The 57,671-nt window shown below is 55.7% G+C and carries 50 protein-coding genes and 4 tRNA genes (2 of these 54 running past the window's edge); 40 read left to right on the forward strand and 14 right to left on the reverse strand.

The features are described from left to right. Together bcsQ and bcsR are read right to left on the reverse strand one after the other, a co-directional pair. Positions 1-30, reverse strand: the 5' end (the start) of a protein-coding gene (gene bcsQ / locus AC6I8A_RS00760) for a cellulose biosynthesis protein BcsQ (RefSeq protein WP_497817881.1). It extends 702 nt beyond the left edge of the window; 30 of the gene's 732 nt are visible here — the first part of the coding sequence; its start codon is at positions 28-30; the stop codon falls past the left edge of the window. Then, positions 30-224, reverse strand: a complete 195-nt coding sequence (gene bcsR, locus AC6I8A_RS00765; RefSeq protein WP_256698009.1) for a cellulose biosynthesis protein BcsR — start codon at positions 222-224, stop codon at positions 30-32. The genes bcsQ and bcsR overlap by 1 nt, the downstream gene beginning before the upstream one ends. Before the next feature lie 195 nt (positions 225-419). Between bcsR and bcsE the strand changes: the two genes are divergently transcribed. The 6 genes from bcsE to AC6I8A_RS00795 all read left to right on the forward strand — a co-directional run bounded on the left by bcsE (position 420) and on the right by AC6I8A_RS00795 (position 9,302). After that, positions 420-1,967: a cellulose biosynthesis protein BcsE gene (gene bcsE, locus AC6I8A_RS00770; RefSeq protein ID WP_497817882.1), complete on the forward strand. Its 1,548-nt coding sequence runs from the start codon at positions 420-422 to the stop codon at positions 1,965-1,967. After that, the gene (bcsF, locus tag AC6I8A_RS00775) at positions 1,967-2,155 is read left to right on the forward strand and encodes a cellulose biosynthesis protein BcsF (RefSeq protein ID WP_008105667.1); all 189 of its coding nucleotides are present in this window, start codon (positions 1,967-1,969) and stop codon (positions 2,153-2,155) included. The genes bcsE and bcsF overlap by 1 nt, the downstream gene beginning before the upstream one ends. Then, the gene (bcsG, locus tag AC6I8A_RS00780) at positions 2,148-3,779 is read left to right on the forward strand and encodes a cellulose biosynthesis protein BcsG (protein ID WP_497817883.1); all 1,632 of its coding nucleotides are present in this window, start codon (positions 2,148-2,150) and stop codon (positions 3,777-3,779) included. The genes bcsF and bcsG overlap by 8 nt, the downstream gene beginning before the upstream one ends. 247 nt (positions 3,780-4,026) lie before the next feature. Next, on the forward strand, positions 4,027-6,039 hold the full coding sequence (gene hmsP / locus AC6I8A_RS00785) for a biofilm formation regulator HmsP (protein WP_497818927.1): 2,013 nt from the start codon (positions 4,027-4,029) through the stop codon (positions 6,037-6,039). Positions 6,040-6,267: 228 nt separating this feature from the next. Then, complete coding sequence (locus AC6I8A_RS00790) at positions 6,268-7,548, forward strand: dicarboxylate/amino acid:cation symporter (RefSeq protein WP_222185700.1); 1,281 nt, start codon at positions 6,268-6,270, stop codon at positions 7,546-7,548. A 245-nt stretch (positions 7,549-7,793) separates the two neighbouring features. Then, positions 7,794-9,302 carry a M16 family metallopeptidase gene (locus tag AC6I8A_RS00795; protein ID WP_256698014.1) on the forward strand — a complete coding sequence of 503 codons (1,509 nt, stop codon included), beginning with the start codon at positions 7,794-7,796 and terminating at the stop codon, positions 9,300-9,302. A 3-nt stretch (positions 9,303-9,305) separates the two neighbouring features. Here AC6I8A_RS00795 and AC6I8A_RS00800 read toward each other — a convergent pair whose 3' ends face one another. Together AC6I8A_RS00800 and kdgK are read right to left on the reverse strand one after the other, a co-directional pair. Continuing rightward, entirely contained in the window at positions 9,306-10,178 is an 873-nt protein-coding gene (locus AC6I8A_RS00800) for an alpha/beta hydrolase (protein ID WP_137384896.1), read from the reverse strand. A gap of 398 nt (positions 10,179-10,576) precedes the next feature. Then, the gene (kdgK, locus tag AC6I8A_RS00805; RefSeq protein WP_497817884.1) at positions 10,577-11,506 is read right to left on the reverse strand and encodes a 2-dehydro-3-deoxygluconokinase; all 930 of its coding nucleotides are present in this window, start codon (positions 11,504-11,506) and stop codon (positions 10,577-10,579) included. A gap of 282 nt (positions 11,507-11,788) precedes the next feature. Here kdgK and pdeH point away from each other — a divergent pair, with 282 nt between their 5' ends. Beyond that, positions 11,789-12,562, forward strand: a complete 774-nt coding sequence (gene pdeH / locus AC6I8A_RS00810; RefSeq protein ID WP_497817885.1) for a cyclic-guanylate-specific phosphodiesterase — start codon at positions 11,789-11,791, stop codon at positions 12,560-12,562. Positions 12,563-12,623: 61 nt separating this feature from the next. Next, positions 12,624-14,684, forward strand: a complete 2,061-nt coding sequence (locus AC6I8A_RS00815; protein ID WP_497817886.1) for an AsmA family protein — start codon at positions 12,624-12,626, stop codon at positions 14,682-14,684. On the opposite strand, the gene ppiC is transcribed toward AC6I8A_RS00815, so the two are convergent. Beyond that, positions 14,685-14,966 (reverse strand): peptidylprolyl isomerase PpiC, encoded by a 282-nt coding sequence (gene ppiC, locus AC6I8A_RS00820; RefSeq protein WP_008105734.1) that lies wholly within the window; start codon positions 14,964-14,966, stop codon positions 14,685-14,687. 72 nt (positions 14,967-15,038) lie between these two features. Between ppiC and rep the strand changes: the two genes are divergently transcribed. Continuing rightward, a complete protein-coding gene (gene rep, locus AC6I8A_RS00825) occupies positions 15,039-17,060 on the forward strand; it encodes a DNA helicase Rep (protein WP_256698020.1) in 2,022 nt (673 codons plus the stop codon). A gap of 158 nt (positions 17,061-17,218) precedes the next feature. On the opposite strand, the gene gppA is transcribed toward rep, so the two are convergent. Together gppA and rhlB are read right to left on the reverse strand one after the other, a co-directional pair. Beyond that, positions 17,219-18,703, reverse strand: a complete 1,485-nt coding sequence (gppA, locus tag AC6I8A_RS00830) for a guanosine-5'-triphosphate,3'-diphosphate diphosphatase (RefSeq protein ID WP_256698021.1) — start codon at positions 18,701-18,703, stop codon at positions 17,219-17,221. Positions 18,704-18,710: 7 nt separating this feature from the next. Then, a complete protein-coding gene (gene rhlB, locus AC6I8A_RS00835; protein ID WP_256698022.1) occupies positions 18,711-20,006 on the reverse strand; it encodes an ATP-dependent RNA helicase RhlB in 1,296 nt (431 codons plus the stop codon). Positions 20,007-20,123: 117 nt separating this feature from the next. Between rhlB and trxA the strand changes: the two genes are divergently transcribed. The 18 genes from trxA to AC6I8A_RS00925 all read left to right on the forward strand — a co-directional run bounded on the left by trxA (position 20,124) and on the right by AC6I8A_RS00925 (position 35,722). Continuing rightward, complete coding sequence (gene trxA / locus AC6I8A_RS00840; protein ID WP_008105741.1) at positions 20,124-20,456, forward strand: thioredoxin TrxA; 333 nt, start codon at positions 20,124-20,126, stop codon at positions 20,454-20,456. Between the two features lie 345 nt (positions 20,457-20,801). Beyond that, complete coding sequence (gene rho / locus AC6I8A_RS00845; protein ID WP_008105744.1) at positions 20,802-22,061, forward strand: transcription termination factor Rho; 1,260 nt, start codon at positions 20,802-20,804, stop codon at positions 22,059-22,061. 278 nt (positions 22,062-22,339) lie between these two features. Further along, positions 22,340-23,425 (forward strand): UDP-N-acetylglucosamine--undecaprenyl-phosphate N-acetylglucosaminephosphotransferase, encoded by a 1,086-nt coding sequence (gene wecA / locus AC6I8A_RS00850; RefSeq protein WP_256698023.1) that lies wholly within the window; start codon positions 22,340-22,342, stop codon positions 23,423-23,425. Between the two features lie 26 nt (positions 23,426-23,451). After that, positions 23,452-24,501 carry an ECA polysaccharide chain length modulation protein gene (wzzE, locus tag AC6I8A_RS00855; RefSeq protein WP_265301654.1) on the forward strand — a complete coding sequence of 350 codons (1,050 nt, stop codon included), beginning with the start codon at positions 23,452-23,454 and terminating at the stop codon, positions 24,499-24,501. Positions 24,502-24,511: 10 nt separating this feature from the next. After that, entirely contained in the window at positions 24,512-25,636 is a 1,125-nt protein-coding gene (gene wecB, locus AC6I8A_RS00860; protein ID WP_179452834.1) for a non-hydrolyzing UDP-N-acetylglucosamine 2-epimerase, read from the forward strand. Between the two features lie 2 nt (positions 25,637-25,638). Next, complete coding sequence (gene wecC / locus AC6I8A_RS00865) at positions 25,639-26,898, forward strand: UDP-N-acetyl-D-mannosamine dehydrogenase (RefSeq protein ID WP_497817887.1); 1,260 nt, start codon at positions 25,639-25,641, stop codon at positions 26,896-26,898. Beyond that, positions 26,895-27,971: a dTDP-glucose 4,6-dehydratase gene (rfbB, locus tag AC6I8A_RS00870; protein ID WP_265301659.1), complete on the forward strand. Its 1,077-nt coding sequence runs from the start codon at positions 26,895-26,897 to the stop codon at positions 27,969-27,971. The genes wecC and rfbB overlap by 4 nt, the downstream gene beginning before the upstream one ends. 22 nt (positions 27,972-27,993) lie before the next feature. Then, the gene (gene rfbA, locus AC6I8A_RS00875; protein ID WP_265301661.1) at positions 27,994-28,875 is read left to right on the forward strand and encodes a glucose-1-phosphate thymidylyltransferase RfbA; all 882 of its coding nucleotides are present in this window, start codon (positions 27,994-27,996) and stop codon (positions 28,873-28,875) included. Continuing rightward, positions 28,853-29,551 carry a dTDP-4-amino-4,6-dideoxy-D-galactose acyltransferase gene (gene rffC, locus AC6I8A_RS00880; RefSeq protein WP_497817888.1) on the forward strand — a complete coding sequence of 233 codons (699 nt, stop codon included), beginning with the start codon at positions 28,853-28,855 and terminating at the stop codon, positions 29,549-29,551. The genes rfbA and rffC overlap by 23 nt, the downstream gene beginning before the upstream one ends. Continuing rightward, the gene (rffA, locus tag AC6I8A_RS00885; protein ID WP_497817889.1) at positions 29,548-30,678 is read left to right on the forward strand and encodes a dTDP-4-amino-4,6-dideoxygalactose transaminase; all 1,131 of its coding nucleotides are present in this window, start codon (positions 29,548-29,550) and stop codon (positions 30,676-30,678) included. The genes rffC and rffA overlap by 4 nt, the downstream gene beginning before the upstream one ends. Beyond that, a complete protein-coding gene (gene wzxE / locus AC6I8A_RS00890) occupies positions 30,678-31,931 on the forward strand; it encodes a lipid III flippase WzxE (RefSeq protein WP_497817890.1) in 1,254 nt (417 codons plus the stop codon). The genes rffA and wzxE overlap by 1 nt, the downstream gene beginning before the upstream one ends. Further along, positions 31,928-32,998 carry a TDP-N-acetylfucosamine:lipid II N-acetylfucosaminyltransferase gene (gene wecF / locus AC6I8A_RS00895; RefSeq protein WP_293795715.1) on the forward strand — a complete coding sequence of 357 codons (1,071 nt, stop codon included), beginning with the start codon at positions 31,928-31,930 and terminating at the stop codon, positions 32,996-32,998. The genes wzxE and wecF overlap by 4 nt, the downstream gene beginning before the upstream one ends. Further along, positions 32,995-34,338, forward strand: coding sequence for an ECA oligosaccharide polymerase (gene wzyE / locus AC6I8A_RS00900; RefSeq protein WP_265301672.1), 1,344 nt, complete (start codon positions 32,995-32,997; stop codon positions 34,336-34,338). Before wecF ends, wzyE begins: the two co-directional genes overlap by 4 nt. Before the next feature lie 28 nt (positions 34,339-34,366). Continuing rightward, entirely contained in the window at positions 34,367-35,101 is a 735-nt protein-coding gene (wecG, locus tag AC6I8A_RS00905) for a lipopolysaccharide N-acetylmannosaminouronosyltransferase (RefSeq protein ID WP_265301674.1), read from the forward strand. Between the two features lie 159 nt (positions 35,102-35,260). Then, positions 35,261-35,337: transfer RNA gene (locus tag AC6I8A_RS00910), tRNA-Arg, on the forward strand. Positions 35,338-35,429: 92 nt separating this feature from the next. Further along, a tRNA-His gene (locus AC6I8A_RS00915) sits at positions 35,430-35,505 on the forward strand. A gap of 16 nt (positions 35,506-35,521) precedes the next feature. Beyond that, positions 35,522-35,608 (forward strand) — tRNA-Leu (locus tag AC6I8A_RS00920). A gap of 37 nt (positions 35,609-35,645) precedes the next feature. After that, positions 35,646-35,722, forward strand: a tRNA-Pro gene (locus AC6I8A_RS00925). Between the two features lie 586 nt (positions 35,723-36,308). On the opposite strand, the gene hemY is transcribed toward AC6I8A_RS00925, so the two are convergent. From hemY to hemC, 4 genes are read right to left on the reverse strand one after another with little or no spacing between them, the layout of a single operon-like run. Beyond that, positions 36,309-37,505 (reverse strand): protoheme IX biogenesis protein HemY, encoded by a 1,197-nt coding sequence (gene hemY, locus AC6I8A_RS00930; RefSeq protein ID WP_256698038.1) that lies wholly within the window; start codon positions 37,503-37,505, stop codon positions 36,309-36,311. A 2-nt stretch (positions 37,506-37,507) separates the two neighbouring features. After that, the gene (gene hemX / locus AC6I8A_RS00935; protein ID WP_008105767.1) at positions 37,508-38,638 is read right to left on the reverse strand and encodes a uroporphyrinogen-III C-methyltransferase; all 1,131 of its coding nucleotides are present in this window, start codon (positions 38,636-38,638) and stop codon (positions 37,508-37,510) included. 23 nt (positions 38,639-38,661) lie between these two features. Beyond that, positions 38,662-39,402, reverse strand: coding sequence for a uroporphyrinogen-III synthase (gene hemD, locus AC6I8A_RS00940; RefSeq protein WP_008105768.1), 741 nt, complete (start codon positions 39,400-39,402; stop codon positions 38,662-38,664). Further along, entirely contained in the window at positions 39,399-40,340 is a 942-nt protein-coding gene (gene hemC, locus AC6I8A_RS00945) for a hydroxymethylbilane synthase (protein ID WP_036648709.1), read from the reverse strand. Before hemC ends, hemD begins: the two co-directional genes overlap by 4 nt. A 316-nt stretch (positions 40,341-40,656) precedes the next feature. Between hemC and AC6I8A_RS00950 the strand changes: the two genes are divergently transcribed. From AC6I8A_RS00950 to AC6I8A_RS00990, 9 genes are all read left to right on the forward strand, one after another. Further along, the gene (locus tag AC6I8A_RS00950) at positions 40,657-43,218 is read left to right on the forward strand and encodes a class I adenylate cyclase (protein ID WP_293795726.1); all 2,562 of its coding nucleotides are present in this window, start codon (positions 40,657-40,659) and stop codon (positions 43,216-43,218) included. A gap of 134 nt (positions 43,219-43,352) precedes the next feature. Further along, complete coding sequence (gene lptM, locus AC6I8A_RS00955) at positions 43,353-43,556, forward strand: LPS translocon maturation chaperone LptM (RefSeq protein ID WP_256698040.1); 204 nt, start codon at positions 43,353-43,355, stop codon at positions 43,554-43,556. A 29-nt stretch (positions 43,557-43,585) separates the two neighbouring features. Next, entirely contained in the window at positions 43,586-44,410 is an 825-nt protein-coding gene (gene dapF, locus AC6I8A_RS00960; protein WP_008105772.1) for a diaminopimelate epimerase, read from the forward strand. Further along, positions 44,407-45,111, forward strand: a complete 705-nt coding sequence (locus tag AC6I8A_RS00965) for a DUF484 domain-containing protein (protein WP_061719368.1) — start codon at positions 44,407-44,409, stop codon at positions 45,109-45,111. The genes dapF and AC6I8A_RS00965 overlap by 4 nt, the downstream gene beginning before the upstream one ends. After that, a complete protein-coding gene (gene xerC / locus AC6I8A_RS00970) occupies positions 45,108-46,016 on the forward strand; it encodes a tyrosine recombinase XerC (RefSeq protein WP_256698044.1) in 909 nt (302 codons plus the stop codon). Before AC6I8A_RS00965 ends, xerC begins: the two co-directional genes overlap by 4 nt. Continuing rightward, a complete protein-coding gene (gene yigB, locus AC6I8A_RS00975; protein WP_497817891.1) occupies positions 46,016-46,732 on the forward strand; it encodes a 5-amino-6-(5-phospho-D-ribitylamino)uracil phosphatase YigB in 717 nt (238 codons plus the stop codon). Before xerC ends, yigB begins: the two co-directional genes overlap by 1 nt. A gap of 176 nt (positions 46,733-46,908) precedes the next feature. Beyond that, positions 46,909-49,071 (forward strand): DNA helicase II, encoded by a 2,163-nt coding sequence (gene uvrD / locus AC6I8A_RS00980; RefSeq protein WP_154156861.1) that lies wholly within the window; start codon positions 46,909-46,911, stop codon positions 49,069-49,071. Positions 49,072-49,380: 309 nt separating this feature from the next. Beyond that, positions 49,381-50,334 carry a magnesium/cobalt transporter CorA gene (gene corA, locus AC6I8A_RS00985; RefSeq protein ID WP_008105777.1) on the forward strand — a complete coding sequence of 318 codons (954 nt, stop codon included), beginning with the start codon at positions 49,381-49,383 and terminating at the stop codon, positions 50,332-50,334. 145 nt (positions 50,335-50,479) lie between these two features. Next, positions 50,480-51,532 carry an AbrB family transcriptional regulator gene (locus AC6I8A_RS00990; RefSeq protein ID WP_265301690.1) on the forward strand — a complete coding sequence of 351 codons (1,053 nt, stop codon included), beginning with the start codon at positions 50,480-50,482 and terminating at the stop codon, positions 51,530-51,532. Here AC6I8A_RS00990 and rarD read toward each other — a convergent pair. Next, on the reverse strand, positions 51,503-52,402 hold the full coding sequence (gene rarD, locus AC6I8A_RS00995) for an EamA family transporter RarD (protein WP_265301692.1): 900 nt from the start codon (positions 52,400-52,402) through the stop codon (positions 51,503-51,505). The two genes, AC6I8A_RS00990 and rarD, sit on opposite strands and share 30 nt — an antisense overlap. Positions 52,403-52,424: 22 nt before the next feature. Continuing rightward, the gene (locus tag AC6I8A_RS01000; RefSeq protein ID WP_008105780.1) at positions 52,425-52,895 is read right to left on the reverse strand and encodes a thioesterase family protein; all 471 of its coding nucleotides are present in this window, start codon (positions 52,893-52,895) and stop codon (positions 52,425-52,427) included. Positions 52,896-53,060: 165 nt separating this feature from the next. On the opposite strand from AC6I8A_RS01000, the gene pldA reads away from it, so the two are divergent. Genes pldA through rhtC form a run of 3 tightly spaced genes read left to right on the forward strand, consistent with a single transcriptional unit; the run spans position 53,061 to position 56,425 of the window. Further along, entirely contained in the window at positions 53,061-53,939 is an 879-nt protein-coding gene (pldA, locus tag AC6I8A_RS01005; RefSeq protein ID WP_222185719.1) for a phospholipase A, read from the forward strand. Between the two features lie 23 nt (positions 53,940-53,962). Further along, entirely contained in the window at positions 53,963-55,789 is a 1,827-nt protein-coding gene (gene recQ, locus AC6I8A_RS01010; protein ID WP_101763748.1) for an ATP-dependent DNA helicase RecQ, read from the forward strand. Between the two features lie 12 nt (positions 55,790-55,801). Further along, on the forward strand, positions 55,802-56,425 hold the full coding sequence (gene rhtC, locus AC6I8A_RS01015; RefSeq protein WP_008105783.1) for a threonine export protein RhtC: 624 nt from the start codon (positions 55,802-55,804) through the stop codon (positions 56,423-56,425). Positions 56,426-56,562: 137 nt separating this feature from the next. On the opposite strand, the gene rhtB is transcribed toward rhtC, so the two are convergent. Continuing rightward, positions 56,563-57,186 (reverse strand): homoserine/homoserine lactone efflux protein, encoded by a 624-nt coding sequence (gene rhtB, locus AC6I8A_RS01020; RefSeq protein ID WP_256698051.1) that lies wholly within the window; start codon positions 57,184-57,186, stop codon positions 56,563-56,565. 104 nt (positions 57,187-57,290) lie between these two features. Here rhtB and pldB point away from each other — a divergent pair, with 104 nt between their 5' ends. After that, positions 57,291-57,671, forward strand: partial view of a lysophospholipase L2 gene (gene pldB / locus AC6I8A_RS01025; RefSeq protein WP_497817892.1) — the 5' portion only. The gene runs 612 nt beyond the window's last position; the window shows 381 of its 993 coding nt (coding positions 1-381); the start codon lies at positions 57,291-57,293; the stop codon falls past the right edge of the window.

Raw genomic sequence — 57,671 nt, forward strand, 5'->3', positions numbered from 1 at the left:
ACGCAATCCTTGTAATGCTATAACAGGCATTAACGTTCTGACTCCTGTGCCGCGCTTATTTCACGCAGCAATGGCCAGCGCGTCATAATGGTATTAAGTCGCGCTTCACGGGCAATATCAATGTAGCGAAATGCCTTAAGGGAAAAGGCATCACTCAAAGCGTTGATGTCATCGTGCTCTTCGCTGCTAGCAGCATTCAGCGAAAATGCATTTTCTGTTTTCATTATTTTTTTGCCACCGAAAAATCGACAACGGATGAATTGTGATTCTATTTTTTGTAAAGTTTAAACCTGAAGTAAAGAAAAATGCTATCCGCAGATCAATGTGATTTGCACTAAGAGGCTATTTTTTATTTCACCGGTTCCAATTGTGGCTGTGTGGATTAAACTAGCCTGGATTGTATCGATCGCGAATAAAATATGAAAAATCATTATGCGCTTGGCCTGCAGCAGATTCAGCAGGAATTAAATACTCTGCAGAATCCAGGGTTTTACTGGATTACTAGCCAGCGTCAGGAAGATGCAGGAATGCTTTTGCGTCAGGTGGTTAGCCAGCAAAAGGCGGCGACACTGATCAGTGCTGACGAGAAACCGCAGGCGCTGCTGACGCCCGATCCCATCGGGGGTCCGGCGCGTATGCCGTTATTTTCCTTACCAGCAAATAAAAGCAGCTTACAGCAACTGGAGAGTGATTTTTCCCGCGTGCTGAATAGCCGCAGTGGACTGGTAATTTTTTATAGTAATGCCGCGTTGTGGGGAAAACTATCACCCGATGAATTGGCCATTTGGCTTAAGCGCATGCGTCGATTGATAACTAAAAAACAAATCACGCTGTTAATGATCACCTCCGGCACGTCAATAATTCACTTACGTCATCATCTGCAAGCTTATTTTCGTCAGCTGGATGGTCTCGCGCATTTAGATTTTCAGCAGGACAGTTGGCAATATCGAATTAACTGGTGGTCTGCAGCAGATAAATTGCTGGCCGATCGTGCGATCCGTTTGATTTGCGGTGATAATCAATTTATTGCCGTAAATGACGCAGAACAAAATATTCCATTAAGCCGCAATGATGAAAACCAATTCCTTGCGCAAGAGGGTGTGCTGGAAGGCGCACCGCCACTTTCTGTGCAGTGGCAATTATTTAGTGACAACGAAAGCGTGTTCTCACGTGCTCAGCAGGCAAATGCGGCAACCGTCATCTTTAGCCTGGTCCATAACCAAGACATTAATTCTTTAGCAACCATGGTCCATAGTCTGCGCCGTTCACGTGGTAGCGCGCTTAAGATTGTGGTGCGCGAAATCAGTACCACGCTGCGCTACAGTGATGAGCGTTTGCTGCTGGCCTGCGGCGTGAATGCCATCGTGCCGACGGCGGCCAGCTTGTCGCGTTTTCTTACCATGCTGGAAGGGATTCAGGGGCAACAGTTCTCGCGCCATGTGCCTGCCAATCTCAATGCACTGATGCAGGCGTTGCAGCCCTTGCAGCAGAAAGGCTATTTACCGCTGGACGCGTTTTGCGCGGCGGTGCAGCAGCTAATGGCCAACACGTTGCTGCCGGAAAATGACAAAGGTTTGCTGGTGGCGCTGCGCGCGGTGCCGCAGCTGAAACCCGAACAGATTCTGACGCTGTGTAAACCGCGCCGCTTTGGCGATTTGGTGACGCTGGTGAATGACCGCATTTATCTGTTCCTCTCTTCGTGCCGCTTCAACGATTTGGATATCGCGCTTAAATCAATCTTCTCCTTGCCGCATGACGAGCTGTTTAGCAATCGCATCGTCTGGTTTGAAGATAATCAGATCGTGTCGGAGGCGGACAAAATTCGTCAGCTGACATCGGTGATACAGTGCGACAGACAAGCCGCGCCGCTGGCCGCTGTGCCCGTCGCTGCGCAGGCCGATGTGCCTGAGCGCGGAGCACAAACGCCGCAGCCGATCACCCTCAACCTCGATGGAGCAAGCCACTAATGACACTGATGGATTGGGTGCAGGTGGCGATCCTGCTGTTACTGATTTTACTGTTCCTGAGATCGCTGTTTGGGCGCGGGCTCACGCGCAGCGGCACCAATCCGCTGCTGCGTTTGCTGCCGACGCGCGCATTGAAATCAGAAGGACAGTGGCAACGCAAAACCAATAAAACGGATAAACATGAATAACAGATTCACGATGCACGGTTCGTGGTGGCGCGGCCTCGGTGGCTGGAACTTTTACTTCCTGATCAAATTTGCGCTGCTGTGGTACGGCTACCTCAATTTCCACGCGCTGAGTAATCTGGTGTTTCTGGCGTGGCTGCTGTTCCCGCTGCCGAGCGCGCGGCTGCATCGTCTGCGTCAGTGGATTTCGCTGCCAATTGGCATTGCGCTGTTCTGGCACGATACCTGGCTGCCGGGACTCAGCTCGATCATGAGCCAGGGCAGTCAGCTGGCGGGCTTCTCGCCCAGTTACTTGCTCGACCTTGCCAATCGCTTTATCAACTGGGAGATGATTGGCGCGGGCTTTGTGCTGCTGGTGCTGTATCTGTTTGTCGCGCAGTGGATTCGCGTCACCGTGCTGGTGTCGCTGATGCTGATCTGGCTCAACGTGCTGACGATTGCCGGACCGGCAATGAATTTACTGCCAAGCAGCGCCGCTACGCCGACGGTGAAGCTCAACGATACGCCAGCGGCGAAAGCACCAGATGGCCTCGATCAATCCGCGCCGCCAACCAGCGCCAATCTTACCGCGTGGCTTAACCGTTTTTACGACGCCGAGCGCCAGCGTTCAACGCACTTCCCGGACGCATTGCCTGCCGATTCGCAGCCGTTCGATATTCTGGTGATCAATATCTGTTCGCTGTCATGGTCGGATTTGAATGTCGCGCAGTTGCGCAATCATCCGCTGTGGCAGCACTTCGATATTCTGCTCAACAACTACAACTCCGCCACCGGTTACAGCGGCCCGGCGGGGATTCGTCTGCTGCGTGCCAGCTGCGGCCAGAGCTCGCACAGCGATCTGTACAAAGCAACCGATCAGCGCTGTTATCTGTTCGATAATCTGGCCAAGCTGGGCTTTAAACAGCAGTTGATGATGGATCACACCGGCGTGTTTGGTAACTATCTCAAAGAGCTGCGCGAAGAGGGTAATCTGCAGGCGCCGTTGATGTCGCAGGCGGGCATCGCGCCGGAGGTGACGTCGTTTGATGGCTCTCCGGTATTCAATGATGCGCAGTTGATGCAGCGCTGGCTCGACGACCGCACCAAGAGCAGCGATGCGCGCTCCGCCACCTTCTATAACCTGATTCCGCTGCACGACGGTACGCGTGAACTCGGCAGCACGCGCAGCGCAGACTGGCAGCCGCGCGCCAAAGTGCTGTTTGATCAGCTCGATGCTTTCCTGACTAATCTGGAGAAATCGGGTCGCCGCGTGATGGTGCTGGTGGTGCCGGAACACGGCGCAGCGCTGCAGGGTGACAAGATGCAGATGTCGGGATTGCGTGACATCCCAAGTCCGGATATCACCCATGTGCCGGTCGGCATTAAGTTTGTTGGCATGAAAGCGCCGCATCAAGGGCAGCCGCTCAGCGTGGAGACGCCAACCAGCCTGATGGCGATTTCGGAAATGGTGTCGCGCGTGGTGGATGGTCAGGTGTTTAACGCGCCGAACGTCAATATGTCGGTGATGACCGATAATCTGCCGCAGACGCCGGTGGTGTCCGAGAACGATAATGCGGTGGTGATGATGTATCAGGGCAAACCGTGGATCCGCCTGAACGGCGGCGATTGGGTGCCATATCCGCAGTAATCCGGAACGAGGATGAACCAGGTCGCCATAAATGACGACCCTACAGGTTTTATATCGTAGGGGCGCCATTTATGGCGACCTGGCATGCATTTACTCACGCCAAAACCTGCATAATTCCGAATCACTTCATAAATAACCCAACTTACCGATTTTTCGCCTTTATCCCGGCGAAAAAAACGCGTGACCTAGGATATACTCGCTGCGAATTTCATCTCATTACACGCTTGTGTGGCCTGGAGAAGTTTTGTTGCGCGTCAGTCGTTCTCTAACGATAAAGCAGATGGCGACGGTTTCTGCCGTGGCGATGGTGACCATCTGCATCTTTATTGTCATCCAGCTCTTTCACTTTGTGCAGCAGCGCAGGATTGACTACGCCCAGCAAATGGAAAATGTGGCGCACACCGTGCGTCAGCCGCTCTCCGAAGCGGTACTTAAAGCCGATATCCCGCAAGCCGAACGCATCCTCAATACGCTAAAACCGGCCGGTATTTTATCGCGTGCCGATGTGGTGTTGCCGAATGCCTTCCAGGCGCTGCACGCTGATTTCGCGCCGGAAAAACCGGTGCCGCGTTGGGTCGCACGCCTGTTTGAACTACCGGTACAAATCACGCTGCCGCTCTATTCGGTGGAGCGATCGGGCTTGCCGAAGCCGATTGCCTATCTGGTGTTGCAGGCCGACTCCTCGCGCGTTTATCAGTTCCTGCTCAGCACCTTGTCGACCATGATCACCACCTATCTGCTGCTGGCGCTGATTCTCTCTATCGCCATCAGCTGGTGTATCAACCGCTTGATAGTGCATCCGCTGCGCGACATTTCGCGTGATTTGCAGGAGCTGCCGCCGCAGGCGATTCTGACTCATAAAATGAAGCTGCCGCATAATCATCGCGATGATGAAATCGGTATGCTGATTCGCAGCTACAACCGCAATCAGCAGGTGCTGGAGTCGATTCACGACGAAATGAGCCGCATGACCACGCATTTCGCCGTGACGGACCTGCCCAATCGCGCGTTGTTCCTTGCGCTGCTCGAACAGCACATGAGCCATCGCCACAATCGTCAGGCGTGGGGCTTGATGGTGATTCGCATTGAAACGCTACAGGAAGCCAACGGCGTTTTGAGCGATGAGCAGCGCGATACGTTGATGCTGACGCTGGTGGAGAAGATACGCAGCACCGTTGACGATCACTCGCTGCTGGCGCAAACCGGCCCCAGCGACTTCGCCTTGCTGATGAAGCGCGCGCACAATCCTTTCCGTGCCATGCGCCTGGCGCGCAACCTGATGATTCGCATCAATCAGCCGGTGAACCTGCAACAGCTGCAGCTGCGTCCGAATGCCAGCATCGGTCTGGCGCTGCACGAAGAGAACAGCATTTCGGCCAGCGAACAGCTTGATCGCGCGACTTCGGCGATGATGTCGGCGCGCCATCAAGGCAAAAACCAGATTCTGTTCTTCGACCCGGCGCTCACCGAGCGGGCGCAGAAGCGTTTAACGCAGGAGCACGACATCTTGCAAGGTTTACAGGACGAGCAGTTTGCCCTTTATCTGCAACCGCAAATCAATATGGAAACCGGCGGGCTGGCCGGTGCCGAAGCGCTGTTGCGCATGCGCATGCCGGATGGCAGCTACGGATTGTCAGAAGAGTTTATTGCCAGCGCCGAAGAGATTGGTGTGATTTCGGCCATTGGCCGCTGGGTGTTTGAGGAAGCCTGCCGCATTCTGGCCGGCTGGCAGAAGCAGGGCATTAATATCCCGCTCAGCGTCAATATCTCGGCGGTGCAGCTGCGTGATGCCAGCATGGTCAGCCATTTGCAGGGCTTGCTGGAGCGCCATCGCATTGCACCGGGCAACTTCGTACTGGAAATCACCGAAACCGCACAGATTGGCGATGCCGAGCAGGCGATTGCGCTGCTGCGCTTATTACAGCAAACCGGCGTGGCAGTGGCGCTCGACGATTTCGGTATGGGCTACTCCAACCTCAACTATCTGCATCAGTTCAAAGCGCTGCCGGTGAATAAGCTGAAAATGGATCGCAGCTTCGTCGCCGCGCTGCCGGATGACGACACCATGGTGCGCATCGTGGCGGCGATTGCCGACATCATTCACCTCGACGTCATCGCCGAAGGTGTGGAAACCGCCGAGCAGCGCGACTGGCTGCTGGCGCGCGGAATTACTATAGGGCAAGGCTACTTATACGCTGAAGCGCTGCCGCTCCACGTCTTTAATCAACGCTGGCTCAATAGCCCGCAACTTCCTGAATAATCACCTTGGTTATTGATTTTCCTTACAAAATTGTAGCGAAGCGCTGTGCTGAAGCGTTTCAGTTCATAGTTAGAGTTTTGTAACTTTTGTAAGGAATAGTAGGGGATATTAATCTTGTTAACAGGGTGTTATTTTCCTCGCCATCGGTAAGGTTTTACGCTTCTGGCGGCTTGCCGCATGCGTTCTCCACAACAATGGCGGTGCGAACCGTCTTACTGGACACCTGTTATGAAAATCTTAAAAAGCCTCTATTTTCAGGTACTGGTTGCCATCGGCATCGGCGTCCTGTTGGGCCACTTCTATCCTGAGTTAGGCGCGCAAATGAAGCCGCTTGGCGATGGTTTCGTTAAGTTGATCAAGATGATCATCGCCCCCGTGATTTTCTGTACGGTGGTGACCGGTATTGCCGGCATGGAGAGCATGAAAGCCGTTGGACGTACGGGCGCAGTGGCGCTGCTGTACTTTGAAGTGGTCAGCACCATCGCGCTGATCATCGGTTTGGTGGTGGTTAACGTGGTGCAGCCAGGCGCGGGCATGAACGTTGATCCGGCCACGCTGGATGCCAAAGCGGTCGCGGTTTACGCACAGCAGGCGGAGCAGCAAGGTGTGGTCGCCTTCCTGCTGGATGTGATTCCAAATAGCGTGATTGGTGCCTTCGCCAGCGGCAACATTCTGCAAGTGCTGCTGTTCGCTATTCTGTTCGGCTTCGCTCTGCATCGCCTCGGCAGCGCTGGCACCGTGATGTTCAACGTCATTGAGAGCTTCTCGAAAGTGATCTTCGGCGTGATCAACATGATTATGCGTCTCGCGCCAATCGGTGCCTTCGGGGCGATGGCCTTTACCATCGGTAAATATGGCGTCGGCTCGCTGGTGCAGCTGGGTCAGCTGATCATCTGCTTCTATATCACCTGCGTGCTGTTCGTGGTGGTGGTGTTGGGACTGATTGCGCGCTTCGCTGGCTTCAACATCTTTAAATTTGTCGCCTATATCAAAGAAGAGCTGCTGATTGTGCTCGGCACTTCCTCATCTGAATCGGCGCTGCCGCGCATGCTGGATAAGATGGAGAAGCTGGGCTGTAAGAAATCGGTGGTGGGTTTGGTGATTCCAACCGGCTACTCCTTCAACCTCGATGGCACCTCGATTTACCTCACCATGGCGGCGGTGTTTATCGCGCAGGCGACCAACGCGCATATGGATGTGTTCCACCAAATCACGCTGTTAGTGGTGCTGCTGCTCTCCTCAAAAGGCGCAGCAGGCGTAACCGGCAGTGGCTTTATCGTGCTGGCGGCCACCCTGTCAGCGGTGGGACATTTACCGGTTGCTGGTCTGGCGCTGATTCTCGGTATCGACCGCTTTATGTCCGAAGCGCGTGCGCTAACCAATCTGGTGGGTAACGGCGTAGCGACCATCGTGGTGGCGAAGTGGGTTGGACAACTGGATGAGAAACAACTGAATGCGACGCTTTCTGCAGGGAAAAAGGTGAATAACGCACCAGAAACCGCCGCATAACCTGCTATTTGCGTTAATTTGCCGAGAAATGCCCGCTGTCGCTTGCCCTGACAGCGGGCATTTGCATAATAAACCCCATTGATTTTTTTCCCGATTTTTTGCCTCGTTGCGCGACATCCTGACCTTCTCGTGGTCAAAGAGTCTGTTATTAAATAAACGTGGCGGCAAAATGCCGCACCGGTCACCCCAGATGTGGCCGAACATGCCGCGTTAACGAGCGTTGATCTGTTTGAGTAGGGGTTCACATGCAGGGCACCAGAATTCGGCTTTTGGTTGGCGGATTGCTACTGGCAGCGTCCGGTTTTGGCGTGCACGCCGAGACGCTCCAACCCGATCCCGCCTGGCAGGAAGGCAAACTGGACAATGGTTTTAGCTGGCAGCTGCTGACCACACCACAACGTCCAAGCGATCGTATTGAACTGCGCCTGATTGTTAACACCGGTTCGCTGGTGGAGAGTGCGCAACAAACGGGCTATAGCCATCTTTTACCGCGTTTAGCGATGGTGCATAACGCCACGCTGGACACCAATCAGCAACGCGCGCTGTGGCAGCAAGCCATGGATCCACAACGTCCGCTGCCGCCTGCCATCTCCTCGTACGATTACACCCAATACAACCTGAGCTTGCCGAATAACCGCCCTGATCTGCTGAAAGAAGCGCTCAGCTGGCTGGCGGCGACCGCCGGGAAAATGACAATCAATGAGCAAGTGGTGGCTACCGCGTTAACGGCCACCGATCCGATTGCCACCTGGCCCGCCAATACCCAGGACGTGTGGTGGCGCTATCGCCTGAAAGGCTCGGCGATGCTGGCGCACGATCCGGGCGAGCAACCGCGCGCGCCGGTGGATATCGCCCAGCTCAACAGCTTCTATCAGCAGTGGTACACGCCCGATGGCATGACGCTGTACGTGGTGGGTAACGTCGATAGCCGCAGTATGGCGGAGCAGATCAACAAAGCCTTCGCGCCGCTGAAAGGCAAGCGCGTGGCACCTGCCGCGCTACCGACGCTGTCACCGCTGCCGCATCAGCCGGTGAATCTGGTGAATGGCGGCATGAGTCAGGATCGCCTGTCGCTGGTGTGGGACACCGCATGGCAGCCGATTCGCGATTCGCAGAATTTGCAGCGCTACTGGCAGAGCGATTTAGCGCGTGAAGCGCTGTTCTGGCATGTGCAGCGGGCGCTGGCTGACAGCAAAGCGCAAAGCGTGCAGGTTGGTTTCGATTGCCGTGTGCTCTATCAACGCGCGCAGTGCTCGATCAACATGGACAGCCCAAACGCCTCTTTGCCGCAGAATATGAACCAAGTGGCGAAAGAGCTGGCGGCGGTGCGCGACAAAGGGTTACCGCAGGAGGAGTTTGATGCGCTGATGGCGCAGAAGCTACTGGAGCTCAACAAGCTGTTTGCCACTTACGCCCGCACCGATACTGATATTCTGATGGGCCAGCGTCTGCGCTCGCAGCAAAATTCGGTCGTGGACATCGCGCCTGAGCAGTATCAAAAGCTGCGTCAGACGTTCCTCGGCGAGATGACGCGTGACCAGTTGAATCAGGAGCTGCGTCAGCAATTGTCGCAGGAACTGACCATGGTGCTGATTCAGCCGCAGGGTGAAGCCGAGACCAACGTGAAGATGCTGCAGGAAGGCTGGGATAAAGTGATGAAGCTACCGGTACCGCCAGCGGCGCCGGCTAGCCCGGAAGACGTGAAGCCGGATAGCAGCGCAGGCGCGGCGGAACAGACCGCGCCATCATCCTGATGTTCAGGTCTTCGCTCTGAGCCATTCGGTGACGAGCATCGGCCAGCTCGCCAAAGGTAAATCTGCCACGCCACGGATACCAAATCCGTGGCCGCCTTTTTGGTAAAAGTGAATCTCCACCGGCACTTTGTGCTCACGCAGCGCGCTGAAGAATACCATGCTGTTGTTCACCGAAACCGACTCATCATCGGAAGCGTGAATCAGCAGCGTCGGTGGCGTTTGTGCGTGTACGCGCGTCTCCAGCGAATAAGCATCAACCATCTTTTGATCCGGCCATGCGCCAAGCAAGCGGGTGCGTGCACCTTCATGCGCCAGACCTTCACGCATACTGATCACCGGATAAAGCAGCACCATCGCATCCGGGCGCGGCGTAAAGCTGTCGGCCTGATCCTGCACCGGATAGAGTTTCTCGCCAAAGCGCGTGCCGAGGCTGGCAGCAACGTGTCCGCCCGCCGAGAAGCCCATCATCACGATATATTTGCCGTTCAACCCGCGCTGCGCACGTTCACGCAGCACGCGCACCGCACGCTGCGCATCAGCCAGCGGCGCGTCTGGACCTTCATGGTGACCGTCATACGGCAGGCGATAGGTCATCACCGCCAGCGTGTAGCCCATTGACGTGAAGAAGGTGGCGAGCGCGCTGCCTTCACGGTCGATCAATACCCGCTGATAACCGCCGCCCGGCGCCACCAGCAGCGTGATGCCGTTGGAGGTTTCCGGATGCCAGATAGCAATCTCCGGGCAGCGCACGCCGGTGGCGGCGCGGTCATAAGGTTCGTATTCTTTGGCGAGATCGACGATCTGCGGCTGAGCGCGCGAATCGCTCGCGCCTGGCGCATCACCGTGTGGCCAGATGTTGATGATTTCTGTGTGCATAAGTCAGTCCTGAGCGAGTCATGTTGCCGTTATTTTTTTCGCGGCCGGAGTAACAGCGTCCTGCTGTTATTGATTAAAACATGGTCTCTTTTGCAGCTGGCGTCCAGCCGAAAACCGCCGATTTAGCCAGTTTCGGACTATGCCTGGCGGCCAGATTTCGTGCCATAACGCATTGAATTTAAATCGATCTGATTAGCGTGATTGAAGAAGCAATACGGGTTTTGTTACAGAAGTGGATGAGTCAGGTGATTAGCGGAAATTGGCAGGGAAAAATGCTGCGTTAAGGCAAACTGCGCGGGCGGGTTGGTTAGCACAGGTAATAAATGGCGCAGAGATTTTTAGCGGCGCGATTCATCGCGCAACAAATTGCGCCGCTACGGTTGGTGCAGGTGGTTATGTCATTTCGGCATCGCGCTGAGCGGGATAATCGCGCCGCGATGCTGGATCACCGTGCTGGCGGTGAGATGACCGCGTGCGGCGGCATCTTCGGCGCTTCCTCCGGCTAAACGCACCGCCAGATAACCGGCGCTGAAGGAGTCGCCAGCCGCGGTGGTATCGATCACTTTCTCTTTCGCCAGCTTGATGGCGGCGACTTCGCGCAGTGGCTCATCGCCGACCGCCACCAGACAGGAATCCGCACCGCGTTTAATGGCAATCTCCTGCACGCCCGCAGCGCGTGTGCGGGCAATCACCGCATCCAGCGGCTGCTCGCCCCACAGCAAATCTTCGTCGTCGAGCGTCAGGAATGCCATGTCGGTATGGCGCAGCATCTCGGCATACGCCTGCTGGGCGCTGGCTTTATCGGCCCACAAGCGCGGCCGATAGTTGTTGTCGAAAATCACCTTGCCGCCGTTCTGACGACAGGTGCTGAGCAGCGCCATCAATTTGTCGCGACTGGCCGCTGGCAGAATCGCCAGGCTGATGCCGCTCAAATAGAGATAATCGTAGTGTGCCAGCTGCTGGCAAATCAGGTCTGCTTGGGTGCTGTCCAGCCAGAAACGGGCGGCGGCGTCGTTGCGCCAGTACCAGAAGGTCCGCTCGCCGTGGTCGTCGGTTTCGATGAAGTACAAACCCGGCATTTTATTGTCGAGGCGCTGAACCAGCGCGGTTTCGACCTTTTCCTGCTGCCAGGCGGCGATCATCTGGTCACTGAAGCTGTCGGTGCCGAGTGCGGTGACATAATCGACACGCAGCTGTTTATCTGACTGACGCGCCAGATACACCGCCGTGTTCAGCGTATCGCCGCCAAAACCGCGTTTGATGTTCTCACCTTTCTCGGACAGCTCAATCATGCATTCGCCAATAATGGCGATTTTCTTCTGCGTCATGGTCTTCGGCCTATAGTGAATTCTGCCTTAGTCTCGCGTCTGGTATGGCAGTCGTCAATGGTTTTTAAAACGATGTTTTGATTTAACTTAAGGCAGTAAACCGCCTACGCTACGGCGATTTAACGGCCAAAGCGCGTTTTGTTTTGCCGATTAAGCGCGGCGCACGCTGTTACACTCAACTCTTCATGGGACTAACGAGATTGATAAAGTTATCCCGGCGATCGCCGATACTTGCCGCTGAGATGCTATTTGCAGGCACTCGACACCAACCAGGAAAAAACCATGGTGATGAAGAATTTGAGTCATCGGCTGCCTGTTTCAAATGAACTGGAGCAACAACAGGAAACGCGTCTCTTCTGGCAGAAATGCCAACGATTCTATACTTTCCAGCCGATTTACCAGGTCTCAGGCCGCTTGCTGGCCATTGAATTACTGACGGCGGTGACTCATCCCTCCGCGCCAGAGAAAAGGCTGTCGCCCGAAGACTACTTTGAAGCACTGACTATCGCGCAGCGGCTCGGTGTCGTCCAGGAACAACTTGAGCTGCTGATAACATGGTCAGCGTTTTTCAATCAGCGTCAGCTGGTGGCGTCGGTGAATATCGACGGTCCAACGTTGATGGAGATTGAGCAGCATGAGTCGATTCGCACGCTGATCGCGCAGCTGCCGTGGGTGCGCTTCGAACTGACGGAGCATCATGCGTTGCCGCAGGAAGAGATGGTCGCCAAGATGCCGGAACTCGGGCCGCTGTGGCTGGATGATTTTGGCTCCGGCATGGCGAACTTCTCGGCGCTGACCGAACTGCGTTACGACTACATCAAACTCTCGCGCGAGCTGTTTATGCTGCTGCGTGCCACCGATGAAGGCCGCTCAATGTTCTCGATGCTGCTGGCGTTGATTAACCGTTATTGCAACGGCGTCATCGTCGAAGGTGTAGAAACCGAAGAGGAGTGGCAACAGGTACGCAGCTCGCCAGCCATGGCAGCGCAGGGCTACTTCTTCTCGCGTCCGGTGCCGTTTAGCGAGCTGGAACGTATGGCACTTGAGCTTCCCTGATCCCGTTCCGCGACGTCTCGACTATCCTTAGTCAGACGTGGAAGGGCAAGGAGGAAGCAATATGTCACGTACTCGAAAGATCCTGAGCTGGGTGTTCGGGATTTTTTTGTTATTGGTTGTAGTGATTGTGGTGATCATCGCCACCTTTGACTGGAACCGCCTGAAACCTACGATTAATCAAAAAGTTTCGGCCGAACTGAACCGACCTTTCGCGATTCGCGGCGATCTCGGCGTGGCCTGGGTTCGCAATCGCGAAGAACCTGGCTGGCGCAGCTGGGTGCCGTGGCCGCAGGTGCATGCCGACGATGTGATGCTCGGTAATCCGCCATCCATTCCTGATGTCACCATGGTGCATCTGCAGCGCGTTGAAGCGACGATTGCGCCGCTGGCGCTGCTGCATCAGCAGATCTACCTGCCGTGGATCAAGATGCAAAAGCCGGATGCGCGGCTGGTGCAAACCGCTGATAAAAAGAATAACTGGACCTTTGATCTCGCCAGCAGCCAGAACAGCGATGCTAACGCCGCGCCTTCTGCCTGGTCCTTCCGCCTCGACAACATTCTGTTCGATCAGGGACAAGTGCGCTATCGCGACGCCGTCAATAAGGCCGATGTCACGGTAACCATCAATCCGCTGGGCAGACCGGTGCCGTACGCACAGGTAGCGGGCGGTGACGATCAGCAGAAAGGCGCGGGTGATTTTGTCTTTGGCTGGCAGGCGAACGGCACCTACAACAATCAGAAGCTGGATGGCGACGGCAAAATTGGCGGCATGCTATCGCTGCGCAGTAAAACCACGCCGTTCCCGCTGCAGGTGGATGTGCGTAATGGCACCACGCGCGTACGTATTGACGGTACCTTGCAGGACCCGCTCAATCTCGGCGGGCTGGATGTGCGCCTGCGCTTCGCGGGCGATACGCTGGCGAATCTGTATGGCCTGACGGGCGTGCTGCTGCCTGATACGCCGCCGTACGAAACTGACGGCCATTTGATTGCGCGTTTCAATGAGGAGAAAGGGCCGCTGTTCCGCTACGAGAAGTTTAACGGCCACATCGGCGACAGCGATATTCACGGCTCCCTCGTTTATCGTCAGGCCAAACCGCGCCCAACCTTGACCGGTGAACTGACCTCAAACCAATTGCGGATGGAAGATTTGGGGCCGCTGATTGGCGTCAACTCGGGCAAAGGTAGCGAGAAAACGCAGCAGGCCAAAGCGCAACGTGGCGATGCCTCAACGCAGCCCGCCGATCGCGTTCTGCCGCATGACAAGTTCGATACCAAGAGCTGGGATGTGATGGATGCGGATGTGAAGTTCAGCGGCAAACGCATCGAACACAGCAGCAAGCTGCCGCTCAGCGATCTCTATACGCATCTGCAGCTGAAAAACGGCGACCTGTTGCTCGATCCGCTGCGCTTCGGTATGGCCGGCGGCAGCATCAACTCCACCATTCATCTGGAGGGCGACCGCAGCCCGATGCGCGGACGTGCCGATTTGCACGCGCGTAAGCTGCGTCTGCGTCAGCTGTTCCCGGATGTCACGGCGATGCAGAACAGTTTGGGCCAGCTCAACGGCGATGCCTCGCTGAGCGGCACCGGCAATTCGGTGGCGGATCTGCTCGGCACCAGCAATGGCGAACTGAAGCTACTGATGAATGATGGCCTGATCAGTCGCAGCCTGATGGAGATTGCCGGACTGAACGTCGGTAACTATGTGGTAGGCAAGCTGTTCGGCGATGATGAAGTGAAGATCAACTGCGCGGCGACCGATATGAATATTCGTCAAGGCTTAGCGACGCCGAAACTGTTCCTGCTGGATACCGAGAATGCGGTGATCAACGTGACGGGCAACGTCAACTTCGCGAATGAACGCATGGACTTGTCGATCAATCCGGAGAGTAAAGGGATCCGCATCATCACGCTGCGTTCGCCGCTGTATGTGCGCGGCACCTTTAAAAATCCGGATGCCGGGGTGAAAGCCGGACCGCTGATTGCACGCGGTGCCGCAGCGGTGGCGCTCGGGGCGGTGGTTGCTCCCGCCGCCGCGTTGATCGCACTGATTTCGCCTAGCGATACTGACGACAATCAGTGCAGTAATGTGCTGCAGCAGATGAAGAATCAGAAGTAATCAGTTACGCCACAGCACTTTGATGATGTGGTAACCAAAGGCGGTTTTCACCGGTCCGTAAGGCTGTAGCAGCGGACATGAGAAGACCGCCTTGTCAAATGCCGGCACCATTTGTCCTTTACGGAACTCACCCAAATCACCGCCGTTGCGTCCGGATGGGCAGGTAGAGTGTTTCTTTGCCAGCTGCTGGAAGTTCGCGCCTTTTTCAAGCTGCGCCAGCAGGGATTTGGCCTGCGCTTCCTCTTTCACGAGGATATGTAAAGCCGCCGCGGTTTTCGCCATGATGAAGTCCTAATGTGTATAATCCGGCCATTATAACCCTGTTTCTTTTGATCCCACTGAGCGAATTCCGTTATGCGTTTAAACCCCGGCCAACAACGAGCTGTCGAATTTGTCACCGGTCCTTGTCTGGTGCTGGCCGGTGCTGGCTCGGGTAAAACCCGCGTGATCACCAACAAAATCGCCCACCTGATCCGCGAATGTGGCTATCAGGCGCGCCATATCGCCGCCGTGACCTTTACCAATAAAGCCTCGCGCGAGATGAAAGAGCGTGTGGCGCAAACGCTGGGGCGTAAAGAGGCGCGTGGCCTGATGATTTCCACCTTCCATACGCTGGGATTGGAGATCATCAAACGCGAATATAAGGCGCTGGGAATGAAAGCCAGCTTCTCGCTGTTCGACGATCAGGATCAGCTGGCTTTGCTCAAAGACCTGACCAAACAGTGGCTGGAAGAGGACAAAACACTGTTACAGCAGCTGATTTCCACCATCTCCAACTGGAAGAACGATTTGGTCGATCCGCAGGGCGCAGCGGGTTTGGCGCAATCGCAGCGCGACCAGATTTTTGCGCACTGTTATCAGCTGTATGATCAACACCTGAAATCCTGCAACGTGCTGGATTTCGACGACTTAATCGCGCTGCCAACGCTGCTGCTGCAGCGCAATCACGAAGTGCGCGAACGCTGGCAGCAGCGCATTCGCTATCTGTTGGTGGATGAGTATCAGGATACCAACACCAGCCAATATGAGCTGGTGAAGCTGCTGGTGGGTGCGCGGGCGCGCTTTACCGTGGTGGGCGATGACGATCAGTCGATTTATTCGTGGCGCGGCGCGCGTCCGCAAAACCTGGTGCTGCTGCAACAGGATTTCCCGGCGCTGGAAGTGGTGAAGCTGGAGCAGAATTATCGCTCGACGCAGCGCATCCTGAAATCGGCCAACATCCTTATCGCCAACAATCCGCACGTGTTCGAGAAACGCCTGTTCTCAGAACTGGGGCAGGGCAGCGAGCTGAAGGTGCTGAGCGCTAATAACGAAGATCACGAAGCGGAACGCGTGGCGGGCGAACTGATCGCGCATCACTTCATCAACAAAACCGCCTACAAAGATTACGCCATTCTCTATCGCGGCAACCATCAGTCGCGGGTGTTTGAGAAGCAGCTGATGCAGAACCGTATTCCGTATCGTATCTCAGGCGGTACGTCGTTCTTCTCGCGTCCGGAAATCAAAGATTTGCTGGCCTACCTGCGTGTGCTGACCAATCAGGAAGATGACAGCGCGTTTCTGCGTATCGTGAATACGCCGCGCCGTGAGATTGGTCCGGCAACGCTGCAAAAACTGGGCGAATGGGCCAACCTGCGCAATAAAAGCCTGTATAATGCCAGCTTCGATATGGGACTCGAACAAACGCTGAGCGGGCGCGGGCTCGAGCATTTGCAGCGCTTTACGCACTGGTTGAATGAGATCGTCCAGCTGACCGAACGTGAGCCGGTTAATGCGGTGCGCGACCTGATTCGCGGCATCGACTACGAAAGCTGGCTGTTTGAAACCTCGCCCAGCCCGAAAGCGGCTGAGATGCGTATGAAGAACGTTAATCTGCTGTTCCAGTGGATGACCGAGATGCTGGAAGGCGATGAGCTGAACGAACCGATGACGCTGGCGCAGGTGGTGACGCGCTTTACGCTGCGCGACATGATGGAGCGCGGTGAGAGCGATGAGGAGCTCGATCAGGTACAGCTGATGACGTTGCACGCCTCAAAAGGGCTGGAGTTCCCGTATGTCTATCTGGTCGGCATGGAAGAGGGCTTATTGCCGCACCAGAGCAGTATCGATGAGAACAATATCGAAGAAGAGCGACGTCTGGCTTACGTGGGGATTACGCGAGCGCAGAAAGAGCTGACCTTTACGCTGTGCCGTGAACGCCGTCAGTACGGCGAGCTGATGCGCCCGGAACCGAGCCGCTTCCTGCTGGAGTTACCGCAGGACGATGTGGTGTGGGAGCGCGAGAAAAAAGTGGTGAGCGCAGAAGAGCGCGTTAAGACCGGACAGACGCGTGTCGCCGGGTTAAGGGCGATGCTGGAGAATGCGAAGAAGGGTTGAGTTCTTAGTCCGTGCTTGCAGTCCCCCTCCTCGGTCCTCCCCCATTAATGGGGGAGGAAGATGCTGCCACATGTCAGTGATGGAGCTGCATGTGGCAGCATCTCCTTCCCCCGCTTGCGGGGGAAGGTCGGGATGGGGGGCAGCCAGCACATGCCAAATCAGGAAATCGTCAATAACCAGTGCACGTACGACTGATAATGACTCTCCTGCTCCAGCAGCTCAGAACGCAATGGATGCACTTCGCGCCAACCGGCTGGCAGCGTCAAATGCAGCGCATCATCATCCGCCTGTAAACGCACGGCAGGCAAAGTGTCATCGCGACGGCGACTTGAGAAGATAATCGCTAAGCGTAGCAAACGACTTAAACGCTCCGCCATGCGCGGCGGTACGGCATTTTGCTGGGTCAGCAAGGCCAAATCGATGCTGCCGCTTTGGTTCTGCAGCAGGCAAGCCAGCATTTTTTTCTGCGCGGGAGTGAAGCCAGGAAGATCGAGATGACGAATCAGGTAAGCGGCGTGCTGCGGTGCCTGGCGGAAATCGACGCTCAGGCCAATTTCGTGGATAGAACAGGCGCTAAGGAGTAGATCGCGACATCGGTTATCCAGCTTCCAGCTGCTGCTCACCTGACGGAAGAAGCTCTCCGCCAACTGACGCACACGACCGGCCTGATCAATATCAATGGCAAAACGACGCTGCACGTTCTGCAATGTGCGGCTGCGGATATCGCGATCAACCGGCAGATGCAGCATGCCATACACTAAGCCTTCGCGCAGGGCGCCACCGGCCAGCGTCATACCTTCAATGCTCAGTTCCTGGAAGATAGCGATGAGGATCGATAAACCGCTCGGGAACACTAAAGCGCGCTCCAGCGTCAATCCTTCAATTTCCAGCTCTTCCAGCTTGCCGCACTGAATCGCGCGTTGTTTCAACTGTTGCAGCTTGCTCAGGGTGATGCGCTCATCCATGCCCTGCGCCATCATAATTTCCTGCAACGCTTGTACGGTGCCTGACGCGCCGACACAGATTTGCCAGCCTTTCTCGCGCAGCGCAGCGGCCACCGGACGGATCATCTCGCGCGCGGCCAGTTCGGCCTGCTCAAAATTCTCTTTTGCCAGATGACGATCGCTGAAATAGCGTTCAAGCCAGGTTACGCAGCCCATCGACAAGCTGAACAGCGTGGTGGCATGCGAACCTTCGCCGGTCACCAGTTCGGTGCTGCCGCCGCCGATATCAACCACTAAACGCTGATCGGAACCACCGGTGGTATGCGCCACGCCCTGATAAATCAGGCGCGCTTCTTCTTCGCCGCTGATGACATTCACCGCGCAGCCAAGAATCTGTTCTGCCGTTGTGAGGAAATCCTGCGCATTTTCAGCAAGGCGCAGCGTGGCGGTTGCCACCACGCGGATTTGTTCCGCAGGAATATCCTGTAGCTGTTCGGAGAACAACTTCAGGCACTGCCAGCCGCGTTGCATCGCCTCGGCAGAGAGATGATTCGCTTTGTCGAGGCCAGCCGCCAGACGCACTTTGCGCTTTATCCGCGCGACGGTCTGAATGCTGCCAGACACCTCGCGCACCACCAACATATGAAAGCTGTTAGAACCTAAATCAATCGCTGCATAAAGTGACGATGCGCTTAGCATGGTGTGCTTAACCCGAACGTTTACGGTTGCTATTGCGCGGCGCGCCGCTCCGACGGTTATTGTTGTTCCCGCCACGGCGTGGACCGTTTCCTGAACGACTGCGTTGCAGACGCTTCGGCGGTGGCAGTTCATTCAGCAAGGCATCGCTGTTGTACTTGCTCACCGGAATACCGTGACCGATGTACTCTTCGATTGCCGGCAGGTTCAGCGCGTACTCTTCGCATGCCAGGCTGATGGAGTGACCGCTGGCGCCCGCGCGGCCAGTGCGGCCGATACGGTGAACGTAGTCTTCGCGATCGTCAGGCAGATCGTAGTTGAACACATGCGTGACGGCAGGAATGTGCAGACCACGTGCCGCGACGTCGGTGGCAACCAGGATATCCACATCGCCTTTGGTGAAGTCGTCGAGAATACGCAGACGTTTTTTCTGCGCCACATCACCGGTCAGCAGACCCACGCGATGACCATCGGCAGCCAGATGGCCCCAAATGTCTTCGCAGCGGTGCTTGGTGTTAGCAAAGATGATGGCGCGATCTGGCCACTCTTCTTCTACCAACGTCTGCAGCAAGCGCATTTTCTCTTCATTCGAAGGATAGAAAAGCTCTTCTTTAATGCGGTGGCCGGTTTTCTGCTCGGGCTCAACTTCCACGTATTCGGCGTTGTTCATGTGCTCAAATGCCAGTTCACGCACGCGGTAAGACAAGGTCGCAGAGAACAGCATACTCAGGCGTTGGGTGGCCGGCGGCATGCGGCGGAACAGCCAACGAATGTCTTTAATAAAGCCGAGATCGAACATGCGATCGGCTTCATCCAGCACAACAACCTGAATCGCGCCCAGGTTGACATGGTTCTGCTTGGCGTAGTCGATCAGACGTCCGGTGGTGCCCACCAGAATATCGACACCATCAGCCAGCACTTTCAGCTGTTTATCGTAGCCGTCGCCACCATAAGCCAGGCCCAGCTTTAAGCCAGTGACCTTCGCTAATGGTTCAGCATCGGCATGGATTTGTACGGCGAGCTCACGCGTCGGGGCCATGATCAGCGCACGTGGCTGATTAGTCTGGCGACCTTCTGCGGCAGGATGAGAAAGAAGATAATGAAACGTTGACGTAAGAAACGCCATCGTTTTGCCGGTACCGGTTTGCGCCTGACCCGCAACATCACGCCCTGTAAGCGTAAGAGGCAACGCGAGCGCCTGAATAGGCGTGCAGTGGCTAAAGCCTTTAGTATCAAGGGCTTCTATCACCTGAGGGTGCAGGGCGAAGTCGGAAAACTTCTGTTCAGTTAAGTGTGTTTTGCTCATAGTGTGGTAGAATATCAGCTTACTAGCGCTTTACGAAAGCGTATCCGATGAAATAAAGTCAACCTACGTTGGTATCATTTCCGCCAATTCGCCAGGCGCAATCTTTTGGAGTTAAACATGAGCAGCGATAAGATCGTTCACTTGACCGATGACAGTTTCGACACAGACGTACTGAAAGCAGACGGTGTCACTCTGGTTGATTTCTGGGCTGAATGGTGTGGTCCTTGCAAAATGATCGCCCCAATTCTCGACGAAGTCGCAGAAGAGTACGAAGGTAAACTTACCATCGCTAAGTTGAATATTGATGACAACCCGGGTACGGCGCCGAAATACGGCATCCGCGGTATCCCAACTCTGCTGCTGTTCAAGAACGGCGAAGTGGCGGCAACCAAGGTTGGCGCACTGTCTAAAGGACAGTTGAAAGAGTTCCTGAACGCCAACCTGGCCTAAGCCCAGCAGGGTGTTTGTTCGGCAGTGGTGAATTTTTTCGCCACTGCTGGACGTCTCACTTTAAGCGTGTTAAGTTGAGTTCACTGCATTACGCTCTTACCTTGTAGTTTGCATCTAAGTTTTCCCTTGTCAGACCCTACTCGCAATGAACGTTATCGTGGTTTGGCAATCTGATGACTAGCACATTCGGCATCATCTTTCGACCGTCTCCTCGTTTCCTATCGCCACATCTGACGATAATCGTCGAGCTGAGTTGAAAAAGAGCCATTAACAGGCATGGAATTTTTGCCATACCACTCACGACAATCATTTCGAGAATTACCCCGAGTTTAAGAACCCATCACTATGAATCTTACCGAATTAAAGAATACGCCGGTTTCTGAGCTGATTACCCTCGGCGAAAATATGGGGCTGGAAAACCAGGCGCGTATGCGCAAGCAGGATATTATTTTCTCTATCCTGAAACAGCACGCAAAAAGCGGCGAAGACATCTTTGGTGATGGTGTGCTGGAGATATTGCAGGACGGATTTGGTTTCCTCCGTTCTGGAGATAGCTCCTACCTCGCCGGTCCTGATGATATCTACGTCTCTCCTAGCCAAATCCGCCGTTTCAACCTCCGCACTGGTGACACCATTTCTGGCAAGATTCGCCCGCCAAAAGAAGGTGAACGTTACTTTGCGCTGTTGAAAGTTAACGAAGTTAACTACGACAAGCCGGAAAACGCGCGTAACAAGATTCTGTTCGAAAACCTTACGCCGCTGCACGCCAGCAAGCGTATGCGTATGGAACGCGGTAATGGCTCGACTGAAGACCTGACTGCACGCGTGCTGGATCTGGCTTCTCCGATTGGTCGTGGTCAACGTGGTCTGATTGTGGCGCCGCCGAAAGCGGGTAAAACCATGCTGCTGCAGAACATCGCGCAGAGCATCGCTTACAACTATCCAGATTGCCTGCTGATGGTGCTGCTGATTGACGAACGTCCAGAAGAAGTGACCGAGATGCAGCGTCTGGTTAAAGGTGAAGTTATCGCTTCGACCTTTGATGAGCCAGCATCACGTCACGTGCAGGTTGCTGAGATGGTGATCGAGAAGGCCAAGCGCCTGGTTGAGCACAAGAAAGACGTGATCATCCTGCTTGACTCCATCACGCGTCTGGCGCGTGCCTACAACACCGTGGTTCCAGCATCAGGTAAAGTCCTGACTGGTGGTGTGGATGCCAACGCCTTGCATCGTCCGAAGCGTTTCTTCGGTGCGGCACGTAACGTGGAAGAGGGCGGCAGCCTGACCATCATCGCGACCGCGCTGGTTGATACCGGTTCGAAGATGGACGAAGTGATTTACGAAGAGTTTAAAGGTACAGGTAACATGGAATTGCACCTCTCGCGTAAAATCGCTGAGAAGCGTGTATTCCCAGCGATTGATTACAATCGTTCCGGTACCCGTAAAGAAGAGCTGCTCACCACACAGGAAGAGCTGCAGAAAATGTGGATCCTGCGCAAAATCATCCATCCAATGGGTGAAATCGACGCGATGGAGTTCCTCATCAACAAACTGGCCATGACCAAAACCAACGACGAATTCTTCGATATGATGAAGCGTTCCTAAGTTGCGATCGGCGAGTCGCTAAGCCAAGCGGTGATTCGCACAATTTGCCAGGAAATATTGCTAACGCCACGTCTTAACGTGGCGTTTTTTATTTATGGGCATTAGGATTAGCGCAGTCAGGAAGCTTTTATAATGACTGTGGCAGAGATGCGTTTGTTTTTTCAACAATCAGGCTTTTCTGCAGCAGAATTCGGAATAGGGATATGCGGCAATGGCGGGTGTTTTGCATATTGTTGTCCACGATTTTAGCTGAGAGCATTAATGTGAATTTACTCACTATGAGTACAGAGCTTGGTCTAACTTTTCTTTTTTCTTTGGCCTTTATCTTCATCGCTCGAAAAGTAGCGAAAAAGATAGGGTTAGTAGATAAGCCAAACTTAAGGAAAAGACATCAGGGTGTTATTCCTTTAGTTGGTGGGATCTCTGTTTATGCAGGCGTCTGTTTTGCTTTTATGATTACAAAATCCTATATGCCGAACGGGTTTCTCTACCTGATATGTGCTGGCATTTTGGTTCTGGTTGGTGCTCTTGATGACCGTTTCGACATTAGCGTTAAATTTCGTGCCTTCGTACAGGCGGTAATTGCTGTTGTCATGATGGTAGGCGCCAAGTTATATCTCCTGAGCCTTGGATTTATTGTTGGTCCGGTTGAATTTATCGTTGGGCCTTTTGGATACGTACTTACCCTTTTTGCCGTCTGGGCCGCAATTAATGCATTCAATATGGTTGATGGTATTGATGGCTTACTTGGCGGCCTTTCATGTGTCACCTTTGCCGCTATGGGCATCATCCTTTATTTTGATGGGATGTTTAGTCTTGCGATGTGGTGCTTTGCCATGATTGCAGCCACCATCCCTTACATACTTCTTAATCTGGGATTTCTCGGACGACGTTATAAGGTCTTCATGGGTGATGCTGGCAGCACCATGATAGGTTTTACGATTATTTGGATATTGTTAGAAACGACTCAAGGGCTTAGCCATCCGATAACACCGGTTACTGCGCTCTGGCTCATCGCCATACCTTTGATGGACATGATAGCGATTATGTACCGTCGCTTACGTAAAGGGATGAGTCCTTTTTCTGCAGACAGGCAACATATTCACCATCTCATCATGCGAGCGGGATTTTCGTCCCGACAGGCTTTTTTACTCATTACCGTTGCAGCCGCATTATTAGCGGGTATTGGCGTATTAGGTGAATATCTCGCTTTCATTCCAGAATGGGTCATGCTCGTCCTTTTCTTAATGGCATTCCTTCTTTATGGCTATTGCATCAAGCATGCCTGGCGGATGGCACGTAGATTGCGTCGCTTAAAACGTCGATGGAATAAGGCCACTTCTGGCAATAATTACTCCAGGTAAGTAAGTGCCTAAATAAGGATTTTGTTATGACCTCTGTCGTTGTGGAGAACGAACTGGATATGCGTGGCCTTGGCTGCACGCTCTGGCGTGGTAAACGCTGGATCATCGGTCTGGCGCTGCTGTTTGCGCTGGTCGCCTGGCTGGCATCGATGTTAATGAAGCAAGCGTGGAGCACCACGGCAGTGACCGATCGTCCAACGGTGAATATGTTGGGTGATTTCTTCGTGCAGCAACAATTCCTCAATAATCTGGATGTGCGCACTAATACGCTCAATCTCAGCTCGCCCGCCCCAACCGTGATGGATGAGGTTTATCAGGAGTTCACCATGCAGCTGGCATCCTGGGATACGCGTCGTGATTTCTGGCAGCAGACTGAATACTTCAAAAGTCGTAAAAGCGGCAACGCGCACAACGATGCGGCGCTGCTTGATGATTTGATCACCAACATCCAGTTCACGGCTGCCGATCCGGCGCGCAATATCTTAGATAACATCAAGCTGGTCGCCGAAACCGCCAGCGATGCCAACAATCTGCTGCGTCAATATATTGCCTACGCCAGCGAACGTGCGGCGCGTCATCTGAATGCAGAACTGAAAGGTGCCTGGCAGGCGCGCAGCGTGCAGTTGGCGTCGCAGGTTAATCGCCAGCAGGAAGTGGCGCAGGCGGTATTTGAACGTCAACGCCAGCGCATCGAGCAGGCGCTGAAAGTGGCGAGCGAGCAGGGCATCAAAGAGAACCGGGCACCGGCAACCGGCGAGGCGCTGCCAGACAGCGATCGTTTCCTGCTCGGGCAGCAAATGCTGCAGGCGCAACTCGACACTTTACAAGCCAGCGGACCTGCTTACGATTTAAGCTATGATCAAAACAAAGCGATGCTGAGTACGCTGCAGGCCGGGCCGCGTCTGGATCAACAATTCCAGACTTACCGCTACTTGCGCACCCCGGAAGAGCCGGTGTCGCGCGACAGTCCGCGCCGCCTGTTTATGATGATCATGTGGGGCGTGATTGGCGCGCTGGTCGGTGCCGGAGTGGCGCTGGTGCGTCGTCCGCGTTCAACGTTAGCAACGAGCCATTAAGAGAAGCCACGTGAAAGTTCTGACGGTATTTGGCACGCGTCCTGAAGCGATCAAAATGGCTCCGCTGGTGCAGGCGCTGGCGCAGGATGCTGCGTTCGAGTCGCGCTTATGCGTCACCGCACAACATCGTGAAATGCTCGATCAGGTGCTGCGTTTGTTCCAGCTGCAGCCTGATTATGATCTGAATATCATGCGTCCGGAACAAGGGCTGACGGAGATCACCAGCCGCATTCTGCAGGGCATGAAAACCGTTCTGGCCGATTTCCAGCCGGATGTGGTGTTAGTGCACGGCGATACCACCACCACGTTTGCGGCGAGCCTGGCAGCGTTTTATCACCAGATTCCGGTGGGTCATGTGGAAGCAGGATTACGCACCGGCAACCTGATGTCGCCGTGGCCCGAAGAGGCCAATCGCACGCTCACCGGCCATCTTGCCAGCTATCACTTCACGCCGACGCAAAATTCGCGGCAAAACCTGCTGCGTGAGAATCTGCCGGATGCGCGCATTTTTGTCACCGGCAACACAGTGATTGATGCGCTGCTGTGGGTGCGTGACCGCGTGCTGGACGATGCCGATCTCAATGCGCGCCTTGCCGCGCGCTATCCGTTCCTCGATGCCGACAAAAAGCTGATTCTGGTCACGGGCCATCGCCGCGAAAGTTTTGGCGACGGCTTCGAACGCATTTGCAGTGCGCTGGCGCACATCGCGCGCCAGCATCCGCAGGTGCAAATTGTCTATCCTGTGCACCTCAATCCCAACGTCAGCGAGCCGGTCAATCGCATCCTCAGCGGCATTGAAAACATCATCCTGATTGAGCCGCAAGAGTATCTGCCGTTTGTCTGGCTGATGAATCGCTCATGGCTGATTCTTACCGATTCCGGCGGCATTCAGGAAGAAGCGCCATCGCTGGGTAAACCGGTGCTGGTGATGCGTGATACCACCGAGCGTCCGGAAGCCGTGGACGCAGGCACGGTGAAACTGGTCGGCACCGATATCAGTAAAATTGTCGCTGAAGTCAGCCTGCTGTTGCAGGACGATGAAGCCTGGCAGGCAATGAGCCGCGCGCACAATCCGTATGGCGATGGCCATGCCTGCGCGCGCATCTTGCAGGCCCTAAAACAACACAGAGTCTAACCATGCGTTTTGAAACCATTTCCGTTATCGGACTGGGCTACATTGGGCTGCCAACGGCGGCCGTTTTTGCCTCAAAGGGAAAGAAAGTCGTTGGCGTGGATATTAATGTCCGCGCTGTCGAAACCATTAATCGCGGCGATATCCATATCGTGGAACCCGAGTTGGGTGATGTGGTGCGCGAAGCCGTGCGTGCCGGTCATCTGCGTGCCACCACGCAGGCCGAAGCCGCCGATGCGTTCCTGATCGCCGTGCCCACGCCGTTTATCGGCGACCATCAGCCGGATCTCAGCTATGTGCAGGCTGCGGCGCTGTCGATTGCACCCGTGTTAAAAGCGGGCGATCTGGTGATCCTCGAATCGACGTCGCCGGTGGGCGCCACCGAGCAAATGGCGGAATGGCTGGCGGCGGCGCGTCCCGATTTGCGTTTCCCGCAGCACGGTGATGCGTGCGATGTGTTTATCGCTTACTGCCCGGAGCGCGTGTTGCCCGGCAAAGTGATGGTCGAACTGCTGGAAAACGATCGCGTGATTGGCGGCATGACGCCAGCCTGTTCCGCACGCGCCAGCGAGTTGTATCGCATTTTCCTGCGCGGCGCGTGTGTGGAGACCCATGCGCGCACCGCCGAGATGTGCAAACTCACCGAAAATAGCTTCCGCGATGTGAACATCGCCTTTGCCAATGAGCTGTCGCTGATTTGCGCCGAGCAGGGCATCAACGTGTGGGAGCTAATCGCGCTGGCGAATCGCCATCCGCGCGTCAACATCCTGCAACCCGGACCGGGCGTCGGCGGGCACTGTATCGCCGTCGATCCGTGGTTTATCGTGGCGCAAAATCCCGAGCAGGCGCGACTGATTCGCACCGCGCGCGAAGTGAATGACGCCAAACCAGGCTGGGTGCTGGATCAGGTAAAACAGGCGTTAGCAGAGTGCCTTACCGCCAGCGGTAAACGCGCCAGCGATGTCACCATTGCCTGCTTTGGCCTGGCCTTCAAACCGAATATTGATGATCTGCGCGAAAGCCCGGCGATGAGCGTCGCCCATCGGATTGCCGAATGGCACAGCGGCAAAACCTGGGTGGTTGAGCCGCATGTGAAAGACATTCCACAACGTCTGGCACATGAAGCCACGCTGGTTGCCACTGACGTGGCGCTGCAGCAGGCGGATATTCTGGTGATGCTGGTTGATCACGCCCAGTTCCGCGCAATTGATGCGGCACAGATTGCCCAGCCGTGGATTGTTGATACCAAAGGCGTTTGGCGATGAAACAGTTTCTGGTCACCGGCGGCGCAGGTTTTATCGGTTCGGCGCTGGTGCGCTTTCTGCTTGAACACACCGATCACCGCGTGGTGGTGGTCGATAAGCTGAGCTATGCCGGCAATCTGGCGTCGCTGGCACCGGTGCAACAGGATGCACGTTTCGCTTTCGAGCAGGTGGATATTTGTCATCGCGCCGAGCTGGATCGCGTTATGGCGCAGTATCAGCCGGATTGTATTATGCATCTGGCGGCGGAAAGCCATGTTGACCGTTCGATCGATGGGCCAATCGCCTTCGTCGAAACCAATATTGTCGGCACCTATCAGCTGCTGGAAGCGGCACGTCATTACTGGAATGGCATGGCAGATGAACGCAAAAAAGGCTTCATTCTGCATCATATCTCCACCGATGAAGTGTTTGGTGACCTGCACGGTAGCGACGACTTCTTTACTGAAACCACGCCATACGCGCCGAGCAGCCCCTATTCGGCGACCAAAGCCAGCAGCGATCACTTGGTGCGCGCCTGGCTGCGTACTTACGGTTTGCCGGTCATCATCACCAACTGTTCTAACAATTACGGTCCGTATCATTTCCCGGAGAAGCTGATCCCGCTCACTATCATCAATGCGCTGGCGGGCAAACCGCTGCCGGTTTACGGCAATGGCAGCCAGATACGTGACTGGCTGTACGTAGAGGATCACGCGCGGGCGCTGTATAGCGTGGTGAGCAGCGGCAGAGTGGGGGAAACCTACAATATTGGCGGCCACAATGAACGACGTAATCTTGAGGTAGTGGAAACGCTGTGCGATCTGCTGGATGAACTGGCACCGCAGCAGCGTGCGCCGCATCTGGCTCGTTATCGTGATCTGATTACCTTTGTTACCGATCGTCCCGGTCACGACCAGCGCTACGCCATCGACGCCAGTAAAATCGCGCGCGAGCTGGGTTGGACACCGCAGGAAACCTTTGAGAGCGGTATCCGCAAAACGGTGCAGTGGTATCTGGCCAATCCGCAATGGTGGCGGTCGATTCTTAATGGCAGCTATCGTGGCGAGCGTTTAGGCTTAGCCACACCGCGCTGAAACCCATGATGAAGGAGCAGCGATGAAAGGCATCATTTTAGCCGGTGGTTCGGGTACGCGTTTGCATCCGATCACCCGCGCCATCTCGAAACAGCTGTTGCCGGTGTACGACAAGCCGATGATTTACTATCCGCTGTCGGTACTGATGCTGGCGGGAATCCGTGAAATTCTGATCATCACCACGCCGGAAGATCGTGCCCACTTTGAACGCCTGCTGGGCGACGGCAGCGAATTCGGTTTGCAGCTGGCCTATGCCGAGCAGCCGAGCCCGGATGGGTTGGCGCAGGCGTTTATTATTGGTGAATCCTTTATCGGCAATGATCACTGTTGTCTGGTGCTGGGCGACAATCTTTATTTCGGCCAGGGATTCAGCCCCAAACTGAAGAAAGTGGCCGCGCGCAGCAGCGGCGCGACCGTTTTTGCCTATCAGGTGATGGATCCGGAACGTTTTGGCGTGGTGGAGTTTGATGACGATTTCAACGCGCTCTCCATTGAAGAGAAACCGCAGCAGCCGAAATCGCGCTGGGCGGTAACCGGCCTCTATTTTTACGATAACCGCGTGGTGGAGTTTGCCAAACAGGTGAAACCTTCCGAACGGGGTGAGCTGGAAATCACCGCCATCAACCAGATGTATCTCGATCAGGGCGAGCTTTCAGTAGAGTTGCTGGGGCGCGGATTTGCCTGGCTGGATACCGGCACGCACGACAGCCTGATTGAGGCGAGTATGTTTGTGCAGACGGTGGAAAAACGTCAGGGCTTTAAGATCGCCTGCCTGGAAGAGATTGCATGGCGTAACGGCTGGCTGAGCGATGCCCAGCTTTTAGCTGCCGCTCAGGCGCTAACCAAAACCGGCTACGGCCAGTATCTGCTGGATGTTCACAATGCCCGTCCGCGTCAATATTGATCCCCTTAAATGGGAAAATGACTTCTTCGGTCAGAACAGTGCGCGCTTGTCGCTGGATGGCGATCTGCCGCTGGCCGAGGCGCTTCAGCAACCTTATGCGCTGTGGCAGGTGAAGGTGCCTGCTGAACGTGTTGATGCCATTGATGCACTGAGCCAGCACGGTTTTCAGTTGGTGGAAGGCGAAGCTGATCTCACTCTCAGCATCAAACACACCGAGCGGCAAGTTGGCGTGCGTATTGCGCGGGAAGCACAAATCCCGGTACTGCGTGAAGCGGCTGCGCAGGCGTTTAGTCAAAGCCGTTTCCGCGCACCGTGGTTTGCTGCGGCGGACAGCGGTCGTTTTTACGCGCAGTGGATTGAAAATGCCGTGCGCGGCACCTTTGATAATCAATGTCTGGTGGCCTGCGATGAGCAGGGCTCGCTGCAAGGTTTTGTCTCGATGCGCGAAGTGGACGGCGAAATGCGCATCGGTCTGCTGGCGGTATTGCCAGCCGCACAAGGCTGCGGCGTCGGCCAGCGCCTGCTGCTCGCTGCCGCCGACTGGGGCCGCGTGCGTCAGCTAACGTATCTGCGCGTGGCGACCCAGCTCAGCAATCTCACGGCGATGCGCCTCTATTTACGCAGCGGTGCGCGGCTGGAAAGCACCGCTTACTGGTTCTACAGGAAAGCCTCATGATTCCATTTAATGCGCCGCCGATTGTCGGCAGCGAAGTTGAATATATGCAGTCGGCGATGGCCAGCGGCAAGCTGTGTGGCGATGGCGGCTTTACTCGCCGCTGCCAGCAGTGGATGGAACAACATTTCGGCAGCAAAAAAGTGCTGCTGACGCCATCCTGCACCGCGTCGCTGGAGATGGCAGCGCTGCTGATCGATCTGCAGCCTGGCGATGAAGTGATCATGCCGAGCTATACCTTCGTCTCCACCGCCAACGCCTTTGTGCTGCGCGGCGCGACCATCGTGTTTGTCGACGTGCGTCCCGATACGTTGAATATCGACGAAACGCTGATTGAAGCGGCGATCACGCCGAAAACCCGCGCCATCGTGCCAGTACATTACGCGGGCGTGGCCTGCGAGATGGACAGCATCATGGCGCTGGCGGCGAAGCATAAACTCTATGTGATCGAGGATGCCGCGCAGGGCGTGATGTCGCAGTACAAAGGACGCGCGCTGGGCACCATTGGTCATATTGGCTGCTTTAGCTTCCACGAAACCAAAAACTACACCGCGGGCGGTGAAGGCGGCGCAACGCTGATTAATGACGCGAAGCTGGTGGAGCGGGCCGAGATCATTCGTGAAAAAGGCACTAATCGCAGCCAGTTTTTCCGTGGTCAGGTGGATAAATATACCTGGCGCGATATCGGCTCCAGCTATTTGATGGCGGATCTGCAAGCAGCCTATTTGTGGGCGCAGCTGGAAGCGGCGGAGCAGATTAATCAGCAGCGTTTGCGTTTATGGCAGCGCTACTACGATGCGCTCCAGCCGCTGGCAGCTGCCGGCCGTATTGAGTTGCCGGTAGTGCCAAAAAATTGCCGCCACAATGCGCACATGTTCTACATCAAGCTGCGCGACAGCGACGATCGTCAGGCGCTGATCAACTGGATGAAAGAGGCGGAAATCCTCACGGTGTTCCACTACATCCCGCTGCACTCGTCGCCAGCGGGTGAACGTTTTGGCCGCTTCCACGGTGATGATGCCTTTACCACGCGTGAAAGCGAGCGCCTGCTGCGCCTGCCGCTGTTCTACAACTTGTCGGATAACAATCAGCGTACGGTGATCAGTTCGCTGCTGAGTTTCTTTGCCTGATGTCATTAGCAAAAGCTTCAGTCTGGACCGCCGCTTCGACGCTGGTAAAAATCGTTGCTGGCCTGCTGGTAGTGAAACTGCTGGCGGTGAGTTTCGGGCCGGAAGGGATCGGGCAAGCCGGTAACTTCCGCCAGTTGATTACCGTACTCGGCGTGCTGGCGGGCGCGGGCATCTTTAACGGCGTCACTACGCTAGTCGCGCAACATCAGCAACAGCCACAGCAGTTACGCGCGGTCACCGGCACGGCTTCGGCGATTGTGCTCGGCTTTTCAACGCTGCTGGCGCTGCTGTTTTTGCTGGCGGCGTCGCCGATCAGCACGGCGCTGTTTGGTCATGCTGAATATGCAAACGTGGTGCGCATTGTCGCCTTTCTGCAACTCGGTATTGCCTGGGCCAACCTGACGCTAGCGTTGCTGAAAGGTTTTCGCGATGCGCGCGGTAACGCGCTGGCGCTGATTGCTGGAAGTGCAGTGGGCGTGCTGGGTTATGTGCTGTGCTGGTGGCTGAGCGGCTATGCCGGTGCGTTAGTGGGATTGGCGCTGGTACCGGCGCTACTGGTGTTTCCGGCATTGCTGATGCTGCGTCGCCATCGCGATCAGTTGCCGCTAAGCTGGCTGATGCCAACCTGGCATCCCGAACTGGCGCGCAATCTGGCGAAGTTTACGCTGATGGCGCTGATCACCTCGTTCACCTTGCCGGTGGCGTGGGTGATGATGCGAAATCTGCTGGCTGAGCAACAAGGCTGGTCGCAGGTGGGTTTATGGCAGGGCGTGACCAGCATTTCCGATGCTTATCTGCAATTTATCACCGCCACTTTCAGCGTCTGGCTGCTGCCCACGCTGGCGCGGCTGGAGCAAAAGCCGCAAATCGCGCGTGAGATTGGGCGTGCACTGCGCTTTGTATTACCTGCCGTCGCGGCGGCCAGTTTCTGTGTATGGCTGCTACGCGATGTCGCTATCTGGCTGCTGTTTTCGCCACAGTTCAGCCCGATGCGTGACCTTTTCGTCTGGCAGTTGTGCGGAGATGTGTTTAAAGTCGGCGCCTATGTTTTCGGATATCTGGTGATCGCCAAAGCGTCGCTGCGCTTCTATATTCTGACTGAAATCAGCCAGTTTGCCCTGCTGACCGGCTTTTCTCATTGGTTGATTCCGCTGCACGGGACTGCCGGAGCCGCGCAGGCTTACATGGCAACCTACGTTCTCTATTTCGCCCTGTGTTGTGGCGCCTTCATGATTTATTGCCGGAAAAAATGACGACTTTTCACGTATTGGGATCGGATATCCCGCATCACAATCATACGGTGCTGCGCTTCTTTAATGACGTGATGAGCGCCGAGCTACCAGGCGATGCACCACGTCAATTTATGGTGGTTTCCAGCGCGCCCGAGACGCTGCAGGCGTATAGCTCATTGCAGATTGAAACCTTTGCCAGCAAGCGTGCGCTTGCGCAAGCGGTGATAGCGCGTGCCGCCGATCGCTCGCAGCGTTTCTTCTTTCACGGCCAGTTTAATCCCAGCATTTGGTTAGCCTTACTGAGCGGCAAACTGCGTCGTCAGCAGGCGTTCTGGCACGTATGGGGCGCGGATCTTTATGAAGAAGGGCACGGCCTCAAGTATCAACTGTTTTATCTGCTGCGCAGAATGGCGCAGGGGCGCGTGGCGCGCGTGTTTGCGACGCGGGGTGATTTGTACCATTTCCAGCAGCGCCATCCGCGCGTTCCCGCTTCGCTGCTCTACTTCCCGACGCGCATGCCGGATGTGGCGCCGCCCGCGCAGGTGGAAAATCCTGATTTCACTATCCTGCTCGGTAACTCCGGCGATCGCAGTAATCGCCACATTGCCGGATTGGAGGCGATCCGCGCGCAGTTTGGCGAACAGGTAAAAATCGTCGTGCCGCTCGGTTATCCGCAAAATAATCACGCTTACATCGAAGAGATTGGCGCTGCCGCACAGCGCCTGTTCCCGGCGGGGCAGGTGACGTTGCTGCGCGACAAGATCGACTTTGATGCCTATCTGACATTGCTTAGCCGCTGCCAGCTCGGCTATTTTATGTTCGAGCGCCAGCAAGGCATTGGTACGCTATGCCTGCTGATTCAGGCCAATATTCCGTTTGTGCTGAACCGCAAAAATCCGTTCTGGCGCGATCTCAGCGAGCAAGGCTTGCCGGTGCTGTTTAGCGAAGATGCGCTGGATGCGGCCAGCGTGGCCGAAGCGCAACGACAATTAGCGCAATGTGATCACGCATCGATTGCCTTTTTTGCCCCTGGCTATCTGGCAGGCTGGCGCGACGCGCTTACCCTGAGTGAAAGGGAGAGAACATGAGCCTGATGCAGTTTAGTGGTCTGCTGGTGGTTTATCTGTTTTCGCTGGGTTTCATTCTGACCCTAACCTGGCGAGAATTTAAGCGGGTGCGTTTCAACTTCCACCTGTTCTTCACCATTCTCTTTTTGCTGACCTTCTATTTCGGCTTCCCGCTGACCAGCGTGCTGGTGTTCCGCTTTAACGTGGCGGTGGTGCCGCCGGAATATCTGCTGCAGGCGCTGCTGGCCGCTACCAGCTTTTATGCCATCTATTACGTCAGCTACAAGGTGCGGCTACGGCCGGCCCATGCGCCTGCGCGTAAGCCCTGGCTGCAGATGAATCGGGTTGAAACCAATCTGACCTGTTTGCTGCTGGCGCTGGTGGCGATTGGCACTGTCACGGTGTTCTTTATGCACAACGGCCTACTGCTGTTCCGGCTTTCGGCTTACAACCAGATTTTCTCCAGCGAAGTGTCCGGCGTGGCGCTCAAACGCTTCTTCTACTTCTTTATTCCGGCGATGCTGATTCGCTACTTCCTCAAGCCAACCCAGCGTCAATGGCTGTGGTTTTTGCTGGTGTCGGTGGCATTTGGCTTGCTGACTTACGCGCTGGTGGGCGGCACGCGCGCCAATATCATCATCGCTTTCGCGCTGTTCCTGTTCATTGGTATTACGCGCGGCTGGATCACGTTGTGGATGCTGGTCGGCGCCGGTGTGATGGCAATCGGCGGCATGTTCTGGCTGGCGCTGCGTCGCTATAACCTCGACGTGGTGGGTGATGAGGCGTTTTACACTTTCCTTTATCTGACGCGCGACACCTTCTCGCCGTGGGAAAATCTGGCGCTGTTACTGCAGAACTACGACAAGATCGATTTTCAGGGCCTGGCACCGATTTGGCGTGATTTCTACGTGTTTATTCCCAGCTGGATGTGGCCGGGACGTCCAGCAGCCATTCTCAACAGCGCCAACTACTTTACCTGGGAAGTGCTAAACAACCATTCCGGGTTGGCGATCTCGCCGACGCTGTTGGGTTCGCTGGTGGTGATGGGCGGCGTGTGGTTTATCCCAATCGGTGCGGTGGCTGTTGGCCTGCTAATGAAAGGATTCGATAACCTTTATCTGTATGGCCGTGATACCAGCAACCGTTACAGCGGGGCGATTTTGCAGAGCTTCTGCTTCGGCGCGGTATTTAATATGATCGTGCTGGCGCGTGAAGGGCTGGATGCTTTCGGCTCGCGCGTGGTGTTTTTTTGTTTGATTTTTGCGGCCTGCATGTGGGCGGCAAAATTGCTTTACTGGCTGTTGGCGCGCGCGGGATTGATTCGTCCGCGCAGCGAGCCGGTTTTACACAGCCCATCTTAACCTCTGGGCACAACGGGAAATTCATACCATGGAAACCGATAAGCCGCGCTATAGCCTGCGCGGAGTCGATCTTCACGCCTTCAACGATATGGCAAGTTTTCTGCGCTTTCTGCTGCCCGAGGGCAAGCCGCGCTGCGGCACGCTGGTGGCGATGAATGCCGAGAAAATGCTGACGCTGGAAGAAGATGCGCAGCTACGCGCACTGATTGCTGAGGCCGAATTCAAATATCCGGATGGCATCAGCATCGTCCGTTCGCTGCGTAAGAAGTATCCCCAGCTGCAGGTGAACCGCATCGCGGGCGCGGATCTGTGGGAAGCGCTGATGGAGAGCGCGGGACGCAGCGGCATTCCGGTGTTTCTGATTGGTGGACGTCAGGCGGTGCTGCAGGAAACCTGCGACAAGCTGCGCCAGCAGTGGAATGTGAATATCGTTGGCAGCCAGGATGGTTACTTTGCGCCTGAAGCGCGCGACGCGCTGTTTGCACGCATTGCGGCAAGCGGTGCGCAGATTGTCACGGTGGCACAAGGTTCGCCGCGCCAGGAGCTATTGATGCGTGATTGCCGCGCACATTGGCCGCATGCGCTCTATATGGGCGTTGGTGGCACTTATGATGTTTTTACCGGGCACGTTAAGCGCGCGCCGGTTTGGTGGCAAAAATCCGGACTGGAATGGCTCTATCGTCTCATTCGTCAGCCTTCGCGTCTGCGTCGCCAATTAAAGCTGCTGAAATATTTGCGCTACCATTGGCGCGGCGATCTCTGAAATTGCTGGTTTTTTCAGCAGAAATACGAGGGTAAGCACCTCAAACTGCTGTAATTATCGATGGAATGCACAAAGCGTAATCAAACGCGGTTTTTTTCTAAAAAAGGGCTGGACAGCATGAGGTCAAGCCCGTAGTATGCCCATCCGCAACGGCGCTACGCGCCCGTAGCTCAGCTGGATAGAGCGCTGCCCTCCGGAGGCAGAGGTCTCAGGTTCGAATCCTGTCGGGCGCGCCATTTAGTTTGTGCGCAAGAGCTTCGGTGGTTGGTTAGACCGCGTTATGCAGTGAATTTTAGTAAGCGAGACATGCTTACGCACCAGAATTATGGTGGCTATAGCTCAGTTGGTAGAGCCCTGGATTGTGATTCCAGTTGTCGTGGGTTCGAGTCCCATTAGCCACCCCAGATTTTGCTCGGTCACGCGATGGTGGCGGAATTGGTAGACGCGCTAGCTTCAGGTGTTAGTGTTCTTACGGACGTGAGGGTTCAAGTCCCTCCCTTCGCACCAGGCAAAATTACGCAGTAGCGTTAAAGAAGTAAAAAATCGGCGAGTAGCGCAGCTTGGTAGCGCAACTGGTTTGGGACCAGTGGGTCGGAGGTTCGAATCCTCTCTCGCCGACCATATTCGAAAAGCCTGCTTGAAAAAGCAGGCTTTTTTCGTTTGTACCCACCTTCCGCGTTCGCCACTCATCCCATCATTTCCTTAAAACGTAATTCTGCACATTGTCGCTATTCAGATACATATAACTCACTGATTTATAATGGCATGACAATTCCTTGCATAGCTTGTCGTTTTACGGAGACAGCTTTTGGGCTATGCGTCGCGATTTACCGACAGCGGCTAACACGTGGATCGTGTGGTGGGTTGTATCCTATTGATAGAAAATAACTTATTGCGTTAACTGCAACTTTGGCACGTCTTGTGCAATAATCTCCCTGTAGATGCTCATTCCACCTCTTATGTTTGCTGATGCTACATAAACCTGGGAATGATGCAGAGCCCCTTACGGCATCCGTTGTCCAGCCTGGCAGTATTTGCGCACGCTTTACTGCAGTAAGAAGGACATTACGTTGAGTCGGATGCCATCAGTTGTCTGAACGACCTGATCTTACACCTGCTTATGGCAGGTGTTTTTTTGTCTGCAGTTTATGACAGGCAAAAAAAAGCCGGGACCAGCCCGGCGTGCACAAAAGTAACAATCGTAAAATCAGGCGCTGGGATTGGTCTTCAGCGTAAGTAGCAGGCCTTCGCGACGCATTTTGGCGGCGTCTTCCGGGCGATGCAGGCGGTCGTAAACATCGGCCAGCCAGGCATAATCAAACGCATCAGGACGCTGAGCCAGCGCTTGCTGGAACGCTTCTGCCGCCTGCTGCCATTCTCCATGACGCATGAGCATCTGTCCCAGCGTGCTGTGCAGCAGGGGCGTGGCGCCATGCTGTTTAATCTGCTGACGCAATGCTTTCTCCAGAGATTGCGGATCGCCACTTTTGATGCGCGGCATCAGCAACACCAGACGATCGTCATATTGACGCTTCAGACCTTCCAGCACGATGCTCTGCGCGGTGTCCGGATCGTCACACTCAATCAGATGTTCTGCCATCGCCACCTGCAAGGCGGTTTCCTGACGCGTTTTGCGGCTCTGGTTCTGCCACCATTTTTTCAAACCGTCGCTGCCTTGATCGGCCATCGCCTGGTTCATCAGGCCCAGCCAGGCCTGCTGCTGCAAGGCATCGCGCTGTGCTTGATCATTGATCTGCACTTTCTGCATTGAAGGCAGAATGTCGAGCAATGCGCCCCACGCGCCGGTACGAATGTAGGCTTGTTCTGCCAGACGCAACACTTCCGGATGGCGCGGCGCGACTTCCAGCAAGCGGTCAACGCCGTGACGTGCAGCATGATCTTCGTTGCGTGCCAGTTGCAGACGTACGCGCGTGATTTCAACTGGAATCGTATCATTCACCGACAACTCAGAAGCGCGCTCCAGGTGCTGGTTAGCACGGATTTCGTCCCCGCGTTGCTGCGCCGCTTCGGCAGCCAGCAAGTAGTTAGCTACCGGCTGATCGGCGTGGTCGGCATTTTTCGACAGCAATTTTTCTGCCTGCTTGAAGTCACCTTCCGCCAGTTTCATCAACGCGCTCTGCGTGTGGCGCTGTGCGCTACGACGCTTGCGACCGGTGAACCAGCCGCGGGTACGTGCGCCGGTGCGGAACAGGCGACGCAGAATCCATTCCAGCAACAAGATCACCAGCAGGCTGAGAATCAAAATGATCGCCAGGCCCGTTACGCTGGTTTCAATGTTCCAGTTGTCGGTCTGGATCAGCACGTAGCCCTGATGGCCTGCAACCATCGGTCCAACCACAATGCCGGCAATCAGCAGCAGGAAAAGCACCAATACTTTCAGCATGGTTAGCCTCCCTGTTGATCAGCAGCAACCGATGGCTGAGCCAGCAAATTACGCACGCGAGTTTGCATCAGTTTTTCCAGCAGCGGCTGGCTTTCCAGCGTATCCGGCACATCCATCGAAATGCTTTGCTGGCTCAGTTCATCCAGCTGCGCAAGGAAGGCTTTGGTGGCGGCATCGTTGGTGTCGTACCAGGCACGAACCCAGGTTGATACCGCATCGATAGACTGTTTGTAGATCTCATCCTGATGACGCGGTACGGCCTGGGCGGCAATCAGGAGGCGCGAACGAATGTTTTCGCGCAGGTAGACGTCCTGATTCGGAGCCAGCAGCGGCTGTGCGGTGTTATCGCGGCGGCGGATGGTGATGAAATCATCCATAAAGTTGTGCCAGCTTTTCACCAGATTTTGACGCCACTCGTGCAGAGAACTGGAGAGCTCACCGCCATCGGCGTCCATAGGTGAATCATCGCTGTCGTTGTCAGCCAGACGCAGATTATCGACGCCGTTCGACAGCTGATTGAGCTTGAGGATGGTGCCGTCATAATCAATCTGGCTGACGGCGGAGAGTGAACTGATGTCCTGCGTTAGGGCGCGACGCACGTTCATTACGCTTGGATCGTTCATGTCTGCCAGGCTGGTATCGGCACTTTTCAGTAACGCTGCTGCAGTGGTGACATCCTGATCGCTCCACAATTTGCGGCCCGCCAGTTTGACGAGGTAATCCGCCTGCGCCAGCAGCCAGGTACGCGTGTCGTTTCCAGAGATGGTGGCGACTTTATCACGCAGGGTTTCCAGCTCTTTAGCGCTGTTATCCTGCTGCGTGCGCGTCTCCTGCAAGGCGCTGTTGGCGCTAGCCAGCTGTTGCGTCAGTTGCTGTTTGTCGCTGCCCAGTTGCTGCTGCAAGGTGCTAAGCTGCTCACTGAGATTCTGATTAGTTTGAGCCTGTAAATCGGCCTGGTGTTTCCCATTAAGGTAAAGTCCCGCCCCAATCGCCAGCGCAATCACAATCGCCACTGCACTCAGCACCTTGCCATCGCTTTTTTTATCGCGTGGTGGCTTAGTTGCTGGAGAGGGAGAATTGTCCGCTGGGGTGGTTTCTTCAACCATGGCGGAGGAGGCTTTTTGTTCCGTCATTATGGCTCATCCCATTGTTAAGTTCAGCGTAACGCGCGCAGCAGCGCGTCGTTATCGGCACCATCGGCTACATCAATGTCCTGCCAGCCTAGTTCAGCGGCTTGCGTAGCCAAACGTTCACTGACGACCACAAGCCGACAGTGTAGTAACCATTCCCGACGATCAATTGGCGGAAACAGAGAAAAGAGTTGTTGTAACATTTCGCCGCTGGTGACCACCAGCGTTGTAATGCCGCGATCGCGCCAGCGGCGGCCTTCAGTCGCGCCGTTGTAGTGCTTTTCACAGCGCTGATAACACTCGCAATATTGCACCTCAGCGCCGCGCTCAATCAGCGTTTCCGCCAGCAACTCGCGTCCCGGGCTGCCGCGCAGAATCAGCGCGCGTTTGCCGCTAACCTGCTGCAGACGATTCAGGCGCACCAGCTCTTCACTGGTCTCCCGCGCATGAGGATAGTCTACTTTTAGATTACTGACGGTATGCAGGGCTAAAGCAGTGCTGCGGCCAATAGCATAATAGTTGAGTGCTTCAGGCCACGTAGTCGCGCTCTGCTGTAAAGCGGGTTCGGCGAACGTGACGACCTGCTGCGACAGCAAAAACACCAGATCGCCTGGCTGGAGCGCAGCAAGTTGCTTAGGTAAATGAATAAGATCGCGACCCGGCGTGAATTCAATCAGCGGAAGGCTCCATGCCAGTTTGCCCAGGCTGCGCAAACGCGAGACCAGTTCAGTGGCGGCCGGTTCCGGGCGGGTCACGAGGATGGTCATGCTGGCGGTTGACCTTGATAGACTTCACGCAGAATGTCGCGCGCGCCGCCATCCAGCAGCTCTTCGGCCAGCGAAATGCCCATTTTTTCGGCGTGATCGCGTGGACCCCGGCGCTCGCCCACCACCATTTGACTGCCGTCCGGCGAGCCGACTAATCCGCGCAGCCACAGCTGATCGTCTTCCAGCACCGCGAAGCTGCCGATTGGCACCTGACAACCGCCTTCCAGCCGTGTATTCATCGCACGTTCGGCACGCACGCACACGGCGGTATCGTCATGATTCAACGCCTGGAGCAGCGTAATTAATTGCTCATCATCCACGCGACATTCAATGCCGACGGCGCCCTGACCCACAGCGGGCAGGGAAATTTCTGCAGGCATTGCCTGACGAATGCGATCTTCCAGACCTAAACGCTTCAAACCCGCCGCCGCCAGTATGATGGCGTCATATTCACCTGCATCGAGTTTGCCCAGACGCGTACCGACGTTGCCGCGCAGCGAGCGAATCACTAAGTCCGGACGGCGGGCGCTAAGCTGACACTGGCGGCGCAGGCTGGACGTCCCGACAACCGCGCCTTGCGGCAGCTCATCAATACTGTTGTAACGATTGGAGACGAAAGCATCGCGCGGATCTTCACGCTCGCAAATGGTCACCAGACCAAGACCTTCTGGAAAATCGATCGGCACATCTTTCATCGAGTGCACGGCGAGATCGGCACGCCCTTCCAGCATTGCCAGCTCAAGCTCTTTAACGAACAGCCCTTTGCCGCCAACCTTTGCCAGTGGCGTATCAAGGATGACATCACCTTTGGTGACCATCGGCAGCAGCTCAACTTGCAGACCCGGATGAGCCGCCATCAGGCGCTGTTGGACATATTGTGCCTGCCACAGAGCAAGGGGACTTTGTCTGGTAGCAATTCTGAAAATTTTGTTTAACATGCTGTTAACCATTTTGATCGTTCATCGAATATCCTATCATTGATAGGGGAATGCTGTCAGTTTCAACGGATTGAAAAGGCCGCGATGTCAGACTGTGCCTGGATCTTGAGGGTCGCAGTTGAGAGTCGAAGTCTGAAAAAAGCAGAGCTACGGTCGGAACATGCTAAACTGTTAAGTAGCGCAACTTTCTTTACGGTCAATCCTCCAGGTGTTAGATTGATCACGTTTCCAGCAATTATTTGCCCAATATCTTTATTATTAAGCGGCAAAATTCGGAAACAGGGTGCTTAACACTGGGACAATCAGGCGAAACGTCTTGTACCTCTACATTGAGACACTGAAACAGAGACTGGATGCGATTAACCAGCTGCGTGTAGATCGCGCACTGGCTGCCATGGGACCTGCTTTCCAGCAAGTCTACAGTCTGCTGCCAACATTATTGCACTACCATCATCCACTGATGCCTGGCTACGTTGAAGGTAACGTTCCGCATGGCGTCTGCCTCTACACGCCCGATGAAAACCAACTTCAGCTGCTGCAGAACTTAGCGGGCGGTCAAGCGCTCGAGCTCAGCTCTGCCGTGGCGGGCGAACGTCCGATTACCGGCATTTACTCAATGGGCAGCACCTCGTCCGTTGGGCAAAACAGTATCTCCGATCTTGATATCTGGGTGTGCCACCAATCATGGCTGGATAATGAAGAGCGCCTCAATCTGCAGCGTAAGTGTACGCTGTTACAGAAATGGTGTGTGTCGATGGGTGTGGAAGTCAGCTTCTTCCTGATTGACGAGAACCGTTTCCGCCATAACGAAAGCGGCAGCCTCGGCGGTGAAGACTGCGGTTCTACCCAACATATTTTGCTGCTGGATGAGTTTTACCGTACCGCCGTGCGTATGGCGGGTAAACGCATCCTGTGGAACATGGTGCCTGGCGAAGAGGAGCACCATTACGACGATTACGTCATGTCGCTCTATTCACAAGGCGTTCTGACGCCGAATGAGTGGCTGGATCTCGGCGGGCTTGGCACGTTGTCAGCGGAAGAGTACTTCGGTGCCAGCTTGTGGCAGCTGTATAAAAGTATCGATTCGCCATACAAAGCGGTGCTGAAAACCCTGCTGCTGGAAGCCTACAGCTGGGAATACCCCAACACGCAGCTGTTGTCGATGGACATCAAGCAGCGCCTGCACGACGGCGAAATTGTCTGCTTCGGTCTCGATCCTTACTGCATGATGCTGGAACGCGTAACGCGCTATCTCACCAGCGTTGATGACATGGCGCGTCTTGATTTAGTACGTCGATGTTTCTATTTAAAAGTGTGTGAAAAGCTCTCGAGCGAAGATCACCATCATCAGCGCACCGGCTGGCGTCGCGAGATTCTTTCGCAGCTGGTTAAAGAGTGGGGCTGGGATGAGGAGAAGTTAGCGGTTCTGGATAACCGCGCGCAATGGAAAATCGAACGCGTACGCGAAGCGCACAATGAGTTACTGGATGCGATGATGCAGAGCTATCGCAACCTGATTCGCTTTGCGCGTCGCAACAATTTAAGCGTCAGCGCCAGCCCGCAGGATATCGGCGTGCTGACGCGTAAACTGTATGCCGCGTTCGAGGCGCTGCCGGGTAAAGTCACCTTAGTGAACCCGCAGATTTCGCCCGATCTTTCGGAAGAGAATCTCACCTTTATTCACGTCCCGGCGGGCCGCGCCAATCGCGCCGGTTGGTATCTGTATAACCAATCGCCGGACATGAGTTCCATCATCAGCCATCAGCCGCTGGAATATAACCGCTATCTGAACAAGCTGGTGGCGTGGGCGTGGTTTAACGGTTTGCTGACCAGCAAAACGCGTCTGCATATGAAAGGCAACGATCTGTGCGATCTGCCACGTTTGCAGGAGCTGGTGAACGATGTGTCGAGCCACTTCCCGCTGCGCGTGCCGGCACCGACGCCGAAAGCGCTCTACAGCCCGTGCGAAATTCGTCACTTAGCGATTATCGTTAACCTTGAACACGATCCTACCTCGGCGTTCCGCAATCAGGTGGTGCATTTTGATTTCCGTAAGCTGGATGTGTTCAGCTTCGGTCAGCAGCAGCAATGCCTGATTGGCAGCATCGATCTGCTCTATCGCAACTCGTGGAATGAAGTGCGTACGCTGCACTTCAACGGCGAGCAGGCGATGATTGAGGCGCTGAAAACCATTCTGGGCAAAATGCATCAGGATGCTGCGCCACCGGATACGGTGGAAGTGTTCTGCTACAGCCAGCATCTGCGCGGTTTAATTCGTACCCGTGTGCAGCAGCTGGTTTCGGAATGTATTGAGCTCCGTCTGTCGAGCACGCGTCAGGAACCGGGCCGCTTTAAAGCGTTGCGCATGGCGGGCCAAACCTGGGGCTTATTCTTCGAACGCATGAGCGTGTCGGTGCAGAAGCTGGAAAACGCCGTCGAATTCTATGGCGCGATTTCTAACAACAAGCTGCACGGCTTGTCGATCAAAGTGGAATCGAACCAGACGCCGCTACCGCCGGTGGTAAACGGCTACGCCAGCGAAGGCATCATTCAGTTCTTCTTTGAAGACACTAATGACGATCGCGGCTTCAACATCTATATCCTCGACGAAACCAATCGCGTTGAGGTTTATCACCATTGCGAAGGCAGTAAAGAAGAGCTGGTGCGCGACGTGAGTCGATTCTATTCGTCGTCGCATGACCGTTTTACCTACGGTTCCAGCTTTATCAATTTCAACCTGCCGCAGTTCTACCAGATTGTGAATACTGGCGAACGTTTCCAGGTGATTCCTTTCCGCAGCCAAACGTTAACGCAGCTCTGCGCTACGCAGCCTGACAACGACAACGGCGACTTCCAGCCACGCTACCAAATGCATTGATCCCGCCTGCGTTCGCGCGGCGGGATGCGCTGTAACTCTGACCTGCCGCAGGAAATGCGGCTATTTCCTGTTGCTTTTACAACGTCAACTGCGATGATAAGCAACCATGGCTTAAGGACAGAAGAGCAGACAGAATGATACGAGTGATGAGTCAGCTGGGTATGGCGCTGGCACTGGTCAGCCTGGTAGGCTGTGGCCTGAAAGGACCGCTGTATTTCCCGCCGCAAGATCAGCCAAACAAGCCGAAACAGCAGGTCACCGAGCAGCAGCAAAAAGCCGCTCAGGATGCTGATGTCGGTGGTTTGGTTACCAGCAAGCCTGGTTCGCAGGCGAACTAAAATCTATGAGTAATCCGGCGGAGCAGAAAATGCAGTTCTCAAAAATGCACGGTCTCGGCAACGACTTTATGGTTGTGGATGCTGTGACGCAAAACGTCTTTTTTTCGCCGGAACTGATTCGCCGCCTGGCGGACAGAAATCTGGGGATCGGTTTTGATCAGCTGCTGATCGTCGAGCCGCCCTACGATCCGGATCTCGATTTCCATTACCGCATTTTCAACGCCGATGGCAGCGAAGTCGCGCAGTGCGGCAACGGCGCGCGCTGTTTCGCCCGCTTTGTGCGTCTGAAAGGGTTGACCAACAAAAGCGACATTCGCGTCAGTACGCAAACCGGCCGCATGGTGCTCAGCGTCACCAATGATGAGCTGGTGCGCGTCAATATGGGCCAACCGAACTTCGAACCGCAAAGCGTGCCGCTGCGTGCCAATAAAGCCGAGAACCTTTATTTGCAGCGTGTGGCCGATCAAACCGTGATGTTTGGTGCGGTATCAATGGGCAATCCGCACTGCGTGATTCAGGTCGAGAGCGTGAAAACCGCGCCGGTGGAAACGCTCGGTCCAGAGCTGGAAAGCCACGAGCGTTTCCCGGAGCGCGTCAACGTCGGTTTCATGGAAGTAGTCAATCGTGAACACATCCGTCTGCGCGTATACGAACGTGGCGCGGGCGAAACCCAGGCATGCGGCAGCGGCGCGTGTGCGGCGGTGGCCTGCGGCGTTCAGCAGGGCATTTTGGCGGAGAACGTTCGCGTCGATTTGCCGGGCGGAACGCTGCATATTGCCTGGAAAGGGGAAGGGCAACCGCTGTTTATGACCGGTCCTGCCACACACGTCTACGATGGGTTTATTCATCTATGAAAAATGTCGAAGAGCAGACCGAAAGCGAGGTTTTGCTGGACGATCAATCGGTAAGCGCATTTCTGCGCGAAAACCCCGATTTCTTTATTCGCAATGCGCGCCAGGTCGAACAGATGATGGTGCCGCATCCGGTACGCGGCAGCGTTTCGCTGGTGGAGTGGCATATGGCGCGTCAGCGTAACCACATCCAGCAGTTGGAAGAGGAGATCACGCTACTGATGGAGCAGGCTACGGCTAACCATCAGCTGTTTGATCGCCTGCTGGCGCTGCAAGGTCATCTTGCCGCCGCCGACAGCTTACAAGAGATGCTGACGCGTCTGCATCGCTGGGCGCGCGAACTCGGTCTGGCCGGTGCGCACGTGCGCGTGTTCAATGACAAATGGCACATCGGCGCGCCATCTGACTTCACCCAACTCGGCTTATCGCGTCAGGCATTCGAACCGCTGCGCATTCAGCGCTTCGGTAATGAACATCACTATCTCGGCAGCCTCAACGGCCCGGAACTGCTGCTGCTGTTGCCGCAGGCCAAAGCGATTGGCTCGGTGGCGATGTCGCTGATGGGCGAACGTGGCGAGCTGGGCGTATTGATGTTCACCAGCCGCGATAATCAGCACTATCAGGCAGGCATGGGCACGCTGCTGCTGCAGCATCTGGCGCAAATGCTGCCGGACTTGCTGTCACGCTGGATTGAACGCGCATGAGTCACGTCAGTCCGCTGCTGCCGGCCGTGGATGACTTTCTGCGTTATCTGAAGGTCGAGCGCCAGCTCAGTCCGCTGACGCAAAAGAATTACCAACGGCAATTGCAGGCGATTATGGCAATGGCCGATGAGATGAAGCTGACGAGTTGGTCGCAGCTGGAACCGGCGCAGGTGCGCAGCCTGGCGGCGCGCAGCCGCCGTGGCGGTTTGGGCGCCAGCAGTCTGGCGCTGCGCATGTCGGCACTGCGCAGTTTTCTCGACTGGCAAGTCCATCAAGGCATGCTGAGCGCCAATCCCGCCAAAGGCATTTCCACGCCGCGTAACGCGCGCCATCTGCCGAAAAACATGGACGTCGATGAAGTTAACCAACTGCTGGAGATCGATCTCAACGATCCGCTGGCGGTGCGCGACCGCGCGATGCTGGAAACCATGTACGGCGGCGGCTTGCGTCTCTCCGAGCTGGTGAATATGGATTGTCGTCACATGGATTTGGACGCGGGCGAAGTTCGGGTGCTGGGTAAAGGCAGCAAAGAGCGCCGCGTACCGATTGGCGGCACGGCGGTCACCTGGATTCAGCACTGGTTATCGCTGCGTGATAGCTTTGCGCCGCAGGATGATGCGGTGTTTGTCTCTAGCCGCGGCAGCCGGATTTCGACGCGCAACGTGCAGAAGCGTTTTGCCGAATGGGGCATCAAGCAAGGCGTTGCCAGCCATATTCATCCGCATAAACTGCGCCACTCTTTTGCCACGCATTTGCTGGAATCGAGCGGCGATCTGCGCGCGGTACAGGAACTGCTCGGTCACGCTAATCTGGCGACCACGCAAATCTATACCCATCTGGATTTCCAGCATCTGGCGACGGTTTATGATGCGGCCCATCCGCGTGCCAAACGAGGAAAGTCTTAATGAAGTTTTATCGTCCGCTCGGCCCGATCAAAGCGATCACTTTTGATCTCGACGACACCTTGTATGACAACCATCCCGTGATCCGCAAAACCACCGCCGAATCGCACGCTGCACTGCAGGCGTATCATCCGGCGCTGCGTGAATTCACCCTGGCAGATTATCAGGCGCTGCGTAATGAGTTGCTGGCGCGTGAGCCGGAAATTTATCACGACGTGTCTGAATGGCGCCGCCGCTCGGTGGAGCTGGCGTTGCTCAATGTCGGCTTATCGGCATCAGAAGCCAGTGCCGGTGCCCGCGACGTGATGAGCGTGTTCCATCACTGGCGCAGCGAAGTGACGATGCCGGAAGAGACGCATCAAACGTTGACGTGGCTGGGCGAGCGCGTGCCGCTGGTGGCGATCACTAACGGTAACGCCTGCCCGGAAAAGCTCGGCATCCATCATCACTTCCAGTTCGCGCTGCGTGCCGGTCCGCACGGTCGCGCTAAGCCGTGGCAGGATATGTATCATCTGGCCGCTGAGCGTTTGGACATCGCCCCGCAACACATTCTGCACGTTGGCGACGATCTCACTACCGATGTTGCCGGTTCGCTGCGTGCCGGCATGCAAGCCTGCTGGATCAACCTGCGTGAAGGCAATCTGATGAAGATCGACGATGCGCGTTTGCTACCGCATGTTGAAATTGATCGGTTGGCATCTCTGACCTCGCTGCTATAATCAACAGCTGTAAATACATCCAGTCGTATCCATCATCATTCGACTTGCCGCCGCGTTGGCTGCGCGTGCTCACCCCGGTCACTTACTCATGTAAGCTCCCGGGGATTCACACACTTGCCGCCTTGCTGCAAGCCGAATGATTTTGGATACGTATCTCAATTGTTAAAACGGTGCTTATGGACGTTTCTGAACTGCTTGACGGCTTGAATGACAAACAGCGCGAGGCGGTCGCCGCACCGCGCAGCAACCTGCTGGTGCTGGCCGGAGCAGGCAGTGGCAAAACCCGTGTGCTGGTGCATCGCATTGCGTGGCTGCTGTCGGTAGAGAACTGCTCGCCGTATTCGATTATGGCGGTGACCTTTACCAACAAAGCGGCGGCGGAAATGCGCCATCGTATCGATCAGCTGATCGGCACCAGCCAGGGCGGCATGTGGATTGGTACCTTCCACGGCCTGGCGCATCGTTTACTGCGCGCGCATCACCTTGATGCCGGTTTGCCGCAGGATTTCCAGATCCTCGACAGCGACGATCAGCTGCGTCTGCTAAAGCGCCTGATCAAAGCCATGAACCTTGATGAGAAACAGTGGCCTGCGCGTCAGGGCATGTGGTACATCAACGGCAAAAAAGATGAAGGTCTGCGACCAAAACACATCGAAAGCTACGGCAATCCGGTTGAACAAACCTGGCTGCGCATCTATCAGGCGTATCAGGAAGCCTGCGATCGCGCTGGTTTAGTGGATTTCGCCGAGCTGCTGCTGCGCGCCCACGAACTGTGGCTCAACAAGCCACATATCCTCAACCATTATCGCGAGCGTTTCAGCAACGTGCTGGTGGACGAATTCCAGGATACCAACAACATCCAGTACGCATGGATTCGCATGCTGGCGGGTGATACCGGCCGGGTGATTATCGTCGGCGATGACGATCAGTCGATTTACGGCTGGCGCGGGGCGCAGGTGGAAAACATCCAGCGCTTCCTGCAGGATTTCCCTGGCGCGGAAACCATTCGCCTGGAGCAGAACTATCGCTCGACCAACAACATTCTGAAAGCCGCGAACACGCTGATCGCCAACAACAATGGCCGCCTCGGTAAAGAGCTGTGGACCGACGGCAGCGATGGCGAAAAGATCTCGCTCTACTGCGCGTTCAACGAGCTGGATGAAGCGCGCTTTGTGGTCAATCGCATCAAAAGCTGGCATGAAAACGGCAACGCACTGCAGGATTGCGCCATTCTCTATCGAAGCAACGCCCAATCGCGTGTGCTGGAAGAGGCGCTGCTACAGGGCAGCATGCCTTATCGCATTTATGGCGGCATGCGCTTCTTCGAGCGTCAGGAGATCAAAGATGCTTTGGCCTATCTGCGTTTGATGGCCAATCGCAATGACGATGCGGCATTTGAGCGTGTGGTGAACACGCCGGTGCGCGGCGTGGGCGATCGTACGCTCGACGTGGTGCGCCAGACCGCGCGCGATCAGCAACTCACTTTGTGGCAGGCTACGCGCGAGCTGCTACAGAACAAAGTCTTAGCCGGACGCGCCGCATCGGCGCTGCAACGCTTCTGCGAGCTGGTCGATTCACTGGCCAGCGAAACATCCGAGATGCCGCTGCATGTGCAAACCGATCGCGTGATTAAAGACTCCGGTTTATGGGTGATGTACGAGCAGGAGAAGGGCGAAAAAGGCCAGGCGCGTATTGAAAACCTTGAGGAACTGGTCACGGCAACGCGCCAGTTCAGCTATCAGGACGAAGACGAAGATCTGATGCCGCTGCAGGCGTTCCTGTCGCATGCGGCGCTCGAAGCGGGCGAAGGTCAGGCCGACAAATGGCAGGACGCGGTGCAGCTGATGACCATGCACTCGGCGAAAGGGCTGGAGTTCAGCCAGGTCTTTATCGTCGGCATGGAAGAGGGCATGTTCCCCAGCCAGATGTCGCTGGATGAAGGCGGTCGTCTGGAAGAGGAGCGTCGTCTGGCTTACGTTGGCGTGACGCGTGCGATGGTCAAGCTGACGCTCACCTATGCCGAAAGCCGTCGTCTTTATGGTAAGGAAGTGTATCACCGTCCATCACGCTTTATCGGCGAGCTACCGGAAGAGTGCGTGGAAGAGGTGCGTTTGCGCGCCAGCGTCAGCCGTCCGGTGAGCCATCAGCGCATGGGCACGCCCATCGCTCAAAACGACAGCGGCTTCACGCTCGGCCAACGCGTGCGTCATGCCAAGTTCGGCGAAGGCACCATCATCAACCTCGAAGGCAGCGGCGAACACAGCCGTCTGCAAGTGGCGTTTCAGGGCCAGGGAATCAAGTGGCTGGTGGCGGCTTACGCCCGTCTTGAGACGGTGTAGCGCGGTTGCGCTACCTTGACGACTTTTTCGTCTCAGCGTAACATGCGCGCACTATTATCATGAGAGGACAATGCCTTGGACGCGCCCAGTCGATGCTGGCTCAATCACCTGTTTAACAGGAACTCCTAAGGTTACCTCTTTTAGCTGGTAGCCTTAGCGGTTATCAGCGACCTCCCTTTTTTACTCTCGTCGCGTGAGTTAGCACTGATTTACCCTTGAAGCGAAAGTTTCCGTGTTCAGGCTTCGCCGTGCCCGTAATCTACAGTGGTCACCGCCTTGTCCCATTCCGAAAAATGGGGAGTTATTGCTATGCTGAGCGCATTTAAACTCGATCGTAATCGCCTGACGCGCATCGAGCTGGAAGAAGACAACGACAAACTCAACACGTCTGTTTGGGTCGATCTGATCGAACCCGACGACAGCGAACGCGATCGTGTGCAGTGCGAGCTCGGCCAGAGCCTGGCAACGCGTCCGGAGCTGGAAGACATCGAAGCCTCGGCGCGTTTCTTCGAAGACGAAGACGGCCTGCACATTCACTCCTTCTTCTTCTTTGAAGATGCCGAAGACCACGCGGGTAACTCCACCGTGGCATTCACCATCCGCGAAGATCGACTGTATACGCTGCGCGAACGCGAGCTGCCGGCTTTCCGTCTCTATCGCATGCGTGCGCGCAACCAGATGCTGACTGATGGCAACGCCTATGAACTGTTGCTGGATCTGTTTGAGACCAAAATCGAACAGCTGGCGGATGAAATCGAGAACATCTATAGCGCGCTGGAGAAACTCAGCCGCGTGATCATGGAAGGCCAGCAGGGCGAAGAGTACGACCAGGCGCTGTCACGTCTGGCAGAGCTGGAAGATATCGGCTGGAAAGTGCGTTTGTGTCTGATGGATACCCAGCGCGCCCTCAACTTCCTGGTGCGCAAAGCGCGTCTGCCGGGCAACCAGCTGGAGCAGGCGCGTGAAATCCTGCGCGATATCGAATCACTGCTGCCGCATAACGAATCGCTGTTTCAGAAGGTTAACTTCCTGATGCAGGCGGCGATGGGCTTCATTAACATCGAGCAGAACCGCATCATCAAGATCTTCTCGGTGGTATCGGTGGTGTTCCTGCCGCCAACGCTGGTGGCATCAAGCTACGGCATGAACTTCGAGTTTATGCCAGAGCTGAAATGGAGCTTTGGTTATCCGGGCGCGATTAGCCTGATGATCCTCGCCGGCCTTGCGCCGTACCTCTATTTCAAACGCAAGAACTGGTTGTAACCGTTCTCAAGTCCAGGTCGTCATGAATGACGACCCTACAAAACCGCTCATGACAAACGTAGGGTCGCCATTTATGGCGACCTGGTAGATAAACTTCAATTTTCTGCGTAACCTGTTGGCTCTGCTCACTATCTGATTCTCTCCTATGGCGCGCTTCTCATTGCGACTGCAATGGACACTTCTGCTGATTGCTTCGTTAGTGCTGGGGATGATCCTCCAGCTGTTTCACCTTCCTGCGGCATTGCTGCTTGGCCCAATGATCGTCGGCACCGCAATGGGTTTGTCCGGCGCCACCGTGCGCATCGATAAACGCCTCTTCGTGCTGGCACAAGCGGTGCTCGGCTGCATGATCGGCCAGACTTTATCGCCGGGCATTCTCACACCACTGATCCAGGATTGGCCGGTGGTGCTGGCGGTGCTGCTGCTGACGTTAGCGGCCAGCGGCTTGTCCGGTTTTCTTTTGGTGCGCTTTAGTAATTTGCCTGGCCCAACTGGCGCTTGGGGATCATCGCCCGGCGGCGCTTCGGCGATGGTGGCGATGGCCGGTGATTTCGGGGCAGATGTGCGGCTGGTGGCGTTTATGCAGTATTTGCGCGTGCTGTTTGTCGCCACCGCTGCTGCCGTGGTGGCGCGCATTGGCCTCGGCACCAACGGCGGTGCGGCTGAACTGGTGTGGTTTCCCGCGCTGCACAGCAGCTTTCTGCTGACATTGCTAGTGATGTTCGCCGGTGCGTGGCTCGGCCAGAAGCTGCGCATTCCTTCCGGTGCTTTGCTGCTGCCGGCGCTGATTGGCGCGGTGCTGCACGGCACCGATGTAGCGACCTTGCAGGTGCCAGAATGGTTGCTGGCGCTGGCTTATGCGTTGATTGGCTGGAGCGTGGGATTGCGTTTCACCCGGCCGATTTTCAAGCTGGCGCTGCGAACGCTGCCGCAAATGTTGCTGTCGATTTTCGGTTTAATGCTGCTGTGCGGCGGATTAGCCTGGATGCTGACACGCGTTTTGCACGTCGATCTGATGACCGCCTATCTGGCAACCAGCCCGGGCGGGCTGGATACCGTGGCGATTATTGCGGCCGGCACGCGGGTCGATATGGCATTTGTCATGGCGCTGCAGACGCTGCGTCTGTTCACCATCTTGCTCACCGGCCCGGCGCTGGCGCGTTTTATTTCACGCTATGCGCATGCGCGCCCGAGCTGAGAACGCGACCGCATCAATAATGAACACGGCGAGCGCCAGCCAGATAAAGCCGAAGGTCACCATTTTATCCGGCGTCAGGCTCTCGCCGTAGAACAGTATCGCCAGCAGGAACATCAGTGTCGGGCCGAGATACTGGAAGAAGCCGACAGTCGATAAGCGCAGACGCGCGCAGGCGGCCGCAAACAGCATCAGCGGAATGGTGGTGATAATGCCCGCCGCGACCAGCTTGAGATTAAGGCTCATAGCGTTGGCGCTGAGATGACTGGTGGCGCTGTCGGCAAAGCCAAACAGGTAAATTGCCGCCAGCGGAAACAGCCACAACGTCTCGATCAGCATGCCGCTCTGCGCATCGACCTGAATCTTTTTGCGCACCAAACCGTACAACGCAAAACTCAGCGCCAGGCCAAGGCCGATAATCGGCAGCGATCCAAACTGCCACAACTGCACCAGCACGCCGGTTGTCGCCAGCAATACCGCCAGCCACTGCAAGCGGCGGAAGCGTTCACGCAGGAACAGCATGCCAAACACCACGTTAATTAGCGGGTTGATAAAGTAGCCGAGGCTAGCTTCCAGCATGTGCTGATTGTTCACCGCCCAGATAAACAGCAGCCAGTTGCCGCCAATGGTCACGGCGGTCAGCGCCAGCAGCAGCACCTTTTTCGGCTGCGCCAGCACGCTACGTACCTGCGCCCAGCTACGCGTCAGGGTGATCAGCAGCAGCATAAACAGCGCGGACCAAATCACACGATGCGTCATAATTTCGGTGGCGGGCACCGCTTTGACCAGCTTGAAGTAGGCGGGCGCGATGCCCCAAATAAAGTAAGCGCCGAGCGCGTAGCCAATACCCTGGCGAGTTTGTTGCGAATCCATCATGTCATTCCAAAAGTACTGATTAGCCAATCATGTAGGTGGCGGTAGCGGTAGCGATGTAATCGCCTTGCTGGTTATGTAACTCCACGCGCGCCACGGCAACTTTGTTGCCGCCGCGCAGCAGGCTGCTGGTGGCGATAAAGCGCTCGCCGCGGCCAGGGCGCAGATAGTCAACGCGCATATCGATGGTGCCCATGCGGGACAGGCGCTGACGCAGTTCTTCCTCGGTAATGCTCTCCTGTCGCGTCAGCGCATAGCTGACACACACTAGCCCGGCGGCGACATCCAGTACCGAGGCGATGACGCCGCCATGCAAAATCTGCTGCGCCGCGTTGCCGACCAGCATGGTTTTATTGGCGAAGCCGAGTTCGGCGTAATCCGCTTCCAGTCGATCCAGCTCTAATCCGAGCGCCTGATTGAAGGGCATGTGATAAACAAAAATTTCGCCAATCAGACGGCGCGCTTCCTGCTGTGTCAGCAACGGGGATGACATAATTCCTGCCTTAAAATGTTAACGAGTTGTGTATATTATGCCGCGTTCGAGCCGCTTTCCAGTTTCGGAAATCGGCGCTGATCAACCGCAGGTTTTGCGTGTAGAATGGCCTGCTTTTTGAACCGTCACTTGACGATTACGACACGCAGTTCTCTGGAGAATTCTATGCGTAAGCATTACGCCTTGCTGGCCGCGGCGCTGATCCTTCCTGGCCTGGTGCAGGCTGAAGAAGCCACGATAAAAGAGGTTCATGATGCACCGGCAGTGAAGGGCAGCATTATCGCTAACCTGCTGGAGAAACACGATAACCCGTTCGTACTTTATCCTTACGAAAACAACTATCTGCTCTACACCTACACCACCGACATGAACAAAGAGGCGATCTCTTCGTACAACTGGGCAGACAAAGCTAAAAATGATGAAGTAAAATTCCAGCTCAGCCTGGCGTTTCCGCTATGGCGCGGCATTTTAGGCGATAACTCGGTGCTGGCGGCGTCCTATACTCAGCGCTCGTGGTGGCAGCTCTCGAACCGTGGTGCGTCATCACCGTTCCGTGAAACCGATTATGAGCCACAGATTTTCCTCGGCTGGGCCACCGATTACACCTTCGCAGGCTGGACTTTACGCGATGTGGAAACTGGCTTAGTGCATCAGTCGAACGGCCGCAGCGAGCCAACTTCGCGCAGCTGGAACCGCGTTTACGCGCGCTTCATGGCGCAGAACGGCAATCTGCTCGCGGAGATCAAACCTTGGTATCGTCTGCCAGAAAGTGAAAGCAATGACGATAACCCGGACATCACCAAATACATGGGTTACTACCGCGCCAAGCTCGGCTATATGATGGGCGAGAACATTTTCAGCGTGGAAGGTAACTACAACTGGAACAGCGGCTTCGGCGGTGCAACTTTCGCCTGGAGCTACCCAATCTCTGAACATGTGCGCTTTTACACGCAGGTGTTCAGCGGTTATGGTGAATCGTTGATCGACTATAACCATCGCCAGACGCGCTTCGGCGTGGGCGTGACGCTCAACGATCTGTTCTAACCCGCAACAAAGACAGGATTACCGTGGCAACATCGGCAGTGCTTAATCAGGAAATGCTGGCGCAGCAGGTATTACAAGATACCTTCGGCTATCAGCAGTTCCGCCCAGGTCAGCAAAACATCATCGAAACCGCCCTGTCAGGACGCGATTGTCTGGTGGTGATGCCGACTGGCGGCGGCAAATCGCTGTGCTATCAAATCCCGGCGCTGGTGCGCGAAGGGCTGACGCTGGTGGTTTCACCGCTGATTTCACTGATGAAAGATCAGGTCGATCAGCTGCTGGCCAACGGCGTGGCTGCAGCGTGCCTCAACTCGACGCAGACGCGTGAGCAGCAGCAGCAGGTGTTTGCGGATTGTCGTACCGGCAAGCTCAAGCTGCTGTATATCGCGCCTGAACGTCTGATGATGGACAATTTCCTCGACAGCCTGCACCAGTGGAATCCGGTGATGCTGGCGGTGGATGAAGCGCACTGTATTTCGCAGTGGGGCCACGATTTCCGTCCGGAATATGGCTCGATCGGCCAGCTGCGTCAGCACTTCCCTGATTTGCCGGTCATGGCATTGACCGCCACCGCCGATGAAACCACGCGTAACGATATCGTCCATCTGCTGCAGATGGACGATCCGCTGATTCAAATCAGCAGCTTTGACCGCCCCAATATTCGCTACACGCTGGTGGAGAAATTCAAACCCACTGAGCAACTTCTGCGTTATGTGCAGGATCAGCGCGGCAAAAGCGGCATCATTTACTGTAACAGCCGCGCCAAAGTGGAAGACACCGCCGCGCGCCTGCAGAGCCGTGGTTTGAGCGTTGGCGCGTATCACGCCGGCATTGATAGCGCGCAGCGTGCCAGCGTGCAGGAAGCCTTCCAGCGTGACGATCTGCAAATTGTGGTCGCTACCGTGGCGTTCGGGATGGGCATTAACAAACCCAACGTGCGCTTTGTGGTGCACTTCGATATTCCGCGCAACATCGAATCCTATTATCAGGAAACCGGCCGCGCCGGGCGCGATGGCCTGCCTGCCGAAGCGATGATGCTTTACGATCCGGCCGACATGGCGTGGTTGCGTAAATGTCTGGAAGAGAAAGTGCCTGGCCCGTTGCAGGATATTGAACGCCACAAGCTCAATGCGATGGGCGCGTTTGCTGAAGCGCAAACCTGTCGTCGTCTGGTGTTGCTGAACTATTTCGGCGAAGGTCGCCAGCAGCAGTGCGATAACTGCGATATCTGCCTCGATCCGCCGCGTCGCTACGACGGTTTGCTGGAGGCGCAAAAGGCGCTGTCGAGCATCTATCGTACCGGCCAACGCTTTGGAATGGGCTATATTGTTGAAGTTTTGCGCGGCGCCAGTAATCAGCGCATTCGCGACAACGGCCACGACAAACTGCCGGTGTACGGCTTAGGCCGCGAGCACAGCCACGAACACTGGATCAGTGTGCTGCGTCAGCTGATCCACCTCGGGATGGTAACGCAAAACATCGCCATGCATTCGGCGCTGCAACTCACCGAAGCGGCGCGTCCGGTATTACGTGCGGAAGTGCCGCTGATGCTGGCGGTGCCGCGTATCGTGACGGTGAAAACGCGCGGCAGCAGTTCGCCGAAGGTGCACAGCGGCAATTACGATCGCCAGCTGTTTGCCAAGCTGCGTAAGCTGCGCAAAGCGATTGCCGATGAAGAGAATATTCCGCCGTACGTGGTGTTTAACGATGCCACGCTGATTGAAATGGCAGAACAAATGCCGATTAGCGCGTCAGAAATGCTCAGCGTGAACGGCGTCGGTCATCGCAAACTGGAGCGTTTTGGTAAGCCGTTCCTGGTGATGATCAAAGAACATGTTGATGAAGGTTAAAGGAAAAAATTCATGCTGATGTTATTCGCCACCGTCGCGCTGGTGCATTTGGTTGCGCTGATGAGTCCCGGCCCGGACTTCTTCTTTGTGTCGCAAACGGCGGCGAGCCGCTCGCGCAAAGAGGCGATGATGGGCGTTTTGGGCATTACGTTGGGCATTGTGATTTGGGCCGGTGTGGCGCTGATGGGCCTGCATCTGATCCTGGAAAAAATGGCCTGGCTGCATGAAATCATTATGGTTGGCGGCGGCTTGTATCTGCTGTGGATGGGCTGGCAGCTAATGCGTTCAGCGCGTCAACGTCACAAGCAGCCGCAATCGGAAGCGCCGGTGGTGGAGCTGCCGAAAAGAGGCATGAGCTTCCTGAAAGGTTTCCTGACTAACCTGTCGAACCCAAAAGCGATCATCTACTTCGGTAGCGTGTTCTCACTGTTTGTTGGCAACGACGTCGGCGCGATGGAGCGCTGGGGTTTGTTCCTGCTGATTATCGGTGAGACGTTCGCGTGGTTTACGCTGGTGGCGGCGATTTTCGCTATGCCGTGGATGCGTGATAAGTATCAGCGGATGGCGAAGTGGGTGGATGGTATGGCGGGCGTGTTATTCGCGGGTTTTGGCATTCATCTGATTATTTCGCGCTAAGCCTGGTTTACTTGCCATTTCGGCACCGGGCAGTGCTCGCCCTCCTCACGTACTACGTGTACGCTCCGGGGGCTGCGCGCTGGCCGGCACCGAACTGGCTGCGCCACCGACGGCTTTGAATTGGCTGCGGCTTTCTTTTACGCCATTCTGCGGGCGCTGGCTAACAGCGCGCCCACCGCCATAAACAATCCACCAAAGGTGCGGTTCAGCAGCTTCATCTGCTTCGGTCCTTTAATCCAGCCGGCGATACGCGTTGCCAGCGTGGCGTAACCAATCATCACGATGATATCGACCACAATGGTGGTCACGCCGAGCACCAGATATTGCATCAGCTGCGGCTGGTGCGGCTGAATAAACTGCGGGAACAGCGCGGCAAGAAACACGATGCTTTTCGGGTTGGTGAGGTTCACCAACAAGGCACGCTTAAACAGGCGGCGACGCGGCATGGCTTTGGCAACGGCGTCGAGATCGATACCGCCCGCTGAGCGCCACTGCTGAATGCCCAGCCACACCAGATAGGCTGCGCCAGCCCACTTCAGGACTTCAAACGCCAGAATCGATTGGGAAAACAGCGCACCCAAACCGGCGCCGACCAGCACAATATGAATCGCCAGGCCAAGCTGCAAGCCGGTAATCGATGCAACCGCGCCGCGATAACCGTGGCTAATACCGGTACTCATGGTGTTAATCGCACCGGAACCGGGTGAAAGGCTGAGGATAGTTGTGGTCAGCAGGTACGTTAACCACCATTCAATGGTCATGTGTGACATTCCCTGAAGTTAGCGAAGTGTGACACAATACGACAGAAAATCGCCGCACGCTACGCAGCACGGGCGCGCGAATCACGTTTTTTTCAGGGGGACGGATGCAGCAGCATAAACAGAGTTGGCTCGGACGTGAGCGAGGCTTTTCGGCCTTTGCTACCGGTCCGCTGCTCGACTTCTGGCGTCGCCGTGAAGAAAGTGAATTCACCGGTGTCGGCAACCTGAAGATTCGCTACGTTCGTTTCACCTCACCGCAACATCGTCGTGTCATTCTGGTCGTGCCTGGCCGCATTGAGAGCTATATCAAGTATCCTGAACTGGCTTACGACCTGTTTATGTGCGGCTACGATGTGGTGATCCTCGACCATCGCGGTCAGGGACGATCTGAACGTCTGCTGGAAGATTCGCATCGCGGCCATGTGGTGGAATTTGGCGACTACGTTGACGATCTGGAAACGCTGTATCTGAAAGAGATAGTCAGC

The sequence above is a fragment of the Pantoea sp. X-Soil-ISGK-275 genome, from assembly GCF_059730795.1.

Excerpts from the sequence above, each read along its gene's own strand:
- bcsR (WP_256698009.1), bottom strand. The coding sequence starts at position 224 with ATGAAAACAGAAAATGCATTTTCGCTGAATGCTGCTAGCAGCGAAGAG.
- bcsE (WP_497817882.1), top strand. The coding sequence starts at position 420 with ATGAAAAATCATTATGCGCTTGGCCTGCAGCAGATTCAGCAGGAATTA.
- bcsF (WP_008105667.1), top strand. The coding sequence starts at position 1,967 with ATGACACTGATGGATTGGGTGCAGGTGGCGATCCTGCTGTTACTGATT.
- bcsG (WP_497817883.1), top strand. The coding sequence starts at position 2,148 with ATGAATAACAGATTCACGATGCACGGTTCGTGGTGGCGCGGCCTCGGT.
- AC6I8A_RS00790 (WP_222185700.1), top strand. The coding sequence starts at position 6,268 with ATGAAAATCTTAAAAAGCCTCTATTTTCAGGTACTGGTTGCCATCGGC.
- AC6I8A_RS00795 (WP_256698014.1), top strand. The coding sequence starts at position 7,794 with ATGCAGGGCACCAGAATTCGGCTTTTGGTTGGCGGATTGCTACTGGCA.
- AC6I8A_RS00800 (WP_137384896.1), bottom strand. The coding sequence starts at position 10,178 with ATGCACACAGAAATCATCAACATCTGGCCACACGGTGATGCGCCAGGC.
- kdgK (WP_497817884.1), bottom strand. The coding sequence starts at position 11,506 with ATGACGCAGAAGAAAATCGCCATTATTGGCGAATGCATGATTGAGCTG.
- pdeH (WP_497817885.1), top strand. The coding sequence starts at position 11,789 with ATGGTGATGAAGAATTTGAGTCATCGGCTGCCTGTTTCAAATGAACTG.
- AC6I8A_RS00815 (WP_497817886.1), top strand. The coding sequence starts at position 12,624 with ATGTCACGTACTCGAAAGATCCTGAGCTGGGTGTTCGGGATTTTTTTG.
- ppiC (WP_008105734.1), bottom strand. The coding sequence starts at position 14,966 with ATGGCGAAAACCGCGGCGGCTTTACATATCCTCGTGAAAGAGGAAGCG.
- rep (WP_256698020.1), top strand. The coding sequence starts at position 15,039 with ATGCGTTTAAACCCCGGCCAACAACGAGCTGTCGAATTTGTCACCGGT.
- gppA (WP_256698021.1), bottom strand. The coding sequence starts at position 18,703 with ATGCTAAGCGCATCGTCACTTTATGCAGCGATTGATTTAGGTTCTAAC.
- rhlB (WP_256698022.1), bottom strand. The coding sequence starts at position 20,006 with ATGAGCAAAACACACTTAACTGAACAGAAGTTTTCCGACTTCGCCCTG.
- trxA (WP_008105741.1), top strand. The coding sequence starts at position 20,124 with ATGAGCAGCGATAAGATCGTTCACTTGACCGATGACAGTTTCGACACA.
- rho (WP_008105744.1), top strand. The coding sequence starts at position 20,802 with ATGAATCTTACCGAATTAAAGAATACGCCGGTTTCTGAGCTGATTACC.
- wecA (WP_256698023.1), top strand. The coding sequence starts at position 22,340 with ATGAGTACAGAGCTTGGTCTAACTTTTCTTTTTTCTTTGGCCTTTATC.
- wzzE (WP_265301654.1), top strand. The coding sequence starts at position 23,452 with ATGACCTCTGTCGTTGTGGAGAACGAACTGGATATGCGTGGCCTTGGC.
- wecC (WP_497817887.1), top strand. The coding sequence starts at position 25,639 with ATGCGTTTTGAAACCATTTCCGTTATCGGACTGGGCTACATTGGGCTG.
- rfbB (WP_265301659.1), top strand. The coding sequence starts at position 26,895 with ATGAAACAGTTTCTGGTCACCGGCGGCGCAGGTTTTATCGGTTCGGCG.
- rfbA (WP_265301661.1), top strand. The coding sequence starts at position 27,994 with ATGAAAGGCATCATTTTAGCCGGTGGTTCGGGTACGCGTTTGCATCCG.
- rffC (WP_497817888.1), top strand. The coding sequence starts at position 28,853 with ATGCCCGTCCGCGTCAATATTGATCCCCTTAAATGGGAAAATGACTTC.
- rffA (WP_497817889.1), top strand. The coding sequence starts at position 29,548 with ATGATTCCATTTAATGCGCCGCCGATTGTCGGCAGCGAAGTTGAATAT.
- wzxE (WP_497817890.1), top strand. The coding sequence starts at position 30,678 with ATGTCATTAGCAAAAGCTTCAGTCTGGACCGCCGCTTCGACGCTGGTA.
- wecF (WP_293795715.1), top strand. The coding sequence starts at position 31,928 with ATGACGACTTTTCACGTATTGGGATCGGATATCCCGCATCACAATCAT.
- wzyE (WP_265301672.1), top strand. The coding sequence starts at position 32,995 with ATGAGCCTGATGCAGTTTAGTGGTCTGCTGGTGGTTTATCTGTTTTCG.
- wecG (WP_265301674.1), top strand. The coding sequence starts at position 34,367 with ATGGAAACCGATAAGCCGCGCTATAGCCTGCGCGGAGTCGATCTTCAC.
- hemY (WP_256698038.1), bottom strand. The coding sequence starts at position 37,505 with ATGCTGAAAGTATTGGTGCTTTTCCTGCTGCTGATTGCCGGCATTGTG.
- hemX (WP_008105767.1), bottom strand. The coding sequence starts at position 38,638 with ATGACGGAACAAAAAGCCTCCTCCGCCATGGTTGAAGAAACCACCCCA.
- hemD (WP_008105768.1), bottom strand. The coding sequence starts at position 39,402 with ATGACCATCCTCGTGACCCGCCCGGAACCGGCCGCCACTGAACTGGTC.
- hemC (WP_036648709.1), bottom strand. The coding sequence starts at position 40,340 with ATGTTAAACAAAATTTTCAGAATTGCTACCAGACAAAGTCCCCTTGCT.
- lptM (WP_256698040.1), top strand. The coding sequence starts at position 43,353 with ATGATACGAGTGATGAGTCAGCTGGGTATGGCGCTGGCACTGGTCAGC.
- dapF (WP_008105772.1), top strand. The coding sequence starts at position 43,586 with ATGCAGTTCTCAAAAATGCACGGTCTCGGCAACGACTTTATGGTTGTG.
- AC6I8A_RS00965 (WP_061719368.1), top strand. The coding sequence starts at position 44,407 with ATGAAAAATGTCGAAGAGCAGACCGAAAGCGAGGTTTTGCTGGACGAT.
- xerC (WP_256698044.1), top strand. The coding sequence starts at position 45,108 with ATGAGTCACGTCAGTCCGCTGCTGCCGGCCGTGGATGACTTTCTGCGT.
- yigB (WP_497817891.1), top strand. The coding sequence starts at position 46,016 with ATGAAGTTTTATCGTCCGCTCGGCCCGATCAAAGCGATCACTTTTGAT.
- uvrD (WP_154156861.1), top strand. The coding sequence starts at position 46,909 with ATGGACGTTTCTGAACTGCTTGACGGCTTGAATGACAAACAGCGCGAG.
- corA (WP_008105777.1), top strand. The coding sequence starts at position 49,381 with ATGCTGAGCGCATTTAAACTCGATCGTAATCGCCTGACGCGCATCGAG.
- AC6I8A_RS00990 (WP_265301690.1), top strand. The coding sequence starts at position 50,480 with ATGGCGCGCTTCTCATTGCGACTGCAATGGACACTTCTGCTGATTGCT.
- rarD (WP_265301692.1), bottom strand. The coding sequence starts at position 52,402 with ATGGATTCGCAACAAACTCGCCAGGGTATTGGCTACGCGCTCGGCGCT.
- AC6I8A_RS01000 (WP_008105780.1), bottom strand. The coding sequence starts at position 52,895 with ATGTCATCCCCGTTGCTGACACAGCAGGAAGCGCGCCGTCTGATTGGC.
- pldA (WP_222185719.1), top strand. The coding sequence starts at position 53,061 with ATGCGTAAGCATTACGCCTTGCTGGCCGCGGCGCTGATCCTTCCTGGC.
- rhtC (WP_008105783.1), top strand. The coding sequence starts at position 55,802 with ATGCTGATGTTATTCGCCACCGTCGCGCTGGTGCATTTGGTTGCGCTG.
- rhtB (WP_256698051.1), bottom strand. The coding sequence starts at position 57,186 with ATGACCATTGAATGGTGGTTAACGTACCTGCTGACCACAACTATCCTC.